The sequence below is a fragment of the Methanosarcina sp. DH2 genome (genome assembly GCF_020804225.1).
GTDB lineage: Archaea > Halobacteriota > Methanosarcinia > Methanosarcinales > Methanosarcinaceae > Methanosarcina.
In genome coordinates this window covers 44,429-90,040 of sequence record NZ_WJBI01000003.1, presented here as the reverse complement: position 1 = coordinate 90,040, position 45,612 = coordinate 44,429, and the positions used below count along the sequence as shown (strand labels likewise).

At 44.5% G+C, this 45,612-nt stretch carries 32 protein-coding genes and 1 rRNA gene; 21 read left to right on the top strand and 12 right to left on the bottom strand.

Translation table 11 applies throughout. The features are described 5' to 3' along the window. Positions 1-730: ribosomal RNA gene (locus tag FXV91_RS07190) — 16S ribosomal RNA — on the bottom strand; the annotation flags it as partial. A gap of 837 nt (positions 731-1,567) precedes the next feature. On the opposite strand from FXV91_RS07190, the gene eif1A reads away from it, so the two are divergent. From eif1A to FXV91_RS07175, 3 genes are read left to right on the top strand one after another with little or no spacing between them, the layout of a single operon-like run. Then, positions 1,568-1,903: a translation initiation factor eIF-1A gene (gene eif1A, locus FXV91_RS07185; RefSeq protein WP_345945480.1), complete on the top strand. Its 336-nt coding sequence runs from the start codon at positions 1,568-1,570 to the stop codon at positions 1,901-1,903. Between the two features lie 7 nt (positions 1,904-1,910). Next, positions 1,911-2,696: a serine protein kinase RIO gene (locus tag FXV91_RS07180; protein ID WP_229389910.1), complete on the top strand. Its 786-nt coding sequence runs from the start codon at positions 1,911-1,913 to the stop codon at positions 2,694-2,696. Continuing rightward, the gene (locus FXV91_RS07175) at positions 2,693-3,241 is read left to right on the top strand and encodes a KH domain-containing protein (RefSeq protein ID WP_229389909.1); all 549 of its coding nucleotides are present in this window, start codon (positions 2,693-2,695) and stop codon (positions 3,239-3,241) included. Before FXV91_RS07180 ends, FXV91_RS07175 begins: the two co-directional genes overlap by 4 nt. A 29-nt stretch (positions 3,242-3,270) precedes the next feature. Here FXV91_RS07175 and FXV91_RS07170 read toward each other — a convergent pair whose 3' ends face one another. From FXV91_RS07170 to FXV91_RS07130, 9 genes are all read right to left on the bottom strand, one after another. After that, positions 3,271-4,680 carry a dihydroorotase gene (locus FXV91_RS07170; RefSeq protein WP_229389908.1) on the bottom strand — a complete coding sequence of 470 codons (1,410 nt, stop codon included), beginning with the start codon at positions 4,678-4,680 and terminating at the stop codon, positions 3,271-3,273. A 144-nt stretch (positions 4,681-4,824) separates the two neighbouring features. Continuing rightward, positions 4,825-5,475, bottom strand: coding sequence for a phosphate signaling complex protein PhoU (gene phoU, locus FXV91_RS07165; RefSeq protein ID WP_229389907.1), 651 nt, complete (start codon positions 5,473-5,475; stop codon positions 4,825-4,827). Between the two features lie 5 nt (positions 5,476-5,480). Then, positions 5,481-6,272, bottom strand: a complete 792-nt coding sequence (gene pstB, locus FXV91_RS07160) for a phosphate ABC transporter ATP-binding protein PstB (RefSeq protein WP_229389905.1) — start codon at positions 6,270-6,272, stop codon at positions 5,481-5,483. Positions 6,273-6,396: 124 nt separating this feature from the next. After that, positions 6,397-7,254: a phosphate ABC transporter permease PstA gene (gene pstA / locus FXV91_RS07155; protein ID WP_229389912.1), complete on the bottom strand. Its 858-nt coding sequence runs from the start codon at positions 7,252-7,254 to the stop codon at positions 6,397-6,399. A gap of 68 nt (positions 7,255-7,322) precedes the next feature. Beyond that, positions 7,323-8,213: a phosphate ABC transporter permease subunit PstC gene (gene pstC, locus FXV91_RS07150; RefSeq protein ID WP_229389903.1), complete on the bottom strand. Its 891-nt coding sequence runs from the start codon at positions 8,211-8,213 to the stop codon at positions 7,323-7,325. Positions 8,214-8,261: 48 nt separating this feature from the next. Next, the gene (locus FXV91_RS07145; RefSeq protein WP_229389901.1) at positions 8,262-9,149 is read right to left on the bottom strand and encodes a PstS family phosphate ABC transporter substrate-binding protein; all 888 of its coding nucleotides are present in this window, start codon (positions 9,147-9,149) and stop codon (positions 8,262-8,264) included. A gap of 796 nt (positions 9,150-9,945) precedes the next feature. Beyond that, positions 9,946-12,804, bottom strand: coding sequence for a DNA-directed DNA polymerase (locus FXV91_RS07140; RefSeq protein WP_229389899.1), 2,859 nt, complete (start codon positions 12,802-12,804; stop codon positions 9,946-9,948). A gap of 111 nt (positions 12,805-12,915) precedes the next feature. Continuing rightward, positions 12,916-14,970 carry a putative cobaltochelatase gene (locus FXV91_RS07135; RefSeq protein ID WP_229389897.1) on the bottom strand — a complete coding sequence of 685 codons (2,055 nt, stop codon included), beginning with the start codon at positions 14,968-14,970 and terminating at the stop codon, positions 12,916-12,918. A gap of 23 nt (positions 14,971-14,993) precedes the next feature. Continuing rightward, a complete protein-coding gene (locus tag FXV91_RS07130) occupies positions 14,994-16,751 on the bottom strand; it encodes an S-layer protein domain-containing protein (RefSeq protein ID WP_229389895.1) in 1,758 nt (585 codons plus the stop codon). Between the two features lie 352 nt (positions 16,752-17,103). On the opposite strand from FXV91_RS07130, the gene FXV91_RS07125 reads away from it, so the two are divergent. The 9 genes from FXV91_RS07125 to FXV91_RS07085 are packed head-to-tail and all read left to right on the top strand — an operon-like array spanning position 17,104 to position 30,830. Further along, on the top strand, positions 17,104-17,691 hold the full coding sequence (locus FXV91_RS07125; RefSeq protein WP_229389893.1) for a hypothetical protein: 588 nt from the start codon (positions 17,104-17,106) through the stop codon (positions 17,689-17,691). A gap of 45 nt (positions 17,692-17,736) precedes the next feature. Next, positions 17,737-19,257 (top strand): hypothetical protein, encoded by a 1,521-nt coding sequence (locus FXV91_RS07120; RefSeq protein WP_229389891.1) that lies wholly within the window; start codon positions 17,737-17,739, stop codon positions 19,255-19,257. A gap of 4 nt (positions 19,258-19,261) precedes the next feature. Further along, positions 19,262-20,971, top strand: a complete 1,710-nt coding sequence (locus tag FXV91_RS07115; protein ID WP_229389889.1) for a dehydrogenase — start codon at positions 19,262-19,264, stop codon at positions 20,969-20,971. Positions 20,972-20,981: 10 nt separating this feature from the next. After that, complete coding sequence (gene cobN, locus FXV91_RS07110) at positions 20,982-24,974, top strand: cobaltochelatase subunit CobN (protein ID WP_229389887.1); 3,993 nt, start codon at positions 20,982-20,984, stop codon at positions 24,972-24,974. Positions 24,975-24,990: 16 nt separating this feature from the next. Beyond that, the gene (locus tag FXV91_RS07105) at positions 24,991-26,565 is read left to right on the top strand and encodes an MptD family putative ECF transporter S component (RefSeq protein WP_229389886.1); all 1,575 of its coding nucleotides are present in this window, start codon (positions 24,991-24,993) and stop codon (positions 26,563-26,565) included. Between the two features lie 48 nt (positions 26,566-26,613). Then, positions 26,614-28,422 carry an energy-coupling factor transporter ATPase gene (locus FXV91_RS07100; protein WP_229389884.1) on the top strand — a complete coding sequence of 603 codons (1,809 nt, stop codon included), beginning with the start codon at positions 26,614-26,616 and terminating at the stop codon, positions 28,420-28,422. 25 nt (positions 28,423-28,447) lie between these two features. Beyond that, positions 28,448-29,341 carry an energy-coupling factor transporter transmembrane component T gene (locus tag FXV91_RS07095; protein WP_229389882.1) on the top strand — a complete coding sequence of 298 codons (894 nt, stop codon included), beginning with the start codon at positions 28,448-28,450 and terminating at the stop codon, positions 29,339-29,341. Continuing rightward, complete coding sequence (locus tag FXV91_RS07090) at positions 29,338-30,105, top strand: ATP-binding cassette domain-containing protein (protein ID WP_229389880.1); 768 nt, start codon at positions 29,338-29,340, stop codon at positions 30,103-30,105. Before FXV91_RS07095 ends, FXV91_RS07090 begins: the two co-directional genes overlap by 4 nt. Continuing rightward, positions 30,105-30,830, top strand: a complete 726-nt coding sequence (locus FXV91_RS07085; protein WP_229389878.1) for an ABC transporter permease — start codon at positions 30,105-30,107, stop codon at positions 30,828-30,830. Before FXV91_RS07090 ends, FXV91_RS07085 begins: the two co-directional genes overlap by 1 nt. Before the next feature lie 649 nt (positions 30,831-31,479). Here the strand turns inward: FXV91_RS07085 and FXV91_RS07080 are convergent. Further along, positions 31,480-31,743: a transposase gene (locus tag FXV91_RS07080; protein WP_255679977.1), complete on the bottom strand. Its 264-nt coding sequence runs from the start codon at positions 31,741-31,743 to the stop codon at positions 31,480-31,482. A gap of 604 nt (positions 31,744-32,347) precedes the next feature. Between FXV91_RS07080 and FXV91_RS07075 the strand changes: the two genes are divergently transcribed. The 3 genes from FXV91_RS07075 to FXV91_RS07065 are packed head-to-tail and all read left to right on the top strand — an operon-like array spanning position 32,348 to position 34,485. Further along, on the top strand, positions 32,348-33,142 hold the full coding sequence (locus tag FXV91_RS07075) for a hypothetical protein (RefSeq protein ID WP_229389876.1): 795 nt from the start codon (positions 32,348-32,350) through the stop codon (positions 33,140-33,142). 16 nt (positions 33,143-33,158) lie between these two features. Then, positions 33,159-34,187: a hypothetical protein gene (locus FXV91_RS07070; RefSeq protein WP_229389874.1), complete on the top strand. Its 1,029-nt coding sequence runs from the start codon at positions 33,159-33,161 to the stop codon at positions 34,185-34,187. After that, a complete protein-coding gene (locus FXV91_RS07065; protein WP_229389872.1) occupies positions 34,168-34,485 on the top strand; it encodes a hypothetical protein in 318 nt (105 codons plus the stop codon). The genes FXV91_RS07070 and FXV91_RS07065 overlap by 20 nt, the downstream gene beginning before the upstream one ends. Positions 34,486-34,697: 212 nt before the next feature. On the opposite strand, the gene FXV91_RS07060 is transcribed toward FXV91_RS07065, so the two are convergent. Continuing rightward, positions 34,698-35,702 carry a phosphate uptake regulator PhoU gene (locus FXV91_RS07060; RefSeq protein ID WP_322225609.1) on the bottom strand — a complete coding sequence of 335 codons (1,005 nt, stop codon included), beginning with the start codon at positions 35,700-35,702 and terminating at the stop codon, positions 34,698-34,700. A gap of 679 nt (positions 35,703-36,381) precedes the next feature. On the opposite strand from FXV91_RS07060, the gene FXV91_RS07055 reads away from it, so the two are divergent. The 6 genes from FXV91_RS07055 to FXV91_RS07030 all read left to right on the top strand — a co-directional run. Continuing rightward, on the top strand, positions 36,382-37,029 hold the full coding sequence (locus FXV91_RS07055) for a PAS domain-containing protein (RefSeq protein WP_229389868.1): 648 nt from the start codon (positions 36,382-36,384) through the stop codon (positions 37,027-37,029). 105 nt (positions 37,030-37,134) lie between these two features. Further along, positions 37,135-39,279, top strand: coding sequence for a GAF domain-containing protein (locus FXV91_RS07050; RefSeq protein ID WP_229389865.1), 2,145 nt, complete (start codon positions 37,135-37,137; stop codon positions 39,277-39,279). A 73-nt stretch (positions 39,280-39,352) separates the two neighbouring features. Continuing rightward, entirely contained in the window at positions 39,353-40,141 is a 789-nt protein-coding gene (locus tag FXV91_RS07045) for a winged helix-turn-helix domain-containing protein (RefSeq protein ID WP_229389863.1), read from the top strand. 654 nt (positions 40,142-40,795) lie between these two features. Further along, a complete protein-coding gene (locus FXV91_RS07040) occupies positions 40,796-42,700 on the top strand; it encodes a methyltransferase cognate corrinoid protein (protein ID WP_229389861.1) in 1,905 nt (634 codons plus the stop codon). A 620-nt stretch (positions 42,701-43,320) separates the two neighbouring features. Then, on the top strand, positions 43,321-45,255 hold the full coding sequence (locus FXV91_RS07035) for a hydantoinase/oxoprolinase family protein (protein WP_229389859.1): 1,935 nt from the start codon (positions 43,321-43,323) through the stop codon (positions 45,253-45,255). Positions 45,256-45,338: 83 nt separating this feature from the next. Continuing rightward, on the top strand, positions 45,339-45,612 hold a 274-nt coding region (locus FXV91_RS07030; protein WP_275948899.1), incomplete at its 3' end, for a TCP-1/cpn60 chaperonin family protein.

Below are 45,612 nucleotides of genomic sequence, written 5' to 3'. Positions count from 1 at the left end.
AATCCGGTTCGTGCCCCCAGCTTTCGTCCCTCACCGTCGAACCCGTTCTGGTAAGACGCCTTCGCCACAGGTGGTCCCACAGGGATTACAAGATTTCACTCCTACCCCTGTAGTACCTCTTACCTCTCCCGGTTCCAAGCCTGGCAGTATCCCCCGAAAGCCTAACGGTTAAGCCGTCAGATTTCCCGGAGGACTGACCAAACCGGCTACGGACCCTTTAGACCCAATAATCACGATCACCACTCGGGCCGCCGGTGTTACCGCGGCGGCTGGCACCGGTCTTGCCCGGCCCTTGCTAACAGGTGTATTTTACACACCTGGACAGCCAGCATATGATGCTGGCACTCGGTGTCCCCTTATCACGGTTTCCCGCATTGTAAAGTTTTCGCGCCTGCTGCGCCCCGTAGGGCCTGGATTCATGTCTCAGAATCCATCTCCGGGCTCTTGCTCTCACAACCCGTACCCGTCGTTGGCTAGTAGGTACGTTACACCCACTACTACCTGATAGGCCGCAGACCCATCCTTGGGCAGACGAATCCATTTTACGCATAAAGCATTCCAGCAGATATGCGGTATCCGGAATTATCCCCAGTTTCCCGGGGTTATGCCGGACCCAAGGGCAGGTTATCCACGTGTTACTGAGCAGTACGCCATGTTCACGAAGAACATATGACTCGCATGGCTTAGGCGAACACCGATAGCAGTAACCTCTGGCAGGATCAACCAGAATTGTTATAGCACACTCGTTGAAATTAAAGGTCTTGGTCGCAGAAACTTGCACTAACAACATCAAATTCAGTTAGTTCATTTCGCGATAGATGTGAAAACACCTATCACCCAGAATTAACCGAACCGACAAATCCTCGTCAGACAGAAAACAACTTCTGTCTCCATTTTTAATGAATAGTAATTGCTGCATTTATGATGCAGGAAGTTATAGTTACTCACTCATAGTATTTAAAGGTATCGAATTCCCCTTTTGACAGGAAGGATCTTCAACCAGATCACTATGAGAAAAACCCTCTAGCATGTTATTAGAACCACACTAGATCAGGAATACATATGTATGCACCCATCGTATTTAAAGGTATCTATTTCCCTTTTAAAACGGAGAAACATTAACCAATATAACTATGAGAGAACCAACCAGCACAACAATATTCATGCTGGAACGGGAAACATATATACATTAGTTTTAGTATATAAAGCTTTTCATTCAGGAAACATTATAAAGAAAAACAAACATAACATATAATGGAATTTTGTTTTTTCAGTTCCTGAATTCCACCCTGGAATTAATAATTCGAGAGCGGCGCACGCTTGTTTTGCGCATGAGACATGCAAACACACATCCGATATATATACCTGTCGCCTAGCGCACTACCTTGAAAAAAACAATGAAAAGAGGCACAGAAAAAAAAACAGAAAAGCGCAGCATTAAAATAACAACAGAAAGTTGAAAGCTGCATGACGAATAACCTTAAAGCCCGAAAAAAGAGATATAAGGATATTTAAGGGTATAAAAATAATAAATAAAATAATAATTACAAACTACATATAATGAGGTATCACACTGGCAGACTTAAAGAAACCTGCATCAAAAGCCAATCCCAGTACGGAAGAGCCAATTACAAGAGTACGCACTCCGCGCAAGGAAAATAATGAGATTCTGGCAACCGTTGAAAGTCTCCTTGGTGCAAATCGTCTCAGGCTCCGTTGCATAGATGGGATCGTCCGTATGGGGAGAATTCCGGGTTCGATGAAGAAGAAAACCTGGATTAGAGAGGGAGATGTCGTCATTGTTGTGCCATGGGAGTTTCAGAACGAAAAGGCAGACGTGATATGGAAATATACAAGACCACAGGTAGACTGGCTCGAGAGAAAAGGGTACCTGAAAGGATAATACAGGAATGGACCAGGACGAGAAAATAAGGCGCATTGATACCGCCAAGGATAAGTCGCGTGCCAGGGAGAAAGACTCCGAGCGGCTGAAAGTGGAAGAGAACGTATTTGATGTTCCTACTCTAAAGATCCTTTATACCCTTTCCAATAAAGGTATAATAAAGGCACTGGGGGGATCCATCAGTACTGGAAAGGAAGCGAATGTCTTCTATGCAGAAGGCGAGGAAAAAAGAGAACTGGTAGTAAAGATATACAGAATTGCCAACAGTACTTTCAAGGCGATGAACCCCTATATTATGAAAGACCCTCGCTTTACAAATATTCGAAATAACAGGCGAGATATAATTTTTGCATGGACACGCAAAGAATCCCAGAACCTTAAGCGTGCAAAGATCGCAGGAGTACGAGTGCCTGAGCCAGTGATTGCGGAGAAAAATATTCTTATCATGGAGTTCATGGGAAAAGAAAAGATACCCTATCCCCTGTTAAAGAATACGCACCTGGAAAATGATGAGGCAAAGCTTGTTTATGACAGAGTCGTTGAATATATGCGTCTGCTCTATAAAGAAGCTAATCTCGTGCACGCTGACCTGAGTGAGTACAATATCCTCATTGATCCGACAGATACGACCCCTGTTTTCATCGATATGGGACAGTCTGTGACTCTGGAACATCCTAATGCCAGAGAGTTTCTCTACAGAGACATTCAAAATATACTCAGGTTCTTCGGCCGATACGGAATCAAGGACAAACCTGAAGAACTACTTTCAAAAATACAGGCGGAAACTACATGACCCAGTACCTCAAAATTCCCAAAGAGAGAATCGGAGCAATTATTGGCCCGAAAGGAGAAACAAAGAAATTTATCGAGGATAAAACCGCTTGTCAACTGGACATAGACAGCGAAAGCGGAAAAATCGATGTTACCTGCGAGGGAGATCCATTAAAAGAATTCAGGATTCTTGAAACCCTCAAAGCCATAGGAAGAGGCTTCAGTCCCGAAAAAGCTCTTGAAATCCTTGAAGACGACATGCTGATGCTTGAGGTAATTGACCTTTCCGACGTTGCTACTACTCCAAAAGAACTCCAGCGAGTAAAAGGCAGGATAATAGGGAGAAATGGTCGAACCAGAGAACTTGCAGAAAGCCTGATAAATGTCAAGATTTCCGTATACGGGAAAACCGTATCCATACTCGGATACCCTGAGCAGAATACCATAATACGGACAGCCATAAAAATGCTGCTTGACGGAGCTACTCACGGCGCAGTCTACAAGTTCCTTGAAAAGAAACATCAGGAACTTATGCACTCGCAACTGGATTCAATTGATTTTTACTGAAAAAACGTTTAAAAAAGAGTTCCGGAACCTCAATCGGATCCGGCCTCTTCAGAGTTTTCTTCGTCTTCCTCATCTTCTTTTGATCTTTTTCCACCGCCCTCAAGGAAGTTACCCCTGCCAGGCTTTGCATTAATGGACTCTTCCATCCAGATAATTTCACCTCTGGATAACGTATACTCCGGGAAGACTGCATCCATGCCTTCAAAAGGTGTCCAGCTAGCTTTACTGTGCAGCATCTCAGCCCTTATGGGTTGAAGGTTGCGCGGATCTACAATCATAAGGTCTGCATCAAAACCCACCTCAAGCCTGCCCTTGCCCTTGCTGTCCAGCCCGAAAGCCTTTGCCGGGTTCCAGCTTGTAACCATTATCATCTGTGAAAGAGGCAGGATATTTTTCCTGACTGCCGCAAGCATAAGAGGCATGAGAGTCTCAACTCCGGGCACCCCGGAAGGAGCAAACCTGATATCAAGATCCTTTTCAGACTCAAGATGTGGAGCATGGTCTGACGCTACCATGTCGATAGTCCCGTCATTCAGCCCGTTTACAAGCGCTTTTATGCTGTGGCCCCCTCGTAAAGGAGGATTCATTTTGCCAAAAGCCTTGAGCCTCTCCCAGTCTTTTATGGAAAGAAAAAGGTGATGGGGAGTGACTTCACATGTAAAAACGGGTGTTTTGTTTTCCCTTTTTGCAAGATATCTTTCTTTTCGGATCATTCCCACAGCTTCAAGCGTACTCAGATGGCAGAAATGTGCCCTTACCTGGAGTCTGGAAACAAGCTCTAGAGCATTCTGGACAGCCGATGACTCGCAGGCGTTTGGGCGTACCCTTGAATGGTAATCATAAGAAACGTCATCTTTTAACAGCTGTTCCAATTCAAGGCGCATTTTTTCGTCCTCGGCATGGATTGTAGCAAGAGCTCCGAGATTTTTGATCTCAGCCAGGGCTTCTTCAAATGTTTCCTCATTGATATTCAGCCCGCCTGTAGACTCAGCCATGAAAATCTCCCCGAAAGCCATAACACCCAGCCTCCAGAGCTCTTTGAGCTTTTCGATATTTCCTGTTACCCCGCCATTGATCCCGAAATCAACAATAGACTTCTTCCGGGCAAGTTTAAGTTTCTGTTCAAAAGAACGCCTGTCCGTTGTAGGAGGTATGGTGTTTGGCTGGTCGATAACAGTGGTAATCCCTCCGGCAGCTGCAGAGCATGATCCTGTATACCAGTTTTCTTTCAGGGTCATACCCGGTTCCCTGAAGTGGACGTGCACATCAATTCCGGCAGGCAGGGTAAGTGCACCTCCTGCATCTATTACCATATCCGAACTTGAGACCCGGAAATCCTTTCCGATTTTTGTAATTCTGCCATTCTCAATAATGATTTCTGCAGGCTGAAGAGAATTATTGTAATAAATTCTCGTATTTTTGATATGAATATCAGGCATGGGCGTCTATACGCTTAAAACGTACTTAAAACATGTACATCGGCGGAAACTGAGAACCGGGCATGAAAAAGAAGTAGAAAAAACATAAAGGAAAAGCCTTTTGGAGAGAAAAAATAAAAAAGTAGAAAAATAAAAAAGAAAAGATTAGTTGAGTTTGACATGTTCAGCTGTAGTAAGGTAGACAACGCTTTCACAAATATTACAGCAGTGATCCGCAATCCTTTCAATATAACGAATCAGGAAAAGCAAATATGTGGCTTTAGAAATAATACTGGTATCTTTTGCCATCATTTCTATCAACTCAACCCATACTGAGTAAAAGAGCTTGTCGACCTCTTCATCCCGGGCTGCTGTTGCTCTTGCAAGTCCCGCATCCTGAGTCAAGAAGGCTTTCATAGAGTTTTCAAGCATATATGCTGCAATATCTGCCATTCTTTTCGTATCTATGAGCGGCTTTATATGTCCGCCTTCGATTTTTCCAGGGATTTTGGCAATATTAATTGAAAGGCCTACAATTCTTCTAAGGTCTGCTGAGATCTTAAGTGCTGATACGACAAGCCGGAGGTCACTTGCCATAGGTTGCTGAAGCGCAAGCAGGTCGAAAACAGAGGCTTCAATTCCTTTCTCAAGTTTATCCACTTCAGACTCATGGGCAAGAGTCTCTCTGGCAAGCTCGACGTTGAGGTCTATAACCGCTTCCATAGAATCGTGAAAGATCAGCTCGGACATTTTCCCTAAAGAAAGTACGGACTTTTTAAGCAGGTCCAGTTGCTGAAGGTATCGTTCTCGAACCATTTTAATCACCCGAACCTGCCAGTAATGTAATCCTCAGTGCTCTTTTCCTTTGGACTATGAAATATCTGCCTTGTCTGACCGAACTCAATCAATTCGCCCATAAAGAAAAAACCGGTATAATCTGATATCCTGGCTGCCTGTTGCATATTATGAGTTACGATTACTATTGTATAATCTTTTTTAAGATTCATGATTAGATCTTCAATCCTTGAAGTAGAAATCGGGTCAAGAGCACTGGTAGGCTCATCAAAAAGAATAATTCTGGGCTTCACTGCCAGAGTCCTGGCAATACACAGTCTTTGCTGCTGTCCACCGCTTAGAGAAAGAGCAGGAGATTTGAGTCTGTCTGAAGTTTCATCCCAGAGAGCAGCAGAATGAAGAGCACCCTCGACAACTCCGTTGATATCCTTCTTATTTACACCATGAATACGCGGCCCATATGCAACATTGTCATAAATAGACATGGGAAAGGGATTGGGCTTCTGGAAAACCATACCTACCTGTTTCCGGAGCTCAACAACATCAACATCTGCTCCATAGATATCCTTATTTTCAATTAAAACCTTGCCTTCAATCCTGCAGTTTTTAACAAGATCATTCATCCTGTTTAAGCAGCGGATAAAAGTAGACTTGCCGCAGCCGGAAGGACCTATAAGAGCAGTTACACTGTTTTTGGGGATGTGCATGGATATGTTCTTAAGAGCTTGCTTTTCCCCGTACCACAGATTAAGATTTCCTACAGTTATATGAGGCTGAGCCACACGAGGCTGAGCTATGTTTTGAACAACTTCAGTCATTTACCGACCCCAATTATATATAAACCTGAGAATTTATTAAGAATCTAAACTTATGTCAAACTTATATTTTACGTCTCAGAATTCAATCAAATATTATACAGAATTTAATCAAATCAGAATTTAATCAAATTTGCAATTTTTGCCTATAATGCCTGCGGATCAAAACCGCAATGATGTTCAGGCCCAGTACTATACTCAATAAAACCAGAGCCGTACCGTACTGAATGGGCCGATTCTGAGTAATGTTTGTCCCGGAGGTTGCCAGCACGAAAAGATGGTAAGGAAGAGCCATAAACTGGGAATATATCGAATCAGGCAGCCTTGGCAGAAAGTAAGCAGCACCTGTTAGAAGAATAGGGGCCGTTTCCCCTGCAACCCTCCCGATACTCAGAATCGAACCTGTAATAATTCCCGGAATGGCAGCCGGCAGTACCACATGCCTTATAGTCTGCCATTTACTGATCCCAAGTGCAAGTGAGGAGTCCCGATACTCATTAGGAACTGCAATCAGGGCTTCCTGGGTAGAGCGGATAATTACCGGGATAATCAGAAGAGAGAGGGTAAGGCAAGCCGACAGTAGAGAAGAACCGAAACCAACGTACTTAACAAACAGTGCCAGCCCGAAAAGCCCAAACACTACAGAAGGAGTGCCTGCAAGGTTGTTGATCGCCATTTCTATAAGCCAGGTAGTGCGGGTTTCTCCTGCGTATTCGTTCAGATAAATGGCAGCCATAACTCCCATGGGAAGAGCTACACCCATCGACCCTATGATAAGGAGAACAGTACCTACAATTGCCGGATAGATTCCACCCTGGGTCATTCTCATACGGGGCATCTCAGTAAGGAATTCTATGCTAATTACACTGTATCCGTTGTAAATAATATAGGCGAGGATAATCACCACAAACCCCGCTACTGTCATTGCTGAAAGGGTGAGCAATGTAAAAGCGATTCTTTCATTTGTTCTTGCATTCAGTCCCATACTCAGTCCACCCTGCGCCCGAATAGATTTATGATCCTTTTCATATACTTTTGAACTTAATTCCACGCTCAGTCCACCTTGAACCTGTATCTATTTTTGATCAAATCCGCAATCAGGTTAATCAGGAAAGTTATGGTGAAAAGCACAGTTCCGACCGCGAAGAGGGCATGGAAATGGGCACTTCCCTGAGGAACTTCACCCATCTCAAGTGCAATTGTGGCAGTCATCGTCCTTACAGGGTCCAGGATCCCTCCGGGAAAAGAAGGAATTACTGCAGTGTTTCCGGTTACCATCATAAGAGTCATTGTCTCCCCTATAGCCCTCCCCATCCCTAACATTACGGCGGCTGAAATTCCGGACAGAGCTGCAGGGACTATGACCTTGTATATGGTTTGCCATCTTGTGGCACCCAGAGCCAGAGAACCCTGCTTGATAGTGCTAGGGACCGAACTTATGGCGTCCTCCGAAATAGTAATTATTGTAGGAAGTGCCATGATTCCAAGCATAATGGAACCTGTAAGGGCAGTTTGTCCGGTAGGCAGGTTAAATGTATTCTGCACAGCCGGGACCAGTATAACAAGCCCGAAGAACCCGAATACAACAGAAGGGATCCCTGCAAGGATCTCAATAAAGGGTTTCAGGGCATCTGCAACCTTCGGGTGTGCGATCTCAGAAATATAAATAGCAGAAGCAATTCCCAGAGGTACTGCAAAAAGGATTGCTCCGGCAGTAACAATAAGGGAGCCGAAAAAGAGAGGCAATAGCCCGAACTGCCTGTTCACGGACGTCGGGTACCAGAATTTCCCTGTGAGAAAGTCGAGAAGGGAGGTCTCTTTGAAGAGAAGTAAGCTGTCCCTGAATAAAAAGAGGCATATAAGGAGAAGGATAACGACCGTAAGGGCGCTTACTGAGAACAGCACCGATTCGATTGTTTTTTCCTTATAATTCCTATTAAACATATTTTTTCCCTTGAAATAACTTTTACCGTCTGTACTAATCTACCGTTATTACTGTTCTATCGGGAAGTATCCGACTTCAGTAACCAGACTCTGCCCTGTCTCGCTCAGCACATAGTCAACGAATTCCTTTGTGAGGCCTGAGGGTTCCCCGTTAGTGTAGAAGTAGAGAGCTCTCGAAAGCGGGTATGCACCATTGAGGATGTTTTCAGAGCTTGGAGCTTCAGAGCCGTTCCCGGCATCCAGGCTTAAGGCTTTTACACTGCCATCAAGGTAAGCAACGCCGATATAACCGATTGCATTGGGGTTCTGAGAAACTTCACCTACTATTCCACCTGTAGCAGGCTGGGTAAGGGCGTCAGGCCGATATTCGTCTCCCTGTAAAACTTCCTCTTTGAAGTATTCGTAAGTCCCGGAACTGCTGTCCCTGGAAATCACCACAATCTGTCTGTCCTCTCCGCCAACATCCTCCCAATTGCTGATGCTTCCATTGTAGATGCCGCGCAACTGGTCAAAAGTAAGTTCAGTAACAGGGTTCTCAGGATTTATAACAACTGAAATACCGTCATAGGCAATAGTAGTCTCCACCGGATCGATGCCATTTGCTTTAGCAGCTTCTATTTCTTCAGTTTTAATTTCTCTGGACGCAGTAGCAATGTCTACCTCGCCGTCAATGAGAGCTGTAAGCCCAACACCTGACCCGCCCCCGGTAACAGTTACACTTTTATCAGTGTTTTCAATCATGAATTCTTCGGCTTCAGCCTGAGCAAGGGGGAGAACTGTATCTGAACCTTTCAGAAAAATACTCTGTGATTCGGCTGCAGGGGCTCCCTCGGAAGGGCCCTCACTATTCTCATTTCCGGTACACCCAATTCCCAAAAATACGAGTCCAACCACCAGTAGAGTGAGGATCGTGTATGTTTTTAAATTATTTGTCATGTTACACATACTCCAAGAAATAAATAGTAATAAGTTCACAATCTATAGCTATCTGAAACATTTCCAGTACAATTCACTATAAAATGAGAGAAATATATAAAGATTCCCAATATAAAGTATATGGAAGTACATACAAATAATAAACCCCAATGAAACCACTTAACTATATAGATAGCGTATGACATATAGGTAAATCACTGCCAATAACCTGATAATCCCTGATTAATCGTTAATATTACTCAGAATATCCAGGAATGGAATCTTTAGTTTTCTTCTTCTGTACCCTGAGGCTAAAGCCGTCAACCAGCCGCGAAAGAAATAATAAAAAGTGGATTCGTGCTGGTATTAAGAGAAACTAAATAAAGAAATACATTCCTTACTGGAAAATACTTCTCTTGACCCGGAAACCGGTTTTATTTCACAGGTAAATATAGGAAGTACTCGCCAGCCTGTCTGGTGGTCCGTAGAAAGAAGCAAAAAGAAAAGTAAAAAAGGAAATTGAAGAAATTCTTTTATTTATGAGTTATTTACAGTCGCATTTATGAGTTATTTACAGTCGCATTTATGAGTTATTTACAGTCGCCCACGCTAGTTCTTAATTGACAATTCTTACGTACTGACTACTTACTGGCTCTATAATAATTTTTTTCTTCTTTTTACGGGAAAGACCGCTCTCCTTCGTCGAGTCCCTTCATCGGAATTTTTAATTTAGTCCTCTTGAGCGAAACGAAGTGAAGCGAAAAGGACCACGTACTCCCGGGGCGCAATTTGGAGAAGGAAGCGAAACTCAGAAAATTCAAAAGTCGAACAGGGAACGCTGCTCTGCACGCCCATTCTCCAGACACTGGGTTTTCTCTTCCTGCAATATCCCTTCATTCTCCCTTTGAGAGAATATTTTTTCCTGCTTTTTCACTTCAGGGTTCTTCACTTCAGGGTTCTTCACTTCAGAGTTCTTCACTTCAGGGTTCTTCACTTCAGAGTTCTTCACTTCAAAGTCAAAGAGACCTTTCTGTTTTGCATCAAAGTCAAGAGATAACATTTTGACCCCGAAGACTTCCAGAATACGTTCTACAGGAGGCAGGATCTGTTTCTTAACATAATAATCGACGTCTATAGACACATTATGTTCTCGGACATAGTCAGGGTCTTCGGCGCGGTCTACAAAGAGGCCTTTTCCTGCAGTGATGACAAAAGGAATCCTTGTCCCTATTGAAGGCATAACCCCGGTCCTTTTTTTCAGATTTTCCGCGACTGTCAGGTGAGGCTGCTTATTTTTATAGCTGTCCGTTTTTCGGGTGAGGGTCCGAGTCAGAACAAGCTTTTCAATAAGCTCGGCATCTTTCCCGGGGTCAAGATTTCGGACATCACTGACCACCTTACGGACATATTCTACAGCCTGGTCAACATCACCCTCTATAAGCACAAGCTCAAGAACCTTGTTGAGGGTGATCGAGGTCAGTTCGCACCAGTCCCTGCGAACAGTTTCCATACCTTTGACCTTGATTTTGCTTTCCCAGCCTGAGTTTCTGGGCTCAAAAAGCCAGAGCGCATAACGCTTCTTTGCAATGAGAAGTGCTCGTTCCGCAATAGCCTCAAACTCAAGCTCCATCGGGTCGGGAAGAGAAGCCGAAACAATTCCTGCGAGTCGGTTCCCCACAAGGCTGACCTCTTCAAGAGAAAGGTTTCCTCCGGACCTGCATTGCACAAAAACACTGTCCGTATCACCGTAGGCAACTGAAATTTCGACTATTCTGTCCTGAGAGGAGAGTTCCCCTGCTTCTTCGAGAAGTAAAGCTGCCGAGTCCCTGAGAACGATTTTTCCTATATCGTTATTGATAAGGTCCCGGGTGTTGAGGATATTGCTTCTCCCAAAACTGGTTACGGCATTTGCAAGTGGTAGGCTGTAGAGCCTTGCCCGTGCATACCCTGAATAGCCGTAAAAACTGTTCAGCAGGATTTTTATAGCGAGCTGGGTGGCATCAAGTACTCGGTACTCGTTTTCATCCGAAGCCCGCTTCATTCTCTTCTTTGTCTCTCCTCTCTGGTTAAGCAGGTCTTCAAGAATGGAAGGTACAATCCCTCTATAGACCTCAGGAGGCACGAATTCTCCCCCCGAAGGAGGTTTAATAGTTTCTCCTTCGGGCCGGTCTTGGTTTCGAGTCACAACAGTTGTATAACACAGGTTGTGAGCCATCATAATGGTCGGATAAAGAGACTTGTAGTCAAGAATCAGAACGTTTTCCAGAAGGCCCTTTTTCGGTTCCAGCACCTCTCCGCCTTTCAGGTCCGAACTCATATCAAACCTTTCTGCCGAAAGTTCGTCCCCTGGCTTAGGAAGAATAACCCTGTCCCTTAACCCGAATTCCCTGAGGAGAAGAGTCTCGACCATGGAAGTCTGGCCCCCATCAACAATCTCCTGGAGCAGGCTCCCGCTTACCTGGGCAAGGGCAATGTATTTATCAAGAAGCCTCAGCTTAAGGACAAGCTCAAGGGCAAGCTCGGAGTCTCTGCGTGCATAATCAACGAATTTCCGGAATTTCTCCCCTGAGTCATTCCAGTGCTCTTCCATTTCCAGCGGAGGAACATCAAGTTTCTCACGGTTAAGAAGCTCTTTTGAAACGGCTCGCAGGGTATATTGTTTCAGGCTGAAAGCTCTCCTTACAAGAGGAAGGGCATCCACAACCACCCTTCCTTTCAATTCAGTCCGGGTAAGAAGACCGAACCTCCTATAACCTATTTGGCTGCCATCCCTGCCAGCAACCGGATTGATAATTTCCCCTTTTCCAGTCAGGGTTTTAACTCTGTCAGTGATGTAAGGAATATCGAAGTCCTGGTGGTTGTACCCAGCAATAATGTCAGGATCATATTCGCAAAAAATCTCGAAAAAGCGGTTTAACATCTCGGTTTCGTCTTTGCAGGGAAGGACATCTCCGTCCATATCGGCAGCAGGTTTTGCCAGCAGAATAAGGGTCTTATGCCCTTTATATTCGGGCTCGAAAGAAAAACTGATCATGACTATGGGCGAGACATCTGGAGAAGGCATCCCCCCCTCAAAGGGTAGGCACTCAATATCAAAAGAAAGATACTTTAGAGGAGCAATAGTCAGATTTTCAACTCTTTTTAGCCCGGAAGCGAGGAATGAGGCATCACATGCAAAGTTTTCACAGCGGGAGCTGCCTGTAGAACCTGCCCTTAAGTACCTGGAAGGGTCAACTGACTGTCCTTCTGCAGAAACCCAGACCATGCCTCCGAGATCCCTGTCAATTAAAAAACGATTTCTGAAAAGAATGTCACTTTCATAAACCTGCCAGTCGCCTTCTGCCCTCAAAACATCCCGGATCTTCAGAATCTCATCCCTGATCTCAGGTACATCCCTTGGCAGGCTGGTTGTGATCCTGAGCATTTCTTTCTTTGTTTTCTGGTATCCCACAGGCTCGAACTTTTCGACAATCTCAACCTTTTTGACCTGCTCGAAAGTGTCTTTTATAAGCCTCGCTACAACGTGCAGGTCTCCGGAGGCCTTGAGATAAAAGTAAGGCTCAAAATTCGGGACAAAGCAGCATACACTTTTACCGTCCGCTCCCCTGCCAAAGAGGCGGATGACAGGACTGCTGTCAACGATTTCGTAATCAGCATCCAAGATCTGAAAATCCATAGATGGTTTACGGCTTTAGATAGACATATAGCTTTTGTTGTATTTTTGAGAAATAAAACCCTGTTTTGAAAAAAGTATGCCAGATACTAAAAATAGGTGATACAAAAGAACTCAAACTGAAAAACCGCCTGAAGGTGGCCGGACCTCAAACGGGGCCGAAGCTCGAACGGCACTGACTATAGAATCTGCTTTTAAACTTTCAAGGGTCAGGTATGTGGCCCCAAGTGCTGTAGAAATCTGCTGTGCAAGCCCGAATTTTATCATGCTGTTTTCGGTGTCAATTACGGCAGATTGTATGCCTTCCTCTCTTAACCGGGAAGCTACTGTTTTCGTTTCCTGAAGAGGAGATTCTCCATTCATACTGACATTGGCCCTGCCGTCAGAGATCAGAACCATAAAAGGACAGGTGTCAGGATCACGCTGGAGTTCAGTTTTTATGACCTCATACCCTTTGACAAGTCCTCGGGAAAGAGGCGTCTTTCCACCCGTAGGCATTTCCTGCAAATACTTTTGAGCCAGTTCTATACTGGATGTTGGAGGCAGCAGCAGTTCCGCACTATCCCCTTTAAAAGCGATAAGCCCCACTTTGTCACGTTTCTGATAGGCGTCCATAAGCATTGAAAGGACCGCACCTTTGGAAGCAACCATGCGCTGCCGGGCTCCCATAGAACCGCTGGCATCAACCACAAAGAGTACAAGATTACCGATCTTTTTCCCCCGGATTTTTTCCCTGAAATCGGATTCATGAATTGCTACGGAATTGCTATTCTTTTCCCGCGTAAGCTGGAAGGGAGCAGCAGCCCTCAGGGTGGCATCAAAAGCAAGGTCTGTGGTTTTTTCATGAGGAATTGAACTTTTTATATATCTGCCTTTTTTAGATCGAGTCAGGGTCTTGCTGCGCCTGCCTGACCCGTTTCGATTAGCCCTGCGAAATTCAGGAACCAGTTGTTTTATCTGATAATTTTCCCCCATCGAAAAAATAGTTTCAGAAGAGGCGTCCGGCTGTCCTTCAATCTGGTTCTGTGTGTTGTCCGGCTGCTGCTCTTCGGGATGTTCGTGTGGTTTTTCAGGATTTTCATTATATTCCTGCTTCTGCTGCTCGTGTTTATTTTTCTCTTTTTCTTTCTGTTTTTCTCTGTGCTTTTCAATACTTTCATCCAGTTTATCCTGTTTGTCGGAATGGGAATCAAAAGGCTTCCTGCGCATACGGTGAGAGAGTACCAGTTCTGCAGCTTCTTTTACGTCCTCTTCAAGGACATCAGTCCTTCCGTTAAAAGCTGCAAGGGTGATTGAGGCTTTCATCATGGTGATATCTGCCCTGTGCCCATCAACCCCCATGTCAACACAGATCTGGCTGATTAACTCAAGCATCTCATCCGAAATTGTGACATTAGGAAGCAGCTGCTTCGCATTAAGAATCTGCCCGCAAAGCTCGGTTTCGGCATCCTGCCAGTTTGCTTCAAAAGCTTCAGGGTCTGCCTCATAACTCAGCCTGTATTTTATAAGATCTACTCTTCTGGCCACATCATTAATGCCTCTTATATCCACGCATAAACCGAAACGGTCCAGTAACTGAGGCCGCAGTTCTCCTTCTTCCGGATTCATGGTGCCTACGAGCACAAAAGTCGCAGAATGAGAATAAGAGATCCCTTCTCTTTCGATAGTGTTTATCCCCATTGCCGCAGAATCCAGGAGTACGTCTACAATATGGTCATCGAGAAGGTTTATCTCGTCCACATACAGAATGCCCCTGTGAGCCATTGCGAGCACCCCGGGCTCAAAACGTTTTTCCCCTTTCTTAATGGCATGTTCGATATCAAGAGTCCCGACAACCCGATCTTCAGTGGCGCTTACGGGCAAGTCCACAACTTTCATTTTTACCGGGGAAACTCTCAGGTTTCCGGTCTTTAGTTTTTCAAGGCACTCCTCACACAGTCCACTTTCATTATCAGGGCTGCATTTGAACTTGCAACCTTCAACAACCTCGATTTCAGGCAGGAGATTGGCAAGAGCCCGGACTGCAGTTGATTTGGCAGTACCTTTTTCACCCCTGATAAGGACTCCTCCGATTTTCGGGTTGATGAGATTCAAGACCAGGGCTTTTTTCATTTTTTCCTGCCCGACTATAGCGGAAAAAGGGTAGGTAGTAATATTGTGGTTCTTCATGGTTTTGCCTCAAGGATTTATTTTCAGATTCCGATCAGGTATTCTTCAACACTCATTGCAGGTATGGACACTGGAGTTGTGGAAGGGAGAATGGAGTCCACACTTTCCACCCTGTTCATATAAGGGTAAAAGGTAACATACAAATTCCCTGATGCCTTCTTTTCAAACCGGCCAATCCAGATTTCTTCCGTCACATTGATATCCGAACCAGACCAGACAACATGCTTATTTTCCAGTCTCAGTTTCGGATACGTCTCAACAACAGCAAGTTCCCCAAAATCCTTCCCATGATTCAGTTCCAATGGGCTGTCAGAGAGATGCAAAAGGTGTTTAAGGTTAACAGCCGAAAGTTCATTCCCCTGCATGACGCTGTCAACATATACCGAAAAGAGGGGTACTTCAACCCCATTTAATTCCTTTGTGTAGAGAAAGGTGTGGGTGCCCAGGTCTGCCGATTTGCCGGGAGAGATTATGCTCGAATAAACAGGAAGGTTGTTCCTTAAAACAGTCAGGCAGGCTTTATCCGAATCCAGATCAGTGACTTTCAGGGTATGCCCTTCTTTCAGGTCATATTCCTCATCGGGATGGAGGATTTTCTCATCCTCATCCAGAAGGATATTTACAATGCCCCTGTCAGTTCCGAGATATGCGTATTTTTCACCGTTCCAGCCAAGTACTGAGTATCCCTTATTGAACCAGTCTTCCCCGTAATCCCCCATCTCCGGGTTTTTATATGCGACCTTAACAGGCAAGGACTCATAAACCAGGCCCCCTTCCGGAATCCAGTCGCTTCCGGCATCAAGGGAAAGTTCAAGGCTTTCTGTACTCAGATCGTACTCGGGGTCGTAAAAAAGCATGCCAAAAGAATCGGCTGTCCAGGTGCAGGAGTCCGGAGAGGAATCAGAACGGTTTACAGCTAAGGATGTGCCCCTGATCTTATACGATTTGATAGTATCCTGAGTCATGTTGTAAGAACATGCCCGATACACATTATCAGCAACTCTTAAATCAATAAGGTCGTCAAGGATGGTGACATAATCTCCTAGCTGCATTCTTATAGGCGCGCTGTTTTTCAACTCGATAGTTTTGTTTGTGACTGCAGTGACTTCGAACTTGCCGTATTCATCTCCTTTTTCGATCTTAAGAGGTGTATCTGAATACTGGTTTACGCTTTTAAGGCGCACGATGGGATCCTTGCTGTCAAGAACCTTTTCCAAAGTTCCTTCCATGATCACATATTCTGTGCCGTCGACCTTTGTCGTGAAGTTAAATTTTGAGCCTTCTTCAACGGATTTCGTAGTAATAGGGACGGAATTTTTTTGAAATTCGAGCAGAGCGTAGTTCCCGTTTATCCCCTGAAGCACCAGTTTACAGCCGTTTCCGAGATCAAAGTCATTCCCCTTTTGAAGATCACGGCTTCCGGAACTCACCAGGCTTTCGCTGAGCAACCCATCCTCAAGGACCTTATATTTCTTCCCAAAAAAAGCAGTTGAACCGGAGCTGATTTTTGAAGTATAAATTGCATCTCCCGCATCAATAAACCCGTCCTCTGAAAAAGAAAGCTCCAGCGACTCATAGTATGTCCCGGAAGTGGTTGAATAATAAAATCCCGGGCAGTTTTCTGCATTGAGAATGTGATGATCCCCTCCTGCAATACTAATGAGCTGCCCCCTTTGCTCAATAGCACCTTCAACAGGAATGGTAATAAATAAAACCATTAATATGAAAAAAACTACGTGCTTAATTTGTAAAATAGTATGTTTATCATCGATAATGTCCATAATAATGGCAACACTAGTATTACTAAATAACCTTTTCGTTTTTGAGATACTCTAAATGAAATAAATTTTGAGAAAAAAGATCCAAATGAGATCAATTTCGGAGTTTATATCTCTGTTCCTTTTGAGAGATCTACATGGCACATAGTCCATTGACTTTGAAAGCTAGAGAAAAGCAAACCAGAAAAGTAGTATATGTTTATTTTTGAGAGAACTTGAAGTTTATCTTTTGCAAATATAATTCTTAAAATTAGTTCTAATAAGTAACCATATTTTTAAAAAAAATATAACTATATTTGTAAAATTTAAGATTATTTCGAAATATTTATTAACTCTAAGATAATGAATATTTTTCATGTCGCCAGGAAAAAGTACTGTACTGGGAATTATATTCCTGCTTCTTGCAGTTCTGGCAATATTGTATTTTCAAACGACGTCTGCTGAAAAGATAGTTTATGAGGAAAATTTTGAGGATAACTCAGAGATTGAAGGAGATTTCCTCAGATGTGAAGATGGCACACTGTATCTGGACACTAAAAACTCTGCACAGACCGAGGAAGGAGTATGGAATAAAAACGTAAGCCTGTCCCCTGGAAAAATTTCTTGGAAGTGGGATGGGCAGGATACGGATAATTTCAGCCTCTGGTTAAAGGTCACATTCAGTGATCATAAATCCATTTACTATGTTGCAGCCGGCAGCAGGAACCCGCAGTCTGAAGGCGAGTTTTACCGGGACAGGGAAAATAGACGGCGTTTTTCTCCTTCTATTGTGATCTCCGGAATCCCGATGAGTCAGGTTGAAAGAGATCTCGTTTCGGATTATACCAGATATTGTGGTCCTGCTGAAAATGTAAGGATTGTGAAAGTGAGTACAGGTTTGGGGGACAGCAGCACCGAGCACATGAACATTTTGAGAATATCAGACCTGAAAATATACGGCTAATCATAAAATAAATCAAAAAAGCCTGAAAACCAGAGGAGCCAGAAAATGAAAAAGAGCAGTGTTACACTGATACTCATAGTTACACTTATTTTCTTAGTATGTTCGGGATGTGTGTCTTCCGGAGTAATGTCCCATGATAGCGAATCTTCCGACAGTATCTCTTCGGATGAAGAGAATGAAAACGGAGAAGAGAGTCCGAGCAGTGGGTTGAATCAAGGAAACACGGCATCTTATGAAAAGTCTTCACCCTATATTTATTGGGAGTACGAGCTTGGATATGTAGCCCCGGAAAACATAAGTGAAGGGCGATCAAGCGTTCAGGACTGCGTAAGTTATGCGCAGGATGGAAGATATGTGGCTGTCGGAACAGGCTCGAACCTTACAGTTATCGACGTAGCAGGCAAAAATGTGCTCTGGGAAAAAGCCCTCAAGGGAAACATTTCAGACCTCACATTCTCGGAAGACGGAAAATACCTGCTTGCTGGAGAGAGAAGTATTGACGGCTATATACATTTCATGAACGCCAGCACAGGAGAAGAGATCTGCAGTTATAGGACTGCAGATGACCTGGGAACCGGCACGAACCCCAGAAATCAACCCTGCATATACAGAATAACGACTGCTGATAATGCTGTGTACATTGCAGCAGGCAGGTACTGGAAAGATTCCGGATATGAGCTGGCTTCCAGGGTGTATAGATTCAGCCCCGATGGCAACCTTTCCTGGAAACTCCCGACGGCAGAAAATTACGCCCGGAGTGTGAACTGGATTGATTCAAGCAAGGACGGAAAAAATGTAGTTTTTTCAACAGGGGACTGGACAAATTCCCTTGAAGTAAATGCAGTCGTTTACTCTGTAAATGATGGTGGAAATCTCCGTTGGAAATATGAAATTCCTCCTCTCAGACCTTATTTTGTTTCTGCAGCCATCTGGCACGGGCTTGATGTTTCAGATGATGGGTCCATGGTAACTGCCTATACAGGAGACGGGAGAAAATACCTTTTTAATGACTTAGAGATGAAAAAGCCAGGGGATGGCGAATCTGAGTGGTACTCCGATAAATGGAAGTCCAACGTGACAGCTCCAGAGGGGCTTGAAGGAAGTGTCATATATACTTACGGCGAAAATGCAAAAATCGCTGCTGAAAATGAGGTACTCTACCTTACGGGAGCCACACTTCCCGCATACTATCCAGATAAGGTCCCGATGGCACACCCTCTTGAAAATTATCTCATATCATGCGATGTAGACACAGGAGAAATTTCCTGGATCTATAACCTGGGAGGACGCTGTGCAGGGATTTTCTTCTCTCCGGATATGAGGTTCTTTGTCCTGCCAGTCGGAAAAGATATGTCCGCAGGCGATACTCAGGCTCATGGAGTCCATGCATTTGATTCCCAGAAATCCGGGAATGGGAATTCAAAGCTGCTCTGGACCTTCAATACAGAAGGGGTTGTTGTGGATGCTGAGATTTCTTCTGACTGTACCGTAGCCGCAGTCGAAGTCCCTCTGCAACTCAAAAAAGGGGATGTAACTGGAAAACACAGGTTAATAATTGTCAGGTGAGAGAATGAAATGGAAATTATTGATAGCCCTGCTTATTATGATTTTAATGACTGCAGGATGTGCTGAAAATAGCCAGGAGTCCGGCAGCAGCGCATCGGCTCAGGCTTCAGGGATAGAAGATACGCAGGAGATAAGTTCCGAAGCCGGGGTACCCATCGACTCGGTAGTCTTCTCAAGGACCGGAGCCCTGCTAACTCTGAAAGACGAAGCCGAGATCTCAGAGATCAGGATTTCTTCAGAAGACAACCAAGTAGATGTTCTTGATATTGAAAAAACCGAAGACCAGTCCTTTTTATCTTTTGACTGGACCCCTGAAACCCGGTATAAGTTTGAGGTAATAACTGGTTCTGGGGCATCCAGTGCTCTTGAGGTATATGCTCCTGAAAAACCGGCTTTGAAAGAGGAGTACACCATAGAGCTTGAGGATGTAACTCCCGGGCCTATCGAAAAAACCTCAATGAACACAAAAGGCGTGACGAAATTCTCTCCTGACAGCAAGTATCTTGCGATTGGGACCCATGGAGGTTCTCTGAAATTTATAGAGCTTGCAACCGGGGAAAAGGTCTGGGAAAAGCAGCTTGTTAAAGGGATATCGGATGCGAGGATCGCTGATATAGAGTTTTCAGAAGACAGCAAGCACCTTATTGTGGGAGAAGAGAGCCCGGATGCTTTTATCTATTGTTTTGACCTCAACGGCACCGAAATATGGAAATTCGGGGCAGGGAAAGAACTGGGTTCAGACCTCAAGTACATGCCTGCCATGAAAAAGATAAAACTTGATTCAAACGGGAATATTTATGTCGCTGCCAGCAGGGCCTGCGGCTACATCGGTGAGAAATACAAATACCTGGGAAGGGTTTATTCCTTTGATCCCGAAGGCAACCTGCGCTGGAAATTCCCGGAATCAGAACTTATGGACTCGGGAGTTACATGGATTGATGCCACCCCTGGAGGGGAATACGCTGTTTTCGGCACCACCTGTTTTACAAAAGCGGATAACTGGAAAGACGGGACTGTGCATGTCCTGAATGGAAACACGGGAGAAGAGCACTGGAGCTACCAGATCCTCCCTGTTGAACCGTTCTTTGACTATACTTCAATCTGGTACAGTACACAGATCACTCCTGACGGAGAACAGCTAATTACAATGACAAGCGATGGCAGAGCCTTTTTATTCAATAACTCCCGCATCATCGAGACCGGGATCCCGGAGATTGCCTGGCAGCAGAACATCTCAACCCCGATAGTTGTCAGTGGAGTCCCCATCTACGGCAGTGCAAATTATGCTTACATTGTCAACGATACCCTGATCTTTTCAATTGGGAGCACTTTCTCCAAAGATAAGAATAAGGATGCCCCATTTGAACACCCCAGCGGAAACAGTCTCTTTGCCTATGATTCTGACGGAAACCTGCTGTGGAAATGGAGACTGGATGGCTATGCAGGGGAATGTGCACAGAATGACCGTTACCTCGTGATCCCTCTTGCCCAGAACCTGGTAACCGAGGACAGGAGCGTTCACGGAGTTTATGTCTTTGACGTCTCAAAAAGCGGAGGTGCAAGTTCCAGGCTCAGCCAGATTTACGGAACCGAAGGGATTACAGTATCTGCGGATATCTCTTCTGACGGCAGGTATATTGCAGCCTTAGAAGCCCCTGCAAGGCTTGATGACGGAACCGTGCTCGGAGAATACAAAGTGCATATTCTTACATGAGGGGGAAAAAATGAAAATCGTTTCAGTAACCTGGAATTCATACATTCCCACTCTTCTTGAAGCCGCAGAAGAACTTGGAATAGAGCTTGAGGCTTATTACTCAAAAATTCTGGAAGAGGACCCAGAAGAAACTGAGAAGGTGCTTTCTGCATGTGAGCACGCTGATGCCGTCTTTATTTACCATATAGCCAATCCTTTCTGGGAAGAGTTCTATAAAAGGCTCGAACCCTTAAAAACAAGGATACCCGTAATCTGTGTGGGAAGCACCCCCTCCAGTTTCACCCTTTCCTCCGTGAAACTTGAGATTGCAGCCACATGTTTTTCTTACATAATATATGGAGGAAAAGAAAACTTTGGAAATATGCTGTGCTACCTCTTAAAAGAGGTCTTTGGGGCTGAGATTGAAGTAAAGCCCCCGGTAAAAATTCCATGGGACGGGCTCTATCACCCGGATGCCGGGGAAATGTTCTCAAGCCTCCGGGAGTACCTGAACTGGTACGGGCCCCTGAAGGATAAAACCGTGGGGCTGCTCATTTCCAGGACTTCCTGGGTAAACAATGACCTTGAAATTGAGAAGACCCTCATAAAAGATTTCGAAAACCTTGGACTTTCTGTTATTCCTGTTTTTGCGTATTCGTTAAAAGATAGAGAACTTGGCAGCAGGGGCATGAATGAGGTCATTGAAGATTACTTCATTGAAAATGACAAACCCATCATAGACGCTCTTGTGAAACTCTCTCCGTTTTTCATAATGAGTAACAAAAATAAAGAAGATGAAAGCTCATGTGCCGAGAAAGGAGTAGAACTGCTACAGAACCTTGACGTACCTGTTTTCCAGCCGATTATTTCCCACTACGTTACACAAGAGCAGTGGCAGGAGTCTCAGGGTTTAAGCACTGAGATCGGGTGGGGTGTAGCTCTGCCTGAGTTTGAGGGTGTAATCGAGCCCATCATAATAGGGGCAGGCAAAAATGAAGGAAATTACATAGGGCGTGCCCCTATCCAGGAACGCTGCTCAAAACTTGCATCCAGGGTCCTTAAATGGATAACCCTCCGGAAAAAACCGATAAACCAGAGAAAAATTGCCTTTATCCTGCACAACAGGCCCTGCACAGGAGTTGAAGGCTCGGTAGGGGATGCTGCTAACCTTGATTCCCTTGAAAGTGTGGCAAGAATTTTAAATCGGATGCGAGAAGCAGGCTATGCTGTCAACCCTCCCCTGGACGGCAGGGAGCTTATCGAAACCATTCTCAAGAAAAAAGCAATTTCCGAGTTCAGATGGACCCCGATTAATGAAATCGTAAAAAACGGAGGGGTTCTGGCTTTTGTGGAAAAAGAGGAGTATGAACAATTTTTCAATACCCTGAGCCCGAATGTAAGACAGCGGGTAATCGAGGGATGGGGAACCCCGCCTGGAGAAGAAGTCAACGACATTCATGCTGCAATGGTCTATGAAAACAAAATAGTTGTTACCGGGATACAGTATGGAAACGCTGTTGTCTGTGTGCAGCCGAAGCGCGGGTGTGCAGGTGCCAGGTGTGACGGAAAGGTCTGCAAGATCCTGCACGACCCTGGTGTCCCTCCAACCCATCAGTACCTTGCGACCTACAGGTATCTGGAGAACGCTTTTGGAGCCGATGTGCTCGTACACGTCGGGACCCACGGCAACCTTGAATTCCTGCCCGGAAAAGGGGTGGGGCTTTCAGGAGACTGTTATCCTGATATCGGAATCGGGACTATCCCCCACCTCTACATTTACAATTCCGACAACCCCCCGGAAGGCACTATTGCCAAACGCCGGAGCCTTGCCTGTCTTATTGACCATATGCAGACAGTCATGACCTCAGGAAGGCTGTATGGAAGCCTCGAAGAACTTGACAGGCTGCTCGGGGAATACGAACAGGTAAAATACGATAAGGGACGGGCACATGCCCTGAAGCACCTGATCCTTGATGAGATTAAAAAATCGAACCTGGACTCCGAGATAAAAGCCGACCACCAGACTCCTTTTGAGGAAATTATAAGGAAAGCGCATGAAGTCCTCGGAAAGATCAGGAACACCCAGATCCATAACGGGATGCATATCTTCGGACAGCTCCCCGAAGGCGAGAAGAAGGTAGAGTTCATAAACTCAATTTTAAGGTATGATGACCAGGAAAATGCAGAGAACAGTGTTTCGATCCGAAGGCTGATTGCAGGACTTCTGGGGCTTGAGCTTGACGAACTGATCTCTGACCAGAGCCGGATTTCAGCAGATGGAAAGTCAAATGGGCAGAGGCTTGAGGAGATTGATTCGCTCTCCAAAAATTTCATCAGGACATTCATAAGTAACCCGGAAAAAGATCCTGAACAGGTAATCAAAGAGGTTTTTACAGGGCAGAATTTCACAGAGCAGAATATTACAGAGCAGAATATTACAGAACAGGTTTTGATAGAGCAGATTTTAACAGAGCAGGATTTTACAGGACAAAGTGCTGCAGAAGAAAGTTTTATAGAGCAGATTATTACAGAAACGGCATTCAAAGAACAGAGTTTTACAGGAAAGATCATAAACCCGACCTCTTCCCGGATCGCTGCTGCAATCTGTGAAAGGATCCTTGACCTTGAGTCCAGAATAGATGCCTCTCTGGAGATTGAAGCTCTTCTGCATGGTTTTGACGGGGGGTACATTCCGGCCGGACCTTCGGGTTTAATCATGCGCGGAAGGGATGACGTACTGCCAACTGGCAGGAATTTTTATTCTCTTGACCCCAAGCGGGTCCCGACAAAAGCTGCCTGGAGAGTGGGACAGCAGCTCTCAGGGGTTTTGATTGATAAACACCTGAGAGAAGAAGGCCGTTATCCTGAAAACGTGGCATTTTACTGGATGGCAAACGACATCATGTGGGCTGATGGAGAGGGCATGGCCCAGATTATGAGCCTGCTCGGGGTTGAACCGCGCTGGCTTGGCAACGGGCGCCTTAAGGGATTCGCAGTAATCCCCCTTGAAGAGCTGGGTAGGCCCAGGATTGATGTTACTATCAGGGTCTCTGGAATTCTCAGGGACAACTTCCCGAACTGCCTGGAGGTAATAGACGAGGCAATCCAGGCTGTGGCTTCTCTTGATGAACCTGAGGAGATGAACTATCCTAAAAAACACAGCCGCAGGATGATCGAGGAAGGCGCGGATTCAAGGGAAGCTACTTTAAGGATCTTTTCAAGCAAACCCGGGACCTATTCCGCCGGAGTACAGCTTGCAGTCTATGCAAGTGCCTGGAAAGATGAAAAGGACTTGGCAGACATCTTTCTTTACTGGAACGGATATGCCTATGGAAAAGACGTAAAGGGTCAGGAAGCCCACACCCAGCTTGCTTCAAACCTCAAGACGGTTGATGCTACCTTTAACAAAGTAGTCAGTGACGAATACGACCTCCTGGGATGCTGCTGTTACTTTGGAGTCCACGGAGGGCTCACAGCTGCCACAAAGCAGGCTTCAGGCAGGGACGTGAAGGTCTATTTTGGGGATACAAGAGAACCGCAGCATGTCGAGGTCCGGGATATGGCTGATGAACTGCGGAGGGTCGTAAGAACCAGACTTTTAAACCCCAAATGGATCGAAGGCATGAAACAGCACGGATACAAGGGTGCACAGGATATTTCTAAGAGGGTCGGAAGGGTCTACGGTTGGGAAGCTTCTACCCAGGTAGTGGACGACTGGATCTTTGACGATATCACAAAGGCGTTCGTGCTCGATGAAGAAATGCGCAGGTTCTTTGAAGAGAACAATCCCTACGCGCTTGAGGAAATGTCCCGCAGGCTCCTTGAAGCGCAGTCAAGAGGGCTCTGGAACCCGGACCCGCAGGTGCTTGAAGACCTGAAAAACTCTTACCTTGAAATTGAGAGCTGGATGGAAGAGCTGGCAGGAGAAGGGGAGTTCCAGGGAGGAGCTGTGGACATCATAAGCTTTGAAGATGTCCCTGACTGGGATCGGAAAATGCAGGAAATCCGAAAAATCCTCAAATAAGAAAAAAGGTAGCGGAATGAAAAACATCGTTTTTTTCTTCCTTGTACTGGTGCTGGCAATCCAACCTGCAGCAGCACAGGTGAAGGAGGAATTTGAACCTGAAGATATGACCACATTCATGATTCAGGTCCCGCATGGAGTAGAGGGAAGCGGCCTTGCAGTCGGAGGCAGCAACCTCTCGGCGTATGTTTTTTTTGAGAGTTATTATTACGGAAACATGAATGTGACAATGGAACTTGATTTACCCGAGAGTTTTATACTTCAGGATACCCCTGTCCATTCTTTTTCGCTTCAGACCGAGTATGAGGACTGGTACAGGTTCGTTGATTTTTATGTGCCTGTTGATCTCCCCCCTGGCATATATAACATAACTGCAACTGCAGTTGTTGAGGTTGAAGGAAACGAGCATACCATTGTGCGCAGAACCCGGCTCAAAGTCGCTTCGAAAGAGGAAATCGCAGATGAGATCGAAGTATCCGGGCTCATAATACCATCGGATGAAGACGGATACGGAGACCCGAGCCACCCTTCCAACAGCCTGGTCATCCGGGAAACATCTCCTGCTCTCAAAAAGCTGCTGAAGGTTACAGACCTCCGGATCGATAGGGAGGAACTTACTTCAACCTTCATAGGAGTGGAGCTTACCAATAAAGGAGACAGTACGGTCCCTGTTATAATCACCTATGAGATCCTTGACATTAAGACCAGAGAACCTGTAAAAGCCTTTAAGCCTGCCATTATGGGAATGAACGCAGATACCCTGTGCTATGCCACTTTAACCCTTACCCCGGGTTCAAGTTCGCTGGTAAGCATTCCTCTCTATATATCGGAGGGTGCGATGAGAGGAGAGTACCTGCTGAGGGTTAAGGTAAAGCTCACTGGCAGCGACTGGGCTGCAGTAACAAAAGACCAGAAAATAACTGCAATCTCGAGGAAATGGGGACCCATAATAATTACTCTTGTCTCCTCTTTACTTGGACTGACCGCCGTCAGCTTCTTCTTTTCAAGGTCAAAGGAGATAATGGACAAGTTTAAGACTCGCAACCTTGTGCTGATTGCCCTTTTCGGAACCGTTTCTTTTGCAGCCATAAACCTGCCCATGACCATCCTGTGGGAGCTGTCCCATGCCTTATTCGGGCCTTTCAGTTTCCTGTTTACAGGGCTTTTCTATGAGATTCTTCTCTATATGCTCATTGCCTCCCTTGTTGTCCTTATTCCAAAACCCGGAGTTGTAAGCCTTTTTATGATGGTCAGGTTCCTGCTTGGAGGCTTTATAACCGGGAGTTTCACCCCGATCACTTTCATAACATTGTCCCTGAGCGCGGTACTGCTGGAGGTTATGATGTATGCTGCAGGCATAACCGGCAAAAATCCGGACCCGGAAAACAGGTTCATGATGGGGGTTGTCTGCGGAATTGCCGACATGACCAGCGGGTATGCGTCTTTCAGCGTCTGGATGGTGCTCTACAGGCTGTTTTACAGCGACTGGTATATTATGGCAAATATCCTGATCGATGGCTTCCTCTACACTTTCATAGGAGCCTGGTTTGGAATAAGCCTGGGAAACAGGCTGAAAAAAGTTGCAGAATAAAGATAGCAGCAGAATAAGGTGGTACAGTAGCAGAATAAAGGTGGTACAATGATAGAGATCAAAGACCTGTGGTACACGTATCCCGGAAGAACGGAACCGACTTTAAAAGGGATTAATCTGAAAGTAAAAAAAGGGGAATTCGTCCTCCTGACGGGCCCTACAGGCTGCGGAAAGAGCACTTTACTGAAAACACTTAACGGCATAATTCCCCATGAATCAGGAGGGATATTTTCAGGCAGCATAAGGATCAACGGGACTGAGACCATAGACTCAAACCATATGGAGCTTTCAAGAGGTGTCGGCCTGGTTTTCCAGAACCCCGATGACCAGATCTTTTCCACAACCGTTGAGGACGAAGTAGCCTTTGGGCCTGAAAACCTTTGCTTTGAGAGGGAAGAGATTGATAAAAAGGTAGAGGAAGCCCTTCAGATGGTCGGGATGTCCGGACACAGGCTGAGCTCCACGAATTCGCTTTCAGGAGGGCAAAAACAGAGGATCTGCATTGCAAACATGCTTGCGATGATGCCTGAAATCCTGGCCATGGACGAACCTGTAAGCCAGATGGACCCAGGGGGCACCCAGGAAGTCCTGAATACCGTGAGGGAACTTAACAGGAAACTGAAGATAACCGTTCTGTTGGTAGAGCACAGACTGCACGAGCTTGCGCCTTTTGCAGACAGGATTGTCATAATGGATGGCGGAAAAATAATCTTTGACCAGCCTGCTTCAAAAGCTTTTGATTATCTAGAGGTATTTCACAGGCTAGGGCTTCGGGTTCCTGAACCCGTTGAGCTCTGTCACGCTCTGGGAATAAGAGCAAGTCCCCTCAGTGCCAGGGAAGCTCTCTTAGTGCTGAACAGGAAAAACTCTAAAGAAAATATGATAACTCCCCGGATCCTTCCGAACCCGGAAGAAAATATTGGTGCAGATACTAGTGCACTAGCTGGCCCTGCCGGAAATAATGATTCTGTAAATAATGATTCTGTAAATAATGATTCTATTATTTCTATCCGGGATCTGTGGTCTGGATATGACAAAAACCTGATGGTGCTTAAATGCATAAATCTGGAAATTCATAAAGAAGAAAGGATTGCGGTCATGGGTACAAACGGCTCGGGCAAATCAACCCTGCTTTTGAACCTTGCAGCCATGCTTAAACCATATAAAGGAAGTGTAAAGGTCTTAGGGGAGGACACCAGGTCAAAAAACCCATATTCCTTTGCAGGCAGAGTCGGGTTCGTATTCCAGAACCCTGACCTTATGCTCTTCTGTGATTCAGCTGAAGAAGAGGCGAGATTTGGGCCTGTTCAGTTAAAGTTTGAGAATATAGAGGAAAGGGCAAGGACCTCTCTTGAAGCCATGTCAATTTTAAACCTCAAGCAGGACCTTCCACAATCTCTGAGCCGGGGGCAGAGGCTCAGGACAGCCGTTGCCTCGGTACTTTCAATAGATCCTGAAATCATTCTCCTTGACGAACCTACAACAGGGCAGGATAGAGTGAATATAGAACAGATGATGGATTATTTCAAAAATAACCGTTCCACACTTGTTTTCTGTACCCATGATATTGAGATTGCAATGCTCTATGCTACAAGAATTCTTGTGATGAACGAGGGTCGGATTATAGCAGATGGAAAGGGCAGAGAGGTAATAAAGAACATTGAGATCCTCAGGAAAGCCTCCCTTACCCAACCCCCGGTCGTCGAGATCGCAAACTATCTGGGAGTGGACGCTTTTTCAGTCACAGAACTTGTGGAAATGCTGGCCTGTAGAGGTTCTGAAGTGATAAATTCTGACGTGATAAATTCTGAAGTAATAAATTCTGAAGGGATAAAATGTGAAGTGATAAGATGCTGACCTGTAGGAACCCTGAAGTGATAATATGATAGGTGCCAGATCAATTGCAGAACCGACGATTAAAGACACAATTGTTCACAGGACAGACCCGCGGGCAAAAATCCTTATCCTTATTTCCACTGCTTTTGTAGCAGTAACTCTGGACAATCCCGAAACCATGCTTCTGCTGTTTCTGACCATACTTTCCGGATTTGCGCTTGCAAGGATGCCGGCAATAAAACTCAAAACCCTTGCTTTCCTGCTCATACTTTTGATCTGGGGGACTATTTATTCTCAGGCTCTTTTTTATTCCCAGCTCCCAAGGACTGTGATTTTTACTATAATCCAGCCTGATTTTCCGGTTCTGGGCTGGCTGACAAACGGAGGGCTGTTCGTATATGAGGAAGGGCTCCATCACGGTGCAATTCAGGGCTTAAGGTCAGCTTCAATCCTGTCCCTTGGCCTGCTGATATGCTGGACCACGGATTCGAGAGATATGCTAAACGGCCTGGTGGGGCTCAGGGTCCCTTACAGCGTGGCTTTTATGTTAGTTACAGCAGTCCGGTTTCTGCCAATAATAATCACTGAAGTAGCTACCGTGATAACAGTCCAGAGACTCAGGGGTTTTAATCCGAAAAGGTTCGGGTCAGGGATCATTAAAACATCCCTTAATATCCTGACCCCGACTCTATCAAATTGCGTAAGGAGGACCGGCACTCTTGCAGTTTCTATCCAGAGCCGGGCTTTTAGGGCAAATCCGAGCAGGACATACCTCAAAAAACTGAAGTTTTCGGAACTTGATAAAGTAATGGTCACTGCCTGTATTTTTGCTGCCATAAGTATTGTGATCATAAAGCTTCTTTACAATATGTACACAAGTGGAATTTACTATACTTCAGGTTTAAGGCCTGTTTATGCCATTGCAAGGGGATACCTGTGATAGAAATAAAAAAATTATCCCGATCCTTCGGAAACCTGCTTGCTGTTGATAATCTCGACCTTGATGTCGGAAACGAGATTTTTGGCCTCCTGGGCCCCAATGGAGCAGGCAAAAGTACGACAGTCATGATGCTTACAACCCTTCTAAGACCAAGCAGTGGCACTGCAAAGGTCTGCGGATATGATGTTGTAAGGGACTCAAAAAAAGTAAGGTCAAAGATAAGCTATGTCCCACAGGACATGGCAGTGGACCGAAAACTCACAGGCAGAGAAAACGTGTTGCTTTTTGCAAAGCTCTATGGGGTTCCGAACAGGAGCTCAAAAGTTGAGGAAGTACTTGAAATGATGGGGCTCTCTGACCGTGCAGGTGACCTTGTCAAAACATACTCGGGAGGAATGAGAAGGCGCCTTGAACTTGCTCAGGCGCTTGTGCACGAGCCTGAAGTCCTTTTCCTGGACGAACCTACTCTCGGCCTTGACATCAGCGGCAGAAGGAAGATATGGGAGCATATCAGGATGTTGAAAGCCGACGGAATGACCATATTCATGACAACCCATTACCTTGAGGAGGCAGAAAAGTACTGCAACAGGGTTGCCATTATTGATAAAGGAAGAATCGCAGCTGTTGGCTCTCCTGAAAACCTGATAAGTTCCACAGGAAAAAATGCTTCTCTTAATGATGTTTTCCTTGAAAAAGTCAAAACCCCTGAAGAGCAGGCAGGGTTTAATTCAACCCAGTTTAGAAACCTTTTGAGGCGGAGATAATGAAAGCCGTATTCTACTATTTTGAAAGGGACCTTGTAAAATGGCTGAGAGGAAAAGTAACCGTCATTTCCTCACTCGTCATGCCTGCAGCCTGGCTGATATTTGTCGGGCTTGCCCTGCCCACAAAGTTTACTGATAATTATCTTGAGTTTATCACCCCTGGCATCCTTGTCATGACAACTCTCTTTTCCTCCCTGCAGGGCGGGTCTCTTATGATTTTTGATAAAATACTGGGTTTTTTAAATAAGTTTCTCGCCATGCCTTCCCCGCGAGAAAGTATGCTGTACGGAAAAATCCTGTTTATCAGCGTAAGGGGCCTGCTGCAGGCAACCGTGATCCTCCTGATGGCTACCCTTCTTGGAGTAAGGTTATTGAACCCGATAAATATAGTTCTGATATATCTGACCCTGTTCCTATTTTCGGTATTTTTCTCTGCCCTCTCAACCATGATAGGGCTGTACTTAAGCGACCATGACAGCTATTCAGCTGTAAACAGTATGATCAGTATGCCTCTGTTTTTCACAAGCAGTGCTCTTATGCCTTATGATGTCATGCCCGTCTGGTTGAGGACGCTCGCAAGGCTTAACCCGGTCAGCTATGCGATAGACAGTACAAGACTGCTATTTGAAGGGACAGTCCCTGTATATGGAATCCTTGGACTTGCAGCCGGAGCCGGAATCATGGTCATCCTCGGGACATATCAATTCCGGAAAGCGGTTGTGTGAAAGAAACCGAATATAGGAAAAAAATACTCCACCTGATCCGAGAAATGAGTTATTTAATTCAACAAAGGTTCTAGTTCACTGTCACTAAGTGCCCCAGCCAGCCTGTCTGGAAGCCCTTTATTTAAATAGTCTTATTGAGCGAAGCGAGAAATACACACTATAACATAACCTTGAAAGAGAACAAATGTCATAGTAAGCTCTTGAATAGAATAAAAAAGGATAAAAGTTATTTTTGCACAAAAGATGGTCCTCCCGTGCGAAACAAAAAGGAGTGATCCCGAAAAGCAGTTATGGGATTCTCAAGCCCTTATCCCTAACTCATTTCATGGGAAGGAACAAATTTCATGGGAAGGAACAAATTTCATGGGAAGGAACAAATTTCATGGGAAGGAACAAGATAGAGGTAGAATTTCCGGTAAACTGGACTTTTCTTTTATCCCTGATAAGAAATAAATCCCTGAGGAGATGCTAATAAATCTAATAAAATCTATATAGACAAAAGAGATGCCAGGGTAACTAGAAAGTAGGACGCTAAAGTTAGAAATAAACGCTGACAACTTTGTCTAAGTACGCTATATAAGATAACTTATTGAAGCATAGAAGGACATTAAGTCATAGTGACTGCTCCTTTCATTAAAATGAGGGGCATCTATCGGTTTTTACGAACAGACTGCAATCCCAGTCTGAGAATGTTAATAGAAGCATTAAGATCACGGTTGATAGATAGACCGCAGAAAGGACAATTATGAGTTCTTTCTGACAGGTCTTTTTCTACCAGCATACCACAACTTGAACACATCTTAGAGGTATTCTTAGGATTTACAAGAACTAGTTTTCTACCAGCGTTTTCAGCTTTGTAGGAAGTATAAGTTACAAGTTTACTCCAGGCAGCATCAAGAATGTGTTTAGCCAGATTGTGATTTTTAGATATGACCAGATCTAATCAACCTGTATTTTATAAGATAAATATCTCCGAGGAAATACATTGTAACTACTTTAATGGTTTTATTACACCATTATTAACCTCCAACACATCTGAAAATTGTGTCTTTACCATGCCCAATAGCTCGTGCAACACTTACTCTTTTTCTTAGAAATTATAGTCAACGTTTTTAGAAGATCTTACTTTCAGAACTATATCCCTTAGATTTTCATTTTATAACCATGAAAGTTATTAGTCAAGAGGAATAAATGTGGAGAATACATCCTCAAAACAAAGAGTCATGCGAAAAAATAATATAATTTTTATATATCCATAGAAGTATTTTAGGATATAAATAGAATAATGAAAGTTTTTATGCGCATATATGCAAATGAATTCATTGCCGACTACAGATAGTAAAGATTATATTCACATACGTGGATTTTATAGATAGAAAGATTGCGAACCGAATCTTCGATTTACTGTGTATGTTCAGGTAATTTTATTTTTGGGTGATAGATTATTAAACTCTCTACACTTTTGCCCAGTGGTTACAGGACAATACTCAGATTTGAAATTCGGGGAGGGTACTAATATGAAGAAGTTACTGGCTTTGATGCTACTTATTTCAGTGATCTTTATATCTGGCTGTGCATCGACGATAAAGACAAGCTCACCAGTCAGTCCGGAAGAGCTAGCTGTGAGCATAGAACCCCTGGTAATCAAGGAGTTTACTGAGCAGGATATTTCCGTGAATGTATTGAATAATAACAGCACCCAGGCAATTGACTCGGTGTCTGTAAGTTCATTTGATCTATTTACAATTGTAGAGCCAAGTTCACAGGTGAATATTCCTCCTGGCAACAAGGCCACTGTAAGTTTCAGGGTTATGGCTCCTTCGTTTGATGGGGTTGAAGATACCTCGATGTTGACCTTATCATATGCTTCGGGTATCGATAAAGAGGAAAAAACCATAATCAAGACGAAGGTTATGCCTGTACAGACCATTGTATTGCCTGATGCGAAACTTCAGTTCGTCGGCTTTGCCGAAAGCATGGACAAGCTGCGTGCATCTCCCCCTGTTTCTGCATGGGAAACTGAGAAGGGCGGAAATGTCACAGTGAAATTTTCTGTAAAAAACAGCGGACAGACGACCATATCCAACGGATCAATGTACGTGCTGGTAGACATCGAAAACAAGCTAATTGGGAACAATGCGAGCGTTAATATTACCGAGGCTATGGCAAAGGGAGGAACTTCCTATACACGGGGTGTGACGCTTCCTATTCTAAAAGATGCTCCCAATGGGGAAACTGATGTGTATGTAAATCTGATGAAAGGGGATTATCTTCTTGATTCCCAGACCCTTGTACTTAAAGTAAAACTATAATCAGGATCTGGTTTTCATGAGATTCGGGTTTCATATAAAACCTAACAAATCTCCTCTTTTATTTTTCAGTGGATTTCTAATCAGCATTTCACTGGTTTTGATCCTCTCTACTGGATGCTCTGAGAGGTCAGGAGACGTTTTCAGGGAATATGATGAAGTTTTCATCCAGAATGTGGATGTAATGTCCGCTCCCCAGGGCCAGGGCACCCTTCTGACAGCCACTCCTTATATCCGCAATGACCAGAACACTGACAGTTCTATGCTTTCTATTAAAGTAAAGATCATTGATCAGGAGACCCAGCTGATTGTTGCAGAAAGAGATATGGATATGGGTTACGTCAAAGCCCAATCTCTTGCTTACAATAGTTTGTCGCTGGGGGTTATAAACCCAGGGAATTATGAAGTGGAGACCCAGCTTTTCGAGGAGGGTCAGCTCCTTGATTCCTGGAGCAGGTCTGTCACCATAAAAGCGAACTCCTCCGCTGACCAGCCGGCTGATATCCTGCTCACCAATATGAACCTTGTAATTACCCAGTTCACTGATAGGGACACAAAGGTTGTGGTGGATATATCTCCCGGGGTTTATAACCAGGGAGGAGATTCCAAAGCTCTGACCATGGTAGTCACTGCAAAAACAGATGCGTACACCGCATATACTGAAAGTGACGAACTCGGGATTGTCAAAGGTTCAAGCCAGCTTAGAGGGCATGTGCGCTTTGTACTCCCAAGAAGAGCGGAATATACATTTTCGGTTACTGTGGAAGAAAATGGTAGGGAAATTATCACTTCCGAAGTCACTGAGACAGTAAAAATGGATAAGATAGAGCGGAGTGTTACCAAAAATTACCCACTTGTGGAAGAAGGCACTCCTGTTGAATCCCCGATCGAAGAAGGAACTTCCAGTTCCGAGGATCCGACTCCCGGTTTTGAGGGTTTGGTCATGTGTGTGGTTCTCTTGCTGGCTGCAGTTATTATAATGAAAAAAGGGGACCTTGAGAGTAAAAAGAATGGAAAAGAGGGATTAAATGGTCGGAAAAGAAGATAGTCCCTACATCGAGGAAAAAAATACGGATCATCATTCTGTGGAGGTCCGAATGCCCGGGACAGGTCATACACTGGAAAATAATGATATATCATTTAAAAAACTTGTAAATGCAGCTGTGCTGATTGTTCTTTTGGCTCTTATTTTCATCGCATTGTTTTCTTTTTTTTTCAATATGCAGGAGGCGATAATTGCCCTTTTCCATCCAAAGTACCAGGCACTTATGCAGGCTCTCTTTAGTTTGCTAGTCCTGATTATAGGGATTTGTATGGTCAAGTTCCTTTTTCCAAATAAACGTTAACCATAGCCTTTTAGAGGGACTAAATCCCTTTTTTAGATAATAGAAGGGTTAATACTGTTTAGAAGGGTTAATACTGTTGATTTTTTAGTTTAATGCGTAAGTCCAATAATACCAACCGGATATTGTGGAAGCACAAAAATTAAAAAATCGGGAAAAATCAGGCAAATATAGAGTATAAAAAATGAAAGGGAACAGGATAGGAACCTTTCGGTTCAGACCTGCTTTATGTTCATGTTGAGGGCAACTTCTGCGATATCGGCGCTGTATTCCGAAACCCTTCGCAGGCTCTCAAGGATCATGCTAAGCTCGATGTTGCCAGAGTCGTCTCCACCCTTTGTTTCGAGAGAAACTCCGAACTGGGAAACCTTTTTGGCTTCGACAACAATTTTGTTTATAGCCTGCAGGTCCTCTTCCTGCATTGAATATATTGAACTCTCGAAAACTTTCTGAGAGAGTTCAGCCATCTTGAAAATCGGGTCATCAGTACTGATTCCGGAGTCCATTTTAAGGACGTTCCTGGCGATCCTTACTGCATGGTCTCCTACGCGCTCGATGCTCTTGGTAATAAGCCTGTACCCGAGACATTCCCGTGGATGCCTGATTCCGATCTTTTCTGAGAGTTCGATATCCTCAATTGAGGCCTTGAGCTGACGGACTGCAAGAAGGTAAAAACGGTCCACGTCATCATCCCTCTGGATGACATCCTCGGCGATTTCCACATTATGGTCCCTAAGGGCAGTCATGGAATCTTCAAGCATTGAGAGGACGAGCCCATACATGTTTTTGATTACACGGCCGAGAGGCAAGTCGTTATAGTTCAGGAGGCACTGGAAAACAAGTTCATTACGCGATTCTTCCACAAGTTCCAGACCTATAAGTTTCTGGCGCACAGAATCTTTTATAAACTTGCGGTCATAGGCACTGAAACCTTTTTTGGTAGTCAGCCTGATTACATCATAACCTACAAGATAATGAGAAATAAGGATCCTTAAGTTGTTTTCCGCACTGTCGGAGTGAAGATAATCTATAGTTGCTTTAAGGGCAGAATGATCTTTCGAAACCGCACTGGAGGAGACAAGCAGCGTTTTGTTAGGCATGGGAGTAAGAGTAAGTGTGTCCCCGGCCTCAAGCCCTATATCCCTGACCCATTTTATGGGAAGAGACACAATATAGGTAGAATTTCCGGTAAACTGGACTTTTCTTTTATCCTTGGTAATAAATAAGCCCCCTGAGGAGATACTAATGAATATTAAAAGATCTATATAGACGATATTAATATATAAAGGTATCCTGAAAGTTGAAGACCAAAATAAAAAATAATCCATGATTTTGTCGTCTAAGTATAGTATATAGGGGCGAGGATGAATCATAGAAAAACATAGAATTACTTAAGATATTATATACAAATTGTATATAAAACGAAGTTTATAAAGAAATACCTCTTTTTATAAACTTTCTTTACTGATGACTGAAAAAGCCTTATCTCGAAAAGTAGAGGCTGTTAAGATATCCTCACACGAAGTAAAACTTCTGGAAAGAAAACCAGGTTGTCCATCTTTACACTTTTGCAATATAAATTGATAAAAAGATAAATAAAAAATAAAAAAATAAAAAAATAAATAAGCCAGTAATTCTATTTTATTTGAAAAGAATTCAGCTTTTTACATATAGTTAGCTTCTAAGTCCTTAAACCGAAAATCCTCATGGCACTAGATATGGAAGTAAAAAATCGCCTTAAAGCATTTTTGCGTATAGCCCGTTTCTCAACGTTACAGTAGCTCAAAACCAGTTGATTATATAGAAATTTGTTCCCTGCGCCCTGAACATAATAAGCAGTTCAAGCATATTGTTCATGGAAATGGGCAACCCATATAATTAAAACAAAGGTATTGGACGATGAAACAATTCGATATAAATCTGGAATCGCTTATAAACAGCAGCCCTATAGTCATTTTTTTGTGCAAATCAACTGAGAGCTGGCCTGTGGAACTTATCACGGAAAATATCTGGCAGTTCGGATATGCAGTTGAAGACTTCATCTCAGGAAATATCCGGTATCTCGATATTGTCCATCCTGAGGATGTTGAAAGAGTAAAATCGGAGGTTGCCGAATTCTCGGAGAAGGGGTGCACTGAGCTGACACAGGAGTACAGAATACTGACAGCTTCAGGAGAAACACGGTGGAGTGAAGTGAAAGTTCTTGTCAGAAGAGATGAGGATGGAAAAGTTAGCCATTATCAGGGCACTCTCTGCGACGCTACGCAGCGTAAAAAAGCTGAGGAATCGATGCAAAAAGCTCTGAAAAAGAAGAATGAATTGAAAAATGTTATAAACAGCAGCCCTGTGTTCGTATTTTTATGCAGGCCTGAAGAGGGCTGGCCTGTTGAATTCGTTTCTGAAAACATTACAAAGCTTGGCTATACCCCGGAAGATTTCACCTCAAGGAGAATGCTGTACACAGATCTTATCCATCCCGGGGACAGGGAAAGAATTCGCACTGAAGTTGAAAAGTTTTCCAGAAACGGATATACTGAATGTACCTAGGAATATCGGGTCCTTACGAAGTCAGGGAAGATAAGATATATCGATGACAGGACCCTTATCAGAAGAAACAAAGAAGGAGAAATCACTTACTACCAGGGCATAATCGTGGATATAACCGAGCGCAAACTGGCTGAAGAAATGGTTAAAGGACAGAATATGGTACTCGGTCAACTAGCTTCCGGAGCTCCATTAGAAGAAGTGTTTCTCCTTCTTATTCGGAATATGGAAAAGATCAGACCAGGTTCCATATGCTCGGTAATGCTGCTTGACCGGGAGAAAAAACATCTCTTTTACTGCGTTGCTCCAGGGTTTCCGGAGTTTTACAGGCAGAAGACTGACGGGATTGAGGTAGGCTTTGGAGCGACTTCGTTCGGAACCGCAGCCTTCTTGAAAAAAAGGGTGACCGTGGATAATGTAATGGAACACCCTTACTGGACAGAATACAGGGAACTTGCAGCTGAGGCAGGGCTGAAAGCCTGCTGGTCAGAACCCATAATTTCATCCTTTGGAGAAGTCCTTGGGGTTATTTCCATGTACTACGGCGAGGCGCACAGGCCAGAGAAAGAGGATCTGGATTTTATGAGAACAAATGCCCAGCTGGCAGCGATAGCGGTAGAACATAAACTGGCAGAAGAGACCCTGCGGGAGTCCGAGCATAAGTTCAGGACAATTTTCAATAATATCAATGACCAGCTATATATCCGCGAACCTGAAGGAAAAAGCTACATGGATGTAAACCAGGCAGTTGAAAACCGGCTGGGATATGATAAAGAAGAGATCCTGAAAATGGAAGCCGAAGAGATTATCCCTGCTGAATACTGGGACTCTGTCCGCGAGAACCTTAAAAAGATTCAGAGTGAGGGATCAAGGGTTTACGCAGCAGGAGCAATCTGCAAGGACGGCACAGTTGTCCCCCTTGAAGTCAGTGCCAGGATCATTAATTACGAAGGGAAGAAAACGATCCTTTCGGTTGCCAGAGACATTACTGAACGCAAGAAAGCCGAAGCAGCACAGAAACTTAATGAAGCCCGGCTCGAAGCCCTTGTAAAGCTAAACCGGATGACAGGAGCCTCTTTAAAAGAAATAACAGACTTTGCCCGGGAAGAAGCGGTCAGACTTACAGGCAGCAAACTCGGGTACCTTGCGTTTATGGACGCCTATGAGACCTCCCTGATCATGCATTCCTGGTCAAAGAGCGCAATGGAAGAATGTGCAATCGAAGACAAGCGCTTTATTTATCCCGTGAAAACAACAGGGCTCTGGGGAGAGGCAATCCGGCAGCGTAAACCCATTATCACGAACGATTATACGGCTCCCAGTTCCCTGAAAAAAGGGTATCCAAAAGACCATGTTCACCTTACCCGCCATGTAAACGTGCCTGTATTTGACGGGGATAGGATAGTTGCAGTTGCAGGTGTGGGAAATAAGGACGAGCCTTATGACGAATCGGACTTACGCCAGCTGACCCTTCTCATGCAGGGTATGTGGCAGCTCATCCAGAGAAAGCAGCTTGAAGATGCTCTTAAAGCTCACTCTGAAGACGTCTCTAAAACTAATGATGAACTCAGGTCCCTTAACCGGATAAAAGCGGAATTTATGGCTGAAAGCCTGCCTCAGATAAAAGTAAATTACAGTGACCTTATGGATTTCGAGACCCTGGAAACCATCGAAGACCAGCAGCAGAAAGCTATAGATGCAGTAATTAACAGTTCGGAGAGGCTGAAACAAATGGTAGATTCCCTGCTCTACCTGAGTCTTGAACAGGCAGGAAAGATCGAATACTCTTTTGCCGAAGTCGAGATAAAAAAGATACTTTCGGATGTGTACCTTAACCTGATACTCCTGATAGATGAAAAAGAACTGAAAGTCGAGAAGGAACTGCCTGCAAACCTGCAACCAATCCGGGGTGATAAACAGAAACTGACAGATCTGTTCACTACTCTCATGGGCAATGCAATCAAGTTTACGCCTCACGGCGGGACACTGGAAGTAAAAGCTGCAGAGGAAGAAGGCAATATCCACATAACCGTAAAAGACAGCGGGACAGGTATCCATAAAAGGCTGATCCCTCACCTTTTCCACAGGATCTACCAGGTTGACGATTCCATGACCCGCAGGTACCAGGGACTTGAATCAGGGTTCTATATCTGTAAAAACATTGTCAACGCTCATGAAGGGGAAATCTGGGTAGAAAGCGAGGAAGGTTCGGGAACCACGATGCATGTAAGGCTTCCAAAAAAGAATTATTGAATCGGAAATGTGGATTAAAAGAGCTAAGAACTAAAATTGAAAAATGTTTAAGTGAAGTGGCTGGAGATTTACGATGAAACTGGAACTACTGGGCACTCTTTTTCTCTCGGACAAAAGGAAAGACCTTCTTTTACTGCTGATGGAAGAGCCCCGAAACATTGACGAGATAAAAAACATACTGAATGTGACTTCAAGTGCGATCATGACCCAGATCAAAATCCTCATCAGCCAGGGGCTTATTACTCATGAGGATGACCTTTACAAACTCTCGGATATCGGGAAGGTAGTAGTCAAGAAAATGAGGCCTCTTCTTAACACCCTTGGAGTGTTTTCAGAGAATATGGACTACTGGGAGAACCATAATATTAGTGCAATCCCTGTCAACCTTCTGGACCGAATAGATGACCTCGGGCACTGTGAATTCATTGAGCCCGACCTTGATCGGATGTATGAAATCCCCCAGAAAATAGAAGAAAAACTGAGCAGGTCAACCCATGTTATGGAAGTTTCCTCTTATTTTAACCCTGCCTACCCGTCAACCTATGTTGAGCTCGTGAAAAAAGGAACTGACGTATCTCTGATAATCACAAAGCCAGTATTTGAAAGACTGAAAAAAGAATATAGCGTATCCCTCAGGGAATATCTGGACAGAGATAATGCGAAAATCTTTGTCTGTGACTGCCCTGTAAAGGTGGCATCAAGTGTAGTAACGGACCATTTTCTAGCTCTCTCCCTCTTTTATAGAAACGGGATATACCACAATCATGCAATGCTGAGCATGGAAAAAACAGCCCTGAAATGGGGAGAAGACCTCTTTTTGCATTACATGAAAAACTCAAAGGAAATAAAGGAAATCGAATGAGGAAGAGTTGAAAGCTTCATCAGGAAATTAAACTGTAAAGGACATGAAGAGATAAAATATTCCATGAGGAAATACAACATTCCAGAATATAATGCGAGTGGATCGAAACCGATTATCTCCAGCCTCCCCTTTTCAATCCACTTTACCATCTGCAATTTCTACTTAAATACCAGTACATGAAAAAGAAGTTTCTCTGTTTTTACTTTTTTAATTTGCCATGATTTTGGATAATTTCGGCAGCTCACATCTTGAGAAAGTTCACTGCTTTCCCATATATCCCGGCTGATCAGTCCCCTGTGTGATCAAAGGCTTTGATCAGATTAAACCCTCTTATAGAATAGAAGTATCCTGTAAAATCAGGCCGATTCGTAAGATTGGGCTAAACAACGAGATCATGAGGGTTAACAATATCAGTAAATATTACTGGATCAGGGGAATTTATAAAATCAGTAGAATAAGCAGAATTAAGCATCAGAAGAGATGTTAACTGCGTTAATCAAATCTCTGCGTTTATGTTATATGTTTTGCAATTAATGTATGATCGGAAGTTAACAGTCATACAGAGGCTTACTGAGCAATGAGCCTTAATTGAGCTAAATTGAGCTACTAACTGTTAACCAGGAAATACCTGTAAAAATGGAGGAAGCGTTTTTTATGGCAGCAGATATTTTAAACCAATTAGCGGAAGCTGTCGTCGACGGAGACGACGATCTTGCAGAAGAACTGGCACAGAAGGCACTTAACGAGGGCGTTGACCCCTACGACGCAATCGTCAATGGGCTGGCAAGAGGGATGGCAATTGTCAGTGACCAGTATGAGAAAGGCGAAGCCTTTGTACCTCACCTGCTCCTGGCTTCAGGTGCAATGTACGCGGGCATGGATATCCTCTCCCCTGAAATGACAAAGGAAGAGGGAGCCCTGCAGGCTGTCGGAGTCATAGGGACCATTGAAGGAGATGTACACGACATAGGCAAGAACCTGGTAAAGACCATGCTCAGTGCAGGCGGATTTAAGATGATCGACCTTGGTGCAGATGTGCCCATAGAAAAGTTTGTCGAAACCGCAAAAGAGCACGAAGCTGACCTTATTTCCATGAGCGCACTGATGACCACAACCATGACCAATATGGAAAAAGTCATTGAAATTCTTCAGGAAGAAGGCATACGTGACTCCATAAAAATCATGATTGGTGGAGCTCCTGTTTCCGAAGAATATGCCTCCGGAATTGGGGCTGATTCAACCCACCCTGATGCAATGCACGCAAGCGCCTGGGCATCTGAAGCCGTAAAGGAGCTCGACCCCAAAGCTGCAAGGTGGAGTGAAGAGAAGATTAACCTCGGGAAGATTAAGTACAGAGAGATCCTTGCAAAGAAGACAGTTTCCGACAAAGTGGATATCGGACTTGAAACTGCCAGCAAAATCAAAGAAGAGTTCGAGAGCATTGGTGTGAAGAGCAAGGAGGAAATGACCCACATTGACAGGACGGTATCCGCCATGTCCGACAAGAAGGTCGACCGCCTGCCTGTCTATCCTCTTGCCTGCGGTGTCCTCAGAAAATTTGCAGGGGTTAACTACAGGGACTATGCCACAAAAGCAGAAGCTTTCACAGAGAGCGCTTTCCTCGGTTGCAAGTACCTTGACCTTGACATGTTTGTGGGCCTTGCCGACCTTTCAGCTACATCTGCGGACTTCGGATGTAAGATCAAATATCCTGAAGACGATACCCCGTCCTCCGAAGGGCACATCAAGGACTATGAGAAGATTGAAGTCCCTGAGCTCAAGAAAGGAACCCGTGGCTATGAACTGGTTATGGCTTCAAAGATGGCAAAGGAAAAAATCAACAAAGAGCTCAACACTCCTTTTATCGGCTTCCACGAAGGTCCCCTGCTCACCCTTACCCAGCTGATGGGGGCAGACCGCATCCTGATGGACATGAAGACCCAGCCTGATGTTGTCCTTGAAGCTGTCCAGAAGTGTACTGATTACATTTGCCAGCTCACCGAACTCTTTTTCAGCGAAGGTGCCTGTGATGCTCTCTGTATTGACAACCTCTGGTCAAACAACGTTATTATGAGCGAGCAGGACTACTGGAAATTCGATGGGAAGTTTGTCTATGACCAGCACATCCCGCTATTCAAGCAGTACAATCAGCCGTATATCATCCACAACTGCGCTGATGCTGTGCACTTTGAGACCCAGATCAAGAAGTTTGGCACTTCGCTTTACAGCTACGCCTACTATGAGAAGTCCAGGGACAAGGGGTCCCAGAACTATGCAGACCTCATCCCCAAATACGGAGATATGTGCTGCATGATGGGAGAAGTAAACCCTGTTGAATTTATGGACGGCTCTGCAGCAGGTGTGCAGAAGGTCAGGGATGACACAAAAACCCTGCTGGAAAACGCGATACCTGTGCTCAAGGAGAACGGCTTGCAGTCCAAGTATATCCTGTCTACTGGCTGTGAAGTCCCACCCGGAGGTCCGCTGACCACCGTGCAGGCAATGGTAAATACAGTAAAAGAGTTCGGTCCAGAACTCCAGAAAAAGATAATGGGGTAAATTCTCTTTAATGAGGTGAATAACCTCTCCCCATTTCGATTTAAAATCAAGATCAAATACTTAACAATAGCGTTCAGAGCCTCAAATAAAAAAATCTCCATAAGGCCTTTAAAAGTTTGGAAAAACAGAAAAACACCCACAGAAAGTAAAAACCATTTTCACCGTTTTCTAACCTCCATACAGGAGTTGATCTAGCTCCTGAGCTCCAGAGCATCAGCAGAAGACCGCATTATTTTATGTAAAGAACAAGCGGGAAACCTCCATTTAGAAAAACTAAAAGCAGCATGTAATCCATAAAGATGAAAAATGGGACTAAAAATGAAAAGTGGGACAAAAAAGAGATGGACTAACTATAAAGGCAGCAAAAAAAAGAGAGCCTGAAGGGCGGATTTAATATGACTTTGTCTTCTCCGCCCCTCTCCATTATAAAAGCCGCAAAGTAAAAATTATAAGATCTTTTTTTAAAAAGGGTTTTGCCTTTGAAAAAATGTTGGGCTCTCAGAATTGGGAGAAAGCAGAGGTAAAGTGGGCAGAAGTAAGGTAGGCTGTAGAAATGTTAGAGACAGAGACCGAAGCAGGTGAGAGAACATCAGCCATAGAAGTTGCAGAGGAGGAATGTAATGTATCTGGGACTGGGAATTGATACTGGAGGGACATATACCGATGCCGCTATTATGGATATGTCAAATGGAAATGTGATTGAGTCAAATAAAGCGCTTACAACTTATCCTGACCTAATAAGGGGAATAAAGAATTCCATTGAAGGGCTGGACCCGGGATATCTGAAAAGGATAAAATTCGTTTCTGTTTCTACAACCCTTGCCACCAATACTACGCTTGAGGGCAAAGGCTATCCTGCAGGGCTAATCCTCATAGGGCATACAATCCCCAAAAAACTTGCCAGTCGCTATGTGATATCAATCGGAGGAGGGCACGATTCGGACGGGAACGAAATTGCCCCCCTTGAAGACCTGGAAACAATCAGGGAGTTTGTCAGGCAGGTAAAGAATAAAGTGGCTGCTTTTGCAGTCTCCGGTTATTTCGGAGTCAGGAACCCGGAACATGAGCTTAAGGTAAAGGAAGTAATTCAGGAAATAACGGACATGCCGGTTGTCTGCGGGCACGAGCTTTCCATGAGCCTGGGGGCTTACGAAAGGGCTGTGACAGCTCTCCTGAACGCTGAACTGATTCCTGTAAGCAAACAGTTTATTAAATCCGTCCAGACAGTAATGGAAGAAAAAGAGATAAAGGCAACCCTGATGATGATGAAGTGTGACGGGTCCCTGGTCCGCATAGAAGAAGCCCTGCAAAAACCTGTGGAATCAATCTTTTCCGGACCCGCAGCAAGCCTTGTAGGAGCTGCACACCTCACATGCCTGGATACCTGTGCAACTGTGGATGTTGGAGGCACAAGTACTGATATTGCCATGATTTCCGGAGGCATACCGGATATAAGTGATTCGGGAGCACGAGTTGGGGGCTGGAAAACCATGGTAAAAGCGATCAGGATGGAGACCTCAGCTCTCGGAGGAGATAGCCTGGTCTGGATCAGAAGAAAAACATATCTGGGGCCATCAAGGGTTATTCCACTCTGTCTTGCAGCATCAGAGTTCCCGGGTCTTCTAAAGAAATTGGAGGAAGATGATGCCCCAAACGAACGCATAATGGATGAAATCATACAGCCAACCTCATTTTTCATAAGGAGCGGGATAAACTCTCCTGAACTTCTCAGTGGGGATCTCGAAGAAGATGAGAGAGCAATTATCGAACATCTGGGAACAGAACCCCTCTCGATATCGGAGCTCTCTGAGAGGACAGGCAAACACCCGCTTATGTTTGCAGGGACTCTGAAAAGCCTCATCCGAAAAAGGCACGTCAGTCAGATAGGGTTTACCCCAACCGACGCCCTGCACGTGCTTGGAGAATACGCAAGATGGGACGGAAGGGCTTCCTTTATAGGAGCAAAAGTTCTTGGAAAGACCCTCAAAAAAGGGGCAGAGGATTTTTCAGCCCAGGTTAAGGCTGAAGTCGTAAGAAAACTTACTCTCGAACTGATTTCCTTCTTTGCAGAGGACCTGAAAAAAGAGGATATTGAAAAGCTTCTGGTAAAAGAAAATTTCCTGAAATTCCGCATAAAGGTCCCTGTAGTGCTGGTAGGCGCACCTGTAAGGGCGTATCTGAAAGAACTGAATGAGACTGTGGATGCAGACATAAGGATTCCTGCTTTCCATGAAGTCGGAAATGCCGTGGGCGCCCTTGTAGGAAAAGTAGTCCACAGGACAGAGGTCCTTATCCGCCCTTCAGCAGCAGGGAAAGCAGAATATTCTGTATTCTCCAGGCTTGGAAAAGAGGTCTTTGAAGATTATGGAGAAGCCCTGGACTACGGGCTTAAGCTCAGCCACAGACTGATTCTGGAATACATGGATGGGTACGGGCTTGAAATGGAAAATGTAGAATTCGACCTCAAACAAAATGATGTGGGAAGTAGGGGAAAAGCCCCTCTGGAAACCCGTCTGGTCGGAGTCGGTGTAGGAACAACCGGAAAACTGGCATAAATAACGTGTAGAAACGGCAACGTTCAGCATGTCTAAAAAGCAAGAGGTTTAAACGGCAGGAACCGCAGCAAAAGGGGAAAAACATGGCAAGCGAACTAAAAACACCAAACAGTACGAGATTGGAGAGCCAGGACGGGATGGCAAAACTGGCACGGACGATAAGAGATAAGATCCAGATTGACGAGCCGGTAAAAGAAGAAGGGCTCATAGACCAGCTTGAAAGGGCAGCCATAGAGATTGACGAGCTGCTTGGTTCATCCCTGGGGCCRAAAGGGATGAACAAGATAATAGTAAACCCCGTGGGGGATATTTTCGTTACGAGCGACGGGAAAGTCATCTTAAAAGAAATAGATGTAC

Coding starts and splice junctions, on each gene's coding strand:
- FXV91_RS07180 (WP_229389910.1), top strand. CDS start 1,911: ATGGACCAGGACGAGAAAATAAGGCGCATTGATACCGCCAAGGATAAG.
- FXV91_RS07175 (WP_229389909.1), top strand. CDS start 2,693: ATGACCCAGTACCTCAAAATTCCCAAAGAGAGAATCGGAGCAATTATT.
- FXV91_RS07170 (WP_229389908.1), bottom strand. CDS start 4,680: ATGCCTGATATTCATATCAAAAATACGAGAATTTATTACAATAATTCT.
- phoU (WP_229389907.1), bottom strand. CDS start 5,475: ATGGTTCGAGAACGATACCTTCAGCAACTGGACCTGCTTAAAAAGTCC.
- pstB (WP_229389905.1), bottom strand. CDS start 6,272: ATGACTGAAGTTGTTCAAAACATAGCTCAGCCTCGTGTGGCTCAGCCT.
- pstA (WP_229389912.1), bottom strand. CDS start 7,254: ATGGGACTGAATGCAAGAACAAATGAAAGAATCGCTTTTACATTGCTC.
- pstC (WP_229389903.1), bottom strand. CDS start 8,213: ATGTTTAATAGGAATTATAAGGAAAAAACAATCGAATCGGTGCTGTTC.
- FXV91_RS07145 (WP_229389901.1), bottom strand. CDS start 9,149: ATGACAAATAATTTAAAAACATACACGATCCTCACTCTACTGGTGGTT.
- FXV91_RS07140 (WP_229389899.1), bottom strand. CDS start 12,804: ATGGATTTTCAGATCTTGGATGCTGATTACGAAATCGTTGACAGCAGT.
- FXV91_RS07135 (WP_229389897.1), bottom strand. CDS start 14,970: ATGAAGAACCACAATATTACTACCTACCCTTTTTCCGCTATAGTCGGG.
- FXV91_RS07130 (WP_229389895.1), bottom strand. CDS start 16,751: ATGGACATTATCGATGATAAACATACTATTTTACAAATTAAGCACGTA.
- FXV91_RS07125 (WP_229389893.1), top strand. CDS start 17,104: ATGTCGCCAGGAAAAAGTACTGTACTGGGAATTATATTCCTGCTTCTT.
- FXV91_RS07120 (WP_229389891.1), top strand. CDS start 17,737: ATGAAAAAGAGCAGTGTTACACTGATACTCATAGTTACACTTATTTTC.
- FXV91_RS07115 (WP_229389889.1), top strand. CDS start 19,262: ATGAAATGGAAATTATTGATAGCCCTGCTTATTATGATTTTAATGACT.
- cobN (WP_229389887.1), top strand. CDS start 20,982: ATGAAAATCGTTTCAGTAACCTGGAATTCATACATTCCCACTCTTCTT.
- FXV91_RS07105 (WP_229389886.1), top strand. CDS start 24,991: ATGAAAAACATCGTTTTTTTCTTCCTTGTACTGGTGCTGGCAATCCAA.
- FXV91_RS07100 (WP_229389884.1), top strand. CDS start 26,614: ATGATAGAGATCAAAGACCTGTGGTACACGTATCCCGGAAGAACGGAA.
- FXV91_RS07095 (WP_229389882.1), top strand. CDS start 28,448: ATGATAGGTGCCAGATCAATTGCAGAACCGACGATTAAAGACACAATT.
- FXV91_RS07085 (WP_229389878.1), top strand. CDS start 30,105: ATGAAAGCCGTATTCTACTATTTTGAAAGGGACCTTGTAAAATGGCTG.
- FXV91_RS07075 (WP_229389876.1), top strand. CDS start 32,348: ATGAAGAAGTTACTGGCTTTGATGCTACTTATTTCAGTGATCTTTATA.
- FXV91_RS07070 (WP_229389874.1), top strand. CDS start 33,159: ATGAGATTCGGGTTTCATATAAAACCTAACAAATCTCCTCTTTTATTT.
- FXV91_RS07065 (WP_229389872.1), top strand. CDS start 34,168: ATGGTCGGAAAAGAAGATAGTCCCTACATCGAGGAAAAAAATACGGAT.
- FXV91_RS07055 (WP_229389868.1), top strand. CDS start 36,382: ATGAAACAATTCGATATAAATCTGGAATCGCTTATAAACAGCAGCCCT.
- FXV91_RS07045 (WP_229389863.1), top strand. CDS start 39,353: ATGAAACTGGAACTACTGGGCACTCTTTTTCTCTCGGACAAAAGGAAA.
- FXV91_RS07040 (WP_229389861.1), top strand. CDS start 40,796: ATGGCAGCAGATATTTTAAACCAATTAGCGGAAGCTGTCGTCGACGGA.
- FXV91_RS07035 (WP_229389859.1), top strand. CDS start 43,321: ATGTATCTGGGACTGGGAATTGATACTGGAGGGACATATACCGATGCC.